52 protein-coding genes and 1 tRNA gene (1 of these 53 running past the window's edge) are annotated in these 57671 nt (G+C 55.1%); 27 read left to right on the top strand and 26 right to left on the bottom strand.

Annotated features, from left to right (window positions below):
• The 5 genes from TH25_RS18440 to TH25_RS18415 all read left to right on the top strand — a co-directional run.
• Positions 1 to 1378, top strand: partial view of a toprim domain-containing protein gene (locus tag TH25_RS18440; RefSeq protein WP_258549214.1) — the 3' portion only. The gene continues 1289 nt to the left of window position 1, outside the view; 1378 of the gene's 2667 nt are visible here — the last part of the coding sequence; the start codon falls outside the window, past its left edge; its stop codon occupies positions 1376 to 1378.
• Positions 1375 to 2244, top strand: a complete 870-nt coding sequence (locus TH25_RS18435; RefSeq protein WP_181847702.1) for a DNA adenine methylase — start codon at positions 1375 to 1377, stop codon at positions 2242 to 2244. Before TH25_RS18440 ends, TH25_RS18435 begins: the two co-directional genes overlap by 4 nt.
• The gene (locus TH25_RS18430; RefSeq protein WP_147253045.1) at positions 2222 to 2941 is read left to right on the top strand and encodes a hypothetical protein; all 720 of its coding nucleotides are present in this window, start codon (positions 2222 to 2224) and stop codon (positions 2939 to 2941) included. Before TH25_RS18435 ends, TH25_RS18430 begins: the two co-directional genes overlap by 23 nt.
• A 193-nt stretch (positions 2942 to 3134) precedes the next feature.
• On the top strand, positions 3135 to 3326 hold the full coding sequence (locus TH25_RS18420; RefSeq protein ID WP_114089768.1) for a response regulator: 192 nt from the start codon (positions 3135 to 3137) through the stop codon (positions 3324 to 3326).
• On the top strand, positions 3305 to 4411 hold the full coding sequence (locus TH25_RS18415) for a tyrosine-type recombinase/integrase (protein ID WP_181847700.1): 1107 nt from the start codon (positions 3305 to 3307) through the stop codon (positions 4409 to 4411). Before TH25_RS18420 ends, TH25_RS18415 begins: the two co-directional genes overlap by 22 nt.
• A gap of 167 nt (positions 4412 to 4578) precedes the next feature.
• On the opposite strand, the gene TH25_RS18410 is transcribed toward TH25_RS18415, so the two are convergent.
• The 4 genes from TH25_RS18410 to TH25_RS18395 form a co-directional block, all read right to left on the bottom strand.
• Positions 4579 to 4655: transfer RNA gene (locus tag TH25_RS18410), tRNA-Ile, on the bottom strand.
• Positions 4656 to 4764: 109 nt separating this feature from the next.
• Positions 4765 to 6861, bottom strand: a complete 2097-nt coding sequence (gene rpoD / locus TH25_RS18405; protein ID WP_114089767.1) for an RNA polymerase sigma factor RpoD — start codon at positions 6859 to 6861, stop codon at positions 4765 to 4767.
• 110 nt (positions 6862 to 6971) lie between these two features.
• Complete coding sequence (gene dnaG, locus TH25_RS18400) at positions 6972 to 8846, bottom strand: DNA primase (protein WP_114089766.1); 1875 nt, start codon at positions 8844 to 8846, stop codon at positions 6972 to 6974.
• 127 nt (positions 8847 to 8973) lie between these two features.
• Positions 8974 to 9429 carry a GatB/YqeY domain-containing protein gene (locus TH25_RS18395; protein ID WP_114089765.1) on the bottom strand — a complete coding sequence of 152 codons (456 nt, stop codon included), beginning with the start codon at positions 9427 to 9429 and terminating at the stop codon, positions 8974 to 8976.
• Positions 9430 to 9795: 366 nt separating this feature from the next.
• Between TH25_RS18395 and carA the strand changes: the two genes are divergently transcribed.
• The 4 genes from carA (at position 9796) to TH25_RS18375 (ending at position 15463) form a co-directional block, all read left to right on the top strand.
• A complete protein-coding gene (carA, locus tag TH25_RS18390; protein ID WP_114089764.1) occupies positions 9796 to 10962 on the top strand; it encodes a glutamine-hydrolyzing carbamoyl-phosphate synthase small subunit in 1167 nt (388 codons plus the stop codon).
• Between the two features lie 86 nt (positions 10963 to 11048).
• Positions 11049 to 14291, top strand: a complete 3243-nt coding sequence (gene carB / locus TH25_RS18385; protein WP_114089763.1) for a carbamoyl-phosphate synthase large subunit — start codon at positions 11049 to 11051, stop codon at positions 14289 to 14291.
• A 111-nt stretch (positions 14292 to 14402) separates the two neighbouring features.
• Positions 14403 to 14876, top strand: coding sequence for a transcription elongation factor GreA (greA, locus tag TH25_RS18380; RefSeq protein WP_114089762.1), 474 nt, complete (start codon positions 14403 to 14405; stop codon positions 14874 to 14876).
• Positions 14877 to 14980: 104 nt separating this feature from the next.
• Positions 14981 to 15463: a GNAT family N-acetyltransferase gene (locus TH25_RS18375; RefSeq protein ID WP_114089761.1), complete on the top strand. Its 483-nt coding sequence runs from the start codon at positions 14981 to 14983 to the stop codon at positions 15461 to 15463.
• Positions 15464 to 15565: 102 nt separating this feature from the next.
• Here TH25_RS18375 and TH25_RS18370 read toward each other — a convergent pair whose 3' ends face one another.
• On the bottom strand, positions 15566 to 16051 hold the full coding sequence (locus tag TH25_RS18370) for an Lrp/AsnC family transcriptional regulator (protein WP_114089760.1): 486 nt from the start codon (positions 16049 to 16051) through the stop codon (positions 15566 to 15568).
• Between the two features lie 334 nt (positions 16052 to 16385).
• Here TH25_RS18370 and trxB point away from each other — a divergent pair, with 334 nt between their 5' ends.
• The 5 genes from trxB (at position 16386) to TH25_RS18335 (ending at position 24087) form a co-directional block, all read left to right on the top strand.
• Entirely contained in the window at positions 16386 to 17336 is a 951-nt protein-coding gene (gene trxB, locus TH25_RS18365; protein WP_114089759.1) for a thioredoxin-disulfide reductase, read from the top strand.
• Positions 17337 to 17393: 57 nt separating this feature from the next.
• On the top strand, positions 17394 to 17630 hold the full coding sequence (locus tag TH25_RS18360; protein ID WP_114089758.1) for a hypothetical protein: 237 nt from the start codon (positions 17394 to 17396) through the stop codon (positions 17628 to 17630).
• 87 nt (positions 17631 to 17717) lie between these two features.
• Positions 17718 to 18626, top strand: coding sequence for a LysR family transcriptional regulator (locus TH25_RS18355; protein ID WP_114089757.1), 909 nt, complete (start codon positions 17718 to 17720; stop codon positions 18624 to 18626).
• Between the two features lie 1168 nt (positions 18627 to 19794).
• Complete coding sequence (locus TH25_RS18345; protein WP_114089755.1) at positions 19795 to 21147, top strand: adenylate/guanylate cyclase domain-containing protein; 1353 nt, start codon at positions 19795 to 19797, stop codon at positions 21145 to 21147.
• A gap of 2469 nt (positions 21148 to 23616) precedes the next feature.
• Positions 23617 to 24087, top strand: a complete 471-nt coding sequence (locus TH25_RS18335; protein ID WP_114089812.1) for a Dps family protein — start codon at positions 23617 to 23619, stop codon at positions 24085 to 24087.
• Positions 24088 to 24179: 92 nt separating this feature from the next.
• Here the strand turns inward: TH25_RS18335 and TH25_RS18330 are convergent, their stop codons facing one another.
• The 7 genes from TH25_RS18330 to TH25_RS18300 all read right to left on the bottom strand — a co-directional run bounded on the left by TH25_RS18330 (position 24180) and on the right by TH25_RS18300 (position 31167).
• Positions 24180 to 25463 (bottom strand): amidase family protein, encoded by a 1284-nt coding sequence (locus TH25_RS18330; RefSeq protein ID WP_114089753.1) that lies wholly within the window; start codon positions 25461 to 25463, stop codon positions 24180 to 24182.
• A 41-nt stretch (positions 25464 to 25504) separates the two neighbouring features.
• Positions 25505 to 26191, bottom strand: coding sequence for a DUF2848 domain-containing protein (locus tag TH25_RS18325; RefSeq protein WP_114089752.1), 687 nt, complete (start codon positions 26189 to 26191; stop codon positions 25505 to 25507).
• A gap of 134 nt (positions 26192 to 26325) precedes the next feature.
• The gene (locus tag TH25_RS18320; protein WP_114089751.1) at positions 26326 to 27606 is read right to left on the bottom strand and encodes a TRAP transporter large permease; all 1281 of its coding nucleotides are present in this window, start codon (positions 27604 to 27606) and stop codon (positions 26326 to 26328) included.
• A complete protein-coding gene (locus TH25_RS18315) occupies positions 27603 to 28151 on the bottom strand; it encodes a TRAP transporter small permease subunit (protein ID WP_258549213.1) in 549 nt (182 codons plus the stop codon). The genes TH25_RS18320 and TH25_RS18315 overlap by 4 nt, the downstream gene beginning before the upstream one ends.
• A 56-nt stretch (positions 28152 to 28207) precedes the next feature.
• Positions 28208 to 29260: a TRAP transporter substrate-binding protein gene (locus tag TH25_RS18310; RefSeq protein ID WP_114089750.1), complete on the bottom strand. Its 1053-nt coding sequence runs from the start codon at positions 29258 to 29260 to the stop codon at positions 28208 to 28210.
• A gap of 39 nt (positions 29261 to 29299) precedes the next feature.
• Complete coding sequence (locus tag TH25_RS18305) at positions 29300 to 30154, bottom strand: putative hydro-lyase (RefSeq protein ID WP_114089749.1); 855 nt, start codon at positions 30152 to 30154, stop codon at positions 29300 to 29302.
• Between the two features lie 125 nt (positions 30155 to 30279).
• Positions 30280 to 31167 carry a LysR family transcriptional regulator gene (locus TH25_RS18300; RefSeq protein ID WP_114089748.1) on the bottom strand — a complete coding sequence of 296 codons (888 nt, stop codon included), beginning with the start codon at positions 31165 to 31167 and terminating at the stop codon, positions 30280 to 30282.
• A 251-nt stretch (positions 31168 to 31418) separates the two neighbouring features.
• Between TH25_RS18300 and msrP the strand changes: the two genes are divergently transcribed.
• Both msrP and TH25_RS18290 read left to right on the top strand, forming a co-directional pair.
• Positions 31419 to 32387: a protein-methionine-sulfoxide reductase catalytic subunit MsrP gene (msrP, locus tag TH25_RS18295; RefSeq protein ID WP_114089810.1), complete on the top strand. Its 969-nt coding sequence runs from the start codon at positions 31419 to 31421 to the stop codon at positions 32385 to 32387.
• 114 nt (positions 32388 to 32501) lie between these two features.
• On the top strand, positions 32502 to 32861 hold the full coding sequence (locus TH25_RS18290; RefSeq protein ID WP_114089747.1) for a cupin domain-containing protein: 360 nt from the start codon (positions 32502 to 32504) through the stop codon (positions 32859 to 32861).
• Between the two features lie 86 nt (positions 32862 to 32947).
• On the opposite strand, the gene uvrB is transcribed toward TH25_RS18290, so the two are convergent.
• A complete protein-coding gene (uvrB, locus tag TH25_RS18285; protein ID WP_114089746.1) occupies positions 32948 to 35095 on the bottom strand; it encodes an excinuclease ABC subunit UvrB in 2148 nt (715 codons plus the stop codon).
• 407 nt (positions 35096 to 35502) lie between these two features.
• On the opposite strand from uvrB, the gene TH25_RS18280 reads away from it, so the two are divergent.
• Together TH25_RS18280 and TH25_RS18275 are read left to right on the top strand one after the other, a co-directional pair.
• The gene (locus tag TH25_RS18280; RefSeq protein ID WP_114089745.1) at positions 35503 to 36705 is read left to right on the top strand and encodes an aspartate transaminase; all 1203 of its coding nucleotides are present in this window, start codon (positions 35503 to 35505) and stop codon (positions 36703 to 36705) included.
• A gap of 113 nt (positions 36706 to 36818) precedes the next feature.
• Positions 36819 to 37649: an alpha/beta fold hydrolase gene (locus TH25_RS18275; protein WP_114089744.1), complete on the top strand. Its 831-nt coding sequence runs from the start codon at positions 36819 to 36821 to the stop codon at positions 37647 to 37649.
• 163 nt (positions 37650 to 37812) lie between these two features.
• Here the strand turns inward: TH25_RS18275 and ahpD are convergent, their stop codons facing one another.
• Together ahpD and TH25_RS18265 are read right to left on the bottom strand one after the other, a co-directional pair.
• Entirely contained in the window at positions 37813 to 38346 is a 534-nt protein-coding gene (gene ahpD / locus TH25_RS18270) for an alkylhydroperoxidase, AhpD family (RefSeq protein WP_114089809.1), read from the bottom strand.
• 178 nt (positions 38347 to 38524) lie between these two features.
• A complete protein-coding gene (locus tag TH25_RS18265; protein ID WP_114089743.1) occupies positions 38525 to 39052 on the bottom strand; it encodes a peroxiredoxin in 528 nt (175 codons plus the stop codon).
• Positions 39053 to 39218: 166 nt separating this feature from the next.
• Here TH25_RS18265 and TH25_RS18260 point away from each other — a divergent pair, with 166 nt between their 5' ends.
• The 3 genes from TH25_RS18260 (at position 39219) to TH25_RS18250 (ending at position 42549) form a co-directional block, all read left to right on the top strand.
• Positions 39219 to 40142 (top strand): LysR substrate-binding domain-containing protein, encoded by a 924-nt coding sequence (locus TH25_RS18260; protein WP_114089742.1) that lies wholly within the window; start codon positions 39219 to 39221, stop codon positions 40140 to 40142.
• 113 nt (positions 40143 to 40255) lie between these two features.
• On the top strand, positions 40256 to 41323 hold the full coding sequence (locus TH25_RS18255) for a rhomboid family intramembrane serine protease (RefSeq protein WP_114089741.1): 1068 nt from the start codon (positions 40256 to 40258) through the stop codon (positions 41321 to 41323).
• 185 nt (positions 41324 to 41508) lie between these two features.
• Positions 41509 to 42549: a zinc-dependent alcohol dehydrogenase family protein gene (locus tag TH25_RS18250; protein ID WP_114089740.1), complete on the top strand. Its 1041-nt coding sequence runs from the start codon at positions 41509 to 41511 to the stop codon at positions 42547 to 42549.
• Between the two features lie 105 nt (positions 42550 to 42654).
• Here TH25_RS18250 and TH25_RS18245 read toward each other — a convergent pair whose 3' ends face one another.
• From TH25_RS18245 to rfaD, 11 genes are all read right to left on the bottom strand, one after another.
• Positions 42655 to 43197 carry an invasion associated locus B family protein gene (locus TH25_RS18245; RefSeq protein WP_114089739.1) on the bottom strand — a complete coding sequence of 181 codons (543 nt, stop codon included), beginning with the start codon at positions 43195 to 43197 and terminating at the stop codon, positions 42655 to 42657.
• 89 nt (positions 43198 to 43286) lie between these two features.
• A complete protein-coding gene (locus TH25_RS18240; protein ID WP_114089738.1) occupies positions 43287 to 44027 on the bottom strand; it encodes a glutamine amidotransferase-related protein in 741 nt (246 codons plus the stop codon).
• Positions 44028 to 44274: 247 nt separating this feature from the next.
• Positions 44275 to 45378 carry a redox-regulated ATPase YchF gene (ychF, locus tag TH25_RS18235; protein ID WP_114089737.1) on the bottom strand — a complete coding sequence of 368 codons (1104 nt, stop codon included), beginning with the start codon at positions 45376 to 45378 and terminating at the stop codon, positions 44275 to 44277.
• A gap of 98 nt (positions 45379 to 45476) precedes the next feature.
• A complete protein-coding gene (gene pth, locus TH25_RS18230) occupies positions 45477 to 46235 on the bottom strand; it encodes an aminoacyl-tRNA hydrolase (protein ID WP_114089736.1) in 759 nt (252 codons plus the stop codon).
• A gap of 15 nt (positions 46236 to 46250) precedes the next feature.
• Positions 46251 to 46868, bottom strand: a complete 618-nt coding sequence (locus tag TH25_RS18225) for a 50S ribosomal protein L25/general stress protein Ctc (RefSeq protein WP_114089735.1) — start codon at positions 46866 to 46868, stop codon at positions 46251 to 46253.
• A gap of 123 nt (positions 46869 to 46991) precedes the next feature.
• Positions 46992 to 47924 (bottom strand): ribose-phosphate pyrophosphokinase, encoded by a 933-nt coding sequence (locus tag TH25_RS18220; RefSeq protein WP_114089734.1) that lies wholly within the window; start codon positions 47922 to 47924, stop codon positions 46992 to 46994.
• Between the two features lie 287 nt (positions 47925 to 48211).
• The gene (locus TH25_RS18215; protein WP_258549212.1) at positions 48212 to 49213 is read right to left on the bottom strand and encodes a hypothetical protein; all 1002 of its coding nucleotides are present in this window, start codon (positions 49211 to 49213) and stop codon (positions 48212 to 48214) included.
• Positions 49214 to 49331: 118 nt separating this feature from the next.
• Positions 49332 to 50135: a peptidoglycan editing factor PgeF gene (gene pgeF / locus TH25_RS18210; RefSeq protein ID WP_309471290.1), complete on the bottom strand. Its 804-nt coding sequence runs from the start codon at positions 50133 to 50135 to the stop codon at positions 49332 to 49334.
• Positions 50136 to 50197: 62 nt separating this feature from the next.
• On the bottom strand, positions 50198 to 51331 hold the full coding sequence (locus TH25_RS18205; protein ID WP_114089732.1) for a class I SAM-dependent methyltransferase: 1134 nt from the start codon (positions 51329 to 51331) through the stop codon (positions 50198 to 50200).
• 3 nt (positions 51332 to 51334) lie between these two features.
• On the bottom strand, positions 51335 to 52180 hold the full coding sequence (lgt, locus tag TH25_RS18200) for a prolipoprotein diacylglyceryl transferase (RefSeq protein ID WP_114089731.1): 846 nt from the start codon (positions 52178 to 52180) through the stop codon (positions 51335 to 51337).
• 135 nt (positions 52181 to 52315) lie between these two features.
• Positions 52316 to 53302, bottom strand: a complete 987-nt coding sequence (gene rfaD / locus TH25_RS18195; RefSeq protein ID WP_114089730.1) for an ADP-glyceromanno-heptose 6-epimerase — start codon at positions 53300 to 53302, stop codon at positions 52316 to 52318.
• Between the two features lie 225 nt (positions 53303 to 53527).
• Here rfaD and TH25_RS18190 point away from each other — a divergent pair, with 225 nt between their 5' ends.
• The 6 genes from TH25_RS18190 to TH25_RS18165 form a co-directional block, all read left to right on the top strand.
• The gene (locus TH25_RS18190) at positions 53528 to 53866 is read left to right on the top strand and encodes an accessory factor UbiK family protein (RefSeq protein ID WP_114089729.1); all 339 of its coding nucleotides are present in this window, start codon (positions 53528 to 53530) and stop codon (positions 53864 to 53866) included.
• Positions 53867 to 54106: 240 nt separating this feature from the next.
• The gene (locus TH25_RS18185; RefSeq protein WP_258549211.1) at positions 54107 to 54613 is read left to right on the top strand and encodes a type III secretion system chaperone family protein; all 507 of its coding nucleotides are present in this window, start codon (positions 54107 to 54109) and stop codon (positions 54611 to 54613) included.
• 263 nt (positions 54614 to 54876) lie between these two features.
• The gene (proC, locus tag TH25_RS18180) at positions 54877 to 55692 is read left to right on the top strand and encodes a pyrroline-5-carboxylate reductase (RefSeq protein ID WP_114089728.1); all 816 of its coding nucleotides are present in this window, start codon (positions 54877 to 54879) and stop codon (positions 55690 to 55692) included.
• A 115-nt stretch (positions 55693 to 55807) separates the two neighbouring features.
• Complete coding sequence (locus TH25_RS18175) at positions 55808 to 56479, top strand: TetR family transcriptional regulator (RefSeq protein ID WP_114089727.1); 672 nt, start codon at positions 55808 to 55810, stop codon at positions 56477 to 56479.
• Positions 56480 to 56755: 276 nt separating this feature from the next.
• Positions 56756 to 57211 (top strand): phasin family protein, encoded by a 456-nt coding sequence (locus TH25_RS18170; protein ID WP_114089726.1) that lies wholly within the window; start codon positions 56756 to 56758, stop codon positions 57209 to 57211.
• Positions 57212 to 57429: 218 nt separating this feature from the next.
• Positions 57430 to 57671, top strand: a 242-nt coding sequence (locus tag TH25_RS18165) for a tRNA-binding protein (protein WP_114089725.1), incomplete at its 3' end; no start/stop codon positions are given.

Below are 57671 nucleotides of genomic sequence, written 5' to 3'. Positions count from 1 at the left end.
CGCCCCTGGTGCGCTTTATGCTGGCAATTCGCAGCAGCTTAACTGGCTGGTGAAACACTACCTGGACAACATCAAGATCGTCGAAACGACCGATTTCATTGGTTATTCCAAAGAACACGGCATCTATGTTTTCAATGACCGGGCCGTTGCGGCCGGCAAGGTTATCGAGATCAACGACGAAGATTTTTTTGAAGTCGGCAAAACCTCGATCAAGTCCCTTAACCAGTCCCTGCAACTCCACATAGGCAATGCGACCGACTATGACGATAAATGGCTCGGCATGGTTTATTCGGCCTATGGTGCCAAAGGGCTGATCGCGACCGCGTTCTTTCTGGGTAGCCTGTTTGCCGAACAGATCAGGGGAAAGCAAAAATCCTATCCGTTCCTTGAAATTGTGGGCGAAGCCGGGGCGGGTAAATCCACCCTGATCGAATTTTTATGGAAGTTGGTCGGGCGGTCTGACTACGAGGGCTTTGACCCCAACAAATCTACCCTTGCCGCCCGGGCGCGTATTTTTTCACAGGTTTCAAACCTGCCGATCTGCCTGATTGAAAGCGACCGCGAAGACAGCGCCAAGGCCAGGCAATTCGATTGGGACGAACTGAAAACAGCCTATAACGGGCGGGCCAGCCGGGCGCGTGGTGTGAAAAATGGTGGTAACGAAACCAGTGAACCACCCTTTCGCGGATCCGTTGTGATCAGCCAGAATGCCGCCGTAAATGCGTCCGAAGCCATCATGCAGCGCATCATTCACACCCATTTCGATACCAGCGGCCACACACCGGCATCTAAAATCGCCGCTGACGCGCTTGCCGCCATGCCGGTAGAGAATGCCAGCTTTTTCCTGATCAAGGCTGTTACCCGGGAAAAACAGATACTGGACGCGGTTTTTAACCGCACTGCCCATTGGGAAACCGAATTAATGCGGTTTCCCGATATCCGGTCAAACCGTATCGCCAAAAACCACGCCCAACTAATCAGCCTGGTCGAAGCATTGGCCGAACTGACCAACATGCCCAAGGCATGGCACCAAGATGCAATAGACGAATTAAAACTTGCCGCTGTTAACCGGCAAAGGGCCATTTCCGCCGATCACCCGGCGATCGAGGAATTTTGGGAGGCTTATGACTTCCTGGGCGATGAAAAGCTGAACCATGCGATGCACCTTGAAAACACCATCGCGATCAATCTCAACCACATGCAGTCAGTCGCCCATCACAACAACCAGCAAATCCCGCCTCTGCAGGACTTGAAAAAACTGCTGCGCCAATCCCGCTCACGCAGCTTCCGCGAAATCAAGGCGGTGCGCAGCCACAACAAGGCCTTTTCAAACAAAACCGTCAAATGCTGGATATTCAACAGGGAGGGGAAATCGTGACGATCGGCAGACCAATTAATTATTTTGGAACTAAAGACAGACTGGCGAAGAGGATCATTAGCCTTGTGCCGCCAGAATGTGACACATGGGTAGACCTGTTTTGCGGATCTGCAATCGTCACACTTAGAAAGCCGCGCCATAAGCGAGAAGTAATCAATGACATCAATGGTGAGATTGTAAATCTGTTTTCCGTACTGCGGAACACGAAGCAATTAACCCAACTCATGAAGTTTGTTGAACTGACACCTTACGCACAGGATGAATTAAATCGCGCCCAATCCAGTGAGACACCAAGCGATCCTGTAGAACGCGCATGGCACTTCCTGATTGTTAGCTGGATGGGCCGCGCTGGTAGCAATGCACACCGCACAGGTTTTCGGTGGTCAAAAGGGCAAACAACTGCCCCTGAATTATCTTGGTGCAAATTGCCGGAACGACTGGTGTCGGTCGCCAATCGATTGCGTGGAGTATGCGTTAGGTCGGTACCAGCCTTAAAGCTGATCGACAGTTACGATGTTGGTAACTGTATTCTCTATGTCGATCCACCTTATCCGGGTCCAGTTGGGCGCCGCTACAAACACAAAATGAACGACGACGAACACAAAAAATTGGCCGAGAGACTGGCGCAATGTAAAGCCCGCGTCATCCTAAGCATGAACCCGGACACAATTTATTCTGAAATTTTGAAAGATTGGCAGGTGCATCGAGTAAATGTGACCGGAGGCGGCACCAACACCAAACAAGAGCTTATCCTTACAAATTACACTGCTCCTTATCCACTGGCAACCGCCCCCAAAGCAGTCAAGTTTGACGTGCAGGCAATGAATTGCCTTTTTAACGAGAGTGGTCATCATGAATGCAGTTAGACCCCTCGATGATCATTATCGTTCAGCACCGGAAACTTTTCGCGCCCTGGCAACGGTCGAGAGCTTTCCCGGTGGTTTGCACGAATTTTGCGCGGGCGACGGAATCCTGGCAGCTACCGCAGCCGACATCCTTGGCCATAAGAATGTTGTCGCCAGTACCATCGGACGCCAACACGGCAAAAAGGTCTATTACCCCGTAACAGGACAAACAGACTTCCTAAAGCTGAAAACGCTATGGAAACCCAACCTTGTCACCAATCCCCCCTATGGGCGACTGAATGGCAAACAATTAGGCAAAGCCCGGGCGGCAACAACCATTATTCGGCACGGCATCGATCTGCTGACACAGGCTGGCCCCCTTGGCGGCAAATTATGCTGCCTGCTGGATTTGCGTTACCTGCTTTCTGAAGATCGCAATCTTAATGACGGTCTGTTTACTAAATGCCCGCCTGTTCGCATTCATGCGTTTCTCGATCGCGTGACAATGTACCCCGCGACATACGACGAGGAAATGACACGGGGAAAGCAGGCCTTCGCCTGGTTCGTATGGGAATGGCCATTTGTCCGCCCCGGGCATACACCGGCCATCACATCGCGCCTTTCCAGCAAACCATTCCGGGATCCTTCTGACGCCAAGCGGTTCGATCTCGGGAAAATCGTGTCGTCAAAAACAAAGGTTATGGAGGCTGCCGAATGAAGGGATGCCCCATTTCAAACCCCTGCCCGCTGGCCGTTGATCCAAACGCGATCGAGGTTGACCGGGGCACATGCCCCCGATGCCGGCGAACGTTTCATAGCGCAAAAAACTATCGAGAGATTCCGCCCACACTTCTCGAACTGGCGATCATCGAGGCCCAAAACAAGGCAAATTCCAAAGCAGGAACCAAATCATGACGCGGCGCGCCACGGTAACGGAAACGGAGTTAAAGCGGGCTCTCAAAGCCGCCATAGAACGCGGTCTCACGGTTTCGGAAATCATCGTGACTGCCGAAGGCGTGCGGCTCAAACTTGGATCAGTTGACGAAAAACAAAAGCCAGTTGAAGATAAGGCACCGTTAGCATGGCCGAAGAGAACCAGTTGAAACTTAATCTGCCTGGACTGATTTGCGAAAAACTTCCGTCTGGCAACGAACGCTATCGCGTCCGGGTGGAAGGATCACCGTCTCGCAGGATTCGGCTGAACATCCAGCCCGATCACAAGCTGTTTATGGAACATTATCATGCAGCACGGGTGGGCATTCAACTTGCACCAGAACTGGCAACGCCAGCGGATCGCTTTATTCGGGAGAGCTTGGACTGGCTGGTCTCAAAATATCTTGATGCCCTTCAGGCCAAAGTCGATGCCAAACTGGCGTCCCCTTTGACTATGATGCAGCGGCGCGGATTGCTGTTAGAACTCTGCAATCGCATGACTGACGATGGCAACCGCTTTGGCAATTGCCATATGCTGATACCAACATCGGAGATTTATAAGGTTCATGAGGCTCTCGGAACGACACCGGGCAAGGCCGACAACCTTCTGAAATCAATCAAGGCCATGTATCGCTGGTCGAACCGAACCGGAATCACACATATCAATCCGGCGGAAGGGGTGGAGCGATACAACATCAACCGGGGCGGTGCCACGCCTTGGTCGGTCGAAGACCTCAAGCAATACCGATCAGTTCATAAGCCAGGCACAAATGCCCACCTGTGTATCACCCTGTTTATGTTTACCGCCTGTCGCATCAGTGACGCCTACCGCTTGGGCCGGGAACACGAATTTAACCGCGACGGAATGCTCGGGCTCGGATGGCAACCAAAAAAGAAAGGCTCCAAATACGTTGCGATCCCGATGCTTCCCCCATTGGTGAAGGCGACACGCGCCCCCACTGTTCAAGGTCAGACTTACTTGCTGACCGAATATGGCCAGCCATTCAAATCAGAAAAAGGATTAGCCAACAGGTTCAAGAAGTGGTGCCTTGAGGCTGGGCTTCCAGATCGCACCAGTCACGGCATTCGCAAAGCGGCCGGCAAGCTGTTGACGGAAATGGGATGCACACAATACCAGGTGATGGCCATTCACGGCCACGCTGTCGCGCAAACATCCGAAGTCTATACAAAGGATGCCGACCGGTGGCTTTTGGCAAAGGAAGCCATGCAGCGCCTAAAGCATGTTGAATGGTAAGATCAAAACCAAGAAACAAGGCACCGGCCATTGTCATTTGGCCGGTTTTTTTGTGCCTGAAATCAGCAAATATTACCCCGGTGAAAGGCCAATGTGTCCCACGCGGTGTTTCAACGTGGGACACATTTCCAATAAATCATTGAAAAACATATGTTTTATTGGGTGTTTGGTAGGCCCGGAGGGACTTGAACCCCCAACCAGACCGTTATGAGCGGTCGGCTCTAACCAATTGAGCTACGGGCCCCCAAGACAAAAGTCCGGGTAAAGAAAAGACCGCATCGATGTTTCGATGCGGTCCCGAAAACTAGCGATTTTGGCGCAAAGGTCAAGCCCCGTATCGCCGTGTTTCTGCTTTAATAATCCAGGAACGAGCGCAGCTTGCGCGAACGTGACGGATGTTTAAGCTTGCGCAGGGCCTTGGCCTCGATCTGGCGGATACGTTCACGTGTCACCGAAAACTGCTGGCCGACTTCTTCAAGCGTGTGGTCGGTATTCATGCCGATACCAAAACGCATACGCAGAACACGCTCTTCACGCGGCGTGAGCGATGCCAGAACCCGGGTGGTGGTTTCACGCAGATTGGCCTGGATCGCGGCATCAAGCGGCTGAACGGCGTTTTTATCCTCGATGAAATCGCCAAGATGGCTGTCTTCCTCGTCCCCGATCGGGGTTTCAAGGGAGATCGGCTCTTTGGCGATCTTGAGAACCTTGCGCACTTTTTCAAGCGGCATTTGCAGTTTTTCGGCCAGTTCTTCCGGGGTTGGTTCGCGACCGATTTCATGCAGCATCTGGCGCGAGGTCCGCACCAGTTTATTGATGGTTTCGATCATGTGGACCGGAATACGAATGGTCCGGGCCTGGTCGGCAATCGAACGGGTGATCGCCTGACGAATCCACCAGGTTGCATAGGTCGAGAATTTGTAACCACGGCGATATTCAAATTTATCGACGGCCTTCATCAGGCCGATATTGCCTTCCTGAATCAGATCAAGGAACTGCAAACCACGGTTGGTATATTTTTTGGCAATCGAAATCACGAGACGCAGATTGGCCTCGATCATTTCCTTTTTCGCGCGTGCCGCTTCGCGTTCGCCTTTATTGACCACGCCATAAACACGGCGGAATTCGCCAATTGGCAAACCGACTTCAGCGGACACGCCGCCAATACCCTCACGCAGCTGGGCGATTTCATCGGGGTAACGTTCAACAAACAGCTTCCAGCCCTTGCCCGAAAGCGCACCAACACGTTCCATCCAGTTCGGGTCAAGCTCGTTGCCCTGATACTGTTTGACGAAATCCGGACGTTTGATCTTGCAGCGGTCCGCATAGCGCAGAAGCTTGCCTTCCAGGCCAAGAAGACGATTGTTAAGCCCCGTCAGATGGTCCAGCAGTTCTTCAATACGGAAGTTGTTCAAATGAACATCTTCCATCAGATCAACCATTTCCTGCTTGAGCTTGCCATACCGCTTTTCGGTGGCCGCCGGAACGGTTTCACCCTTGTTCATGGCCGCAAGGCGCTGTTCCTGGGCCTTGTGGAGTTTTTCATAGGTCTTGGCGATTTTCTCGAATTTCTCAAGAACCTGCTCGGTCAGTTCCTCTTCCATTTTGGAAAGGGAAACGTTGACCTGTTCGTTCTCGTCATCTTCGTCGTCGTCTTCGCCGGAACCTTCTTCGCCGTCCCCGTCTTCTTCGTCATCATCATCCTCGTCGTCTTCGTCGTCCGAGGAAACCTTGCGCTCACGCGCCGGAGATGCCGAGAGGGGCTGCTCGGGGGATTCAACTTCTTTCTCGTCGTCTTCCTCTTCATCATCAGAAGATTCAAGCGGCGAGAAGACGGCTTCGACATCATCCTCGTCGTCGCCTTCACCCTCTTCACCAATTGCGGCGGCATCCGGGCCCCCGCCATAGGTGGTTTCAAGGTCGATCACATCGCGCAACAGAAGCTTGCCTTCCTGCAACTGGTCGTGCCAGTTGACAATGGCCTGAATGGTCAGCGGGCTTTCGCAAATCCCGCCAATCATCATTTCCCGGCCTGCCTCGATACGCTTGGCAATGGCAATTTCGCCTTCGCGCGACAAAAGCTCGACACTGCCCATTTCACGCAGATACATGCGCACCGGGTCATCGGTCCGGCCCACGTCATCTTCGGAAATGTTGCCTTTGGCATCAGCATCGGTGTCATCATCAGCCGAATCGCTGTCTTCACTCTCTTCATTCTCGACAACGTTAATGCCCATCTCGTTGAGATTGGTCATCACGTCTTCGATCTGTTCAGAGGAAAAATGCTCTGACGGCAGGGCAGCATTAAGCTCGTCAACGGTAATGTGACCCTGCTCTTTGCCCTTGGCTATCAGCTTCTTGATCGCTGTTTTATAAGTATCGAGAAGAGGTCCGTCTGCGTTATCAGAAGAGGTCTTTTTCTCTTCGGCGCTCGAAGTCTTAGACGACATCTATTCCCCGTTTCCCGCTTTGGCACAATCGCGCCACGTTATCCCGCACGCTGCCCAGGGCAGCGCAAATCACAAATAGCCCGAACCCTGATCCCGCAAAATCGCAATGATCAGTCGTCGAGCTTGAACACATTTTCCCGGCGCCGGGCCAGATCATCGCGGCGATGCGAAAATCTTTCCCATTCTTCATCGCTGACATCTGCTGCCAACTGTCGGACGGCATATTTTGCCTCTTCGTCCGCCAGGGAGCTTACAGCCATCGAAAAAACCTGTTCCCAACCCGCAAGGGCCCGCGTAAGCGGCGTTTCGGGCCTGGCAAAGGCAGCATGAGCCATAACGTCGCTCTCAACCGCCCGCAAGACTGTTTCCGACAGCCCGTCGCGCTTCAAGTGGCCCTTAAGTGTTTCAGAGTCAAGTCCAGGATCACCATCAAGCAGCTTTAAGACTGCACGCCGCAAAATGTCAAGGTCGGAGTCCACACAAACGTAAACACCCAGCCTTTCACCGATATGATCAAGCAATGCCGGATGATTGATCAATGTAGCAACAAGGATACGATCCTGCACAAGCCGTCGGTTTCCCGTTGCCGGCCGCGCCATCCCCGGCACTGCTTTACCGGCTGGTTCCCAGACATAGTTTTTATTTCCGCGTTTGCCATAGCTGGCGGATTTTTTATTTCCACCCCGCTGAGGTCGCGGTGCACTGTCCCGAGTCCCGCGAAACAGTTTAAAGGTACGATCACGAAACATGGACTGATATTGATGGCGCACCGCCTCGTCGCCAATTACGGCAATGCGCGCGCCAATCGCTGCTTCCAGAGCCGCCCGGCGCTCTGGCGTATCAATCGGCCTGCCTGCCGTATCAAGCCGCCAGACCAGTTCGGCCAGCGGCACCGCCTGGTCCAGGATTTTACGAAACCGCGTCATGCCATCCCCCGCCCGCATCAGACTATCGGGGTCCTCGCCCTCTGGCAGAATGGAAAACAGCAATGATTTTCCCGGTCGCAAAACCGGCAGGGCCCGTTCGGCGGCACGCACGGCAGCACGCTTGCCCGCCGCGTCCCCGTCCAGGCACAGGATCGGCTCGTTGGTCATTTTCCAAAGCTCGCCAATCTGTTCTTCTGTCACCGCCGTACCCAGCGGTGCCACCGCCCCGCGATAACCCGCGCGATGCAGGGCAATCACATCCATATAGCCTTCGGTGACAATAATTTCCGCGCCATGCTGCGATGCCTCGCGCGCCTGCGGCAGACCATATAGCAACTGACCCTTGTGAAATAACGGGGTATCGGGACTGTTCAGGTATTTCGGTTTGGCATCGCCCATCACCCGCCCGCCAAACGCCACCACCCGGCCCCGGCGATCCAGGATCGGAAACATCACCCGGCCGCGAAACCGGTCATAGCTTTGCCGGTTTTGATCTTCGGGCTCGATCAAAAGCCCCGCCTCGATCATGGTGCGTTCGTCAATATCCTCGCGCTTAAGCGCTGCCTTTAACGCGGCACGATTATCGGGCGCATAGCCCAGACGAAATTCACTGATGGTTTTGTCATCCAGGCCACGCCGATGAAAATAATCCAGCCCCTCGCGCCCTTCGGGCATCCGCAAGTTGCGTTCAAAAAAAACGCAGGCGGCTTCCATGACTTCATAAAGCGTTTTGGCCTTTTTCTCGCGCTCCTGCGCCTCGCGCGAGGGTTTGGGCACATCCATGCCCACCTGGTTGGCCAGCACCTCAACCGCCTCGACAAAGGTCAGGCCCCTTGTATTCATCACAAAGCTGATGACATCGCCATGCGCGCCACAGCCAAAGCAATGATAGAATCCCTTTTGTTCATTCACGGTAAAAGAGGGAGATTTTTCGTTATGAAACGGGCACAGCCCGGAATATTCCCGGCCGCGTTTGATCAGCTTCACCGATGATCCGACCACATCTGCCAGACCAACGCGCGCCCGCAGATCGTCAAGAAACGACTGGGGAAAGCTCATAACGTGCCCATCCGTGAAAGGTTACAGCCAAAAGAAAAAAAGAATGTGATCAATTGTAAAGTTTAAGCATGAGAAAAGCCGGACGCAAGGCATCCGGCTGATCATCGCATCAATAAAGGCTGTTTGGTTAACCCAGCAGTCTTTTGGCGACCACACCGGCTTTGCCAAAATCCATGCAGCCATTGTATTTTTCGCGAAGGGCGGCCATCGTGCGCCCCATATCCTTCAGACAGGTCGCGCCCATATCGGAAACCGTCTCCTTGACGGCGGCCTCAATTTCCGCCTCATCCATCTGGCGCGGCAGGAACCGTTCGATCACATCAATTTCAGATGCCTCCTGGGCGGCCAGCTCCGGCCGGTTGCCCTTGGTATACATCTCGATGCTTTCACGGCGCTGCTTGACCATCGACATCAGCAGGCTCTGAATCTCGGCGTCCGAAATGCCATCGGTATTGCCCTCGCCGCGTGCGGCAATATCGCGCTCCTTGAGGGCAGCGAGAATAAGGCGGATTGTCGTCACCGAAACGGCGTCTTTTGACAGGACGGCTTTTTTCAAAGCATCATTAAGCTGCGCTCGCAGCATGGCGTATCTCTGATTCTGTGGAAGAAAGGAGTGAACATACCCCAAAAGGACAGTAAGAGCAAAGAAAACATACCAACCTAATCCATTGATAAAAAACAATAAATAAAAGTTTTGATCGGTTCTTGACAGCGTGATTTCCTTCCCGTAGACATCCGCCAATTTGCCCGACGGGATACAAGCCGATCTCGCCTAAAGTATAAAGTGCCGACGTCCGGTTGGTTGCAGCACTTTTATGCTGGGTTTTTGCGCGTATCTGCATGGCTGCCATGAGGGTAGTCAGGGCTGTTTTATCGGCTTGCCGGTAAGTTTATATACTATACAAAGACTCCGTGTCTCACCGTGGATAGATCGAAAGGACATTCGCCAATGTCAGCGCCCACGCACACCCCGCCTCCTGGTGCCACTGCCGTTCTGGTTCTTGCCGATGGTTCGGTTTTCTGGGGACGCGGTATCGGCGCCCGAGGCGAGGTAGTTGGTGAAGTTTGCTTCAACACCTCGATCACCGGTTATCAGGAAATCATGACTGACCCTTCCTATGCCGGTCAGATGATCACCTTTACCTTCCCGCATATCGGCAATGTCGGGGTGAATGACGAAGACATCGAAAACGCCAGCCCGGTCGCCCTTGGCTGCATCCTGCGCCAGGATATTACCGAGCCGTCAAATTTTCGCGCCAGCGGCCATTTCAACGACTGGCTGGCAAAAAATGGCCGTGTTGGCATTAGCGGGGTCGATACCCGCCGCCTGACCAAACGCATCCGTAACGAAGGTGCCCCCAATGGCGTGATCTGCCACAACCCGGATGGCACCTTTGACGTGGACGCGCTGATTGCCAAGGCCAATCTGTGGCCCGGCCTTGAAGGCATGGACCTTGCCAGGGACAACAGTTGCACCGAAGGCTATGAATGGGAAGACACCCTGTGGTCGCGCACCGGCGGGTATGGCAAGCTTGGCAATGCCAAACACCATGTTGTCGCCATAGATTACGGAATAAAGCGCAACATCCTGCGCAACCTGGCCTCCCAGGATTGCAAGGTTTCGGTGGTGCCAGCCACAACCGGGGCCGATGAAATTCTGGCGATGAACCCGGATGGCATTTTCCTGTCCAACGGCCCTGGCGACCCGGCGGCAACCGGCGAATATGCCGTACCGACCATCAAAAAACTGATCGATAGCGGCAAGCCGGTTTTCGGCATTTGCCTGGGTCATCAGATGATGGCGCTGGCCCTGGGTGCCAAGACCAAGAAAATGGAAGTCGGCCATCGTGGTGCGAACCATCCGGTCAAGGATACCACGACCGGTGTGGTTGAAATCACCAGCCAGAATCACGGCTTTGTTGTTGACAAGGACACCCTGCCCGACAATGTCGAAGCCACGCACTTTTCGCTGTTTGATGGATCGCTTGCCGGTCTGCGCGTCAAGGACAAGCCTGCCTTTGCCGTGCAGTACCACCCCGAAGCATCCCCCGGCCCGCATGACAGCCACTATTTGTTCAAACGTTTCGTCAGTCTGATTGAAGACGCGAAATCCTGATCATTGCTGAGAACAGCGACCTAACGGACATTCATGATGCGGCCTGCGCCAGATGCGCGGCCGCAACGCCAAAAGCGGAAAAAGACATGCCGAAACGTACAGACATCAAATCAATTCTTATTATCGGTGCCGGCCCGATCGTGATTGGCCAGGCTTGCGAGTTCGACTATTCCGGGGCACAGGCCTGCAAGGCGCTCAAGGAAGAGGGCTATCGCGTCATTCTGGTCAATTCCAACCCGGCGACCATCATGACCGACCCCAACCTGGCCGATGCCACCTATATCGAGCCGATCACCCCGGAAATGGTCGCCAAGATCATTGAAAAGGAACGCCCCGATGTGCTGCTGCCGACAATGGGCGGCCAGACGGCGCTTAACACCGCGCTGAAGCTTTCCGATGATGGCACCCTGGAAAAATACGGCGTTGAAATGATCGGCGCGCGCAAGGACGTGATCCGCAAGGCCGAAGACCGCCTGTTGTTCCGCGATGCGATGGACAAAATCGGCCTGGAAAGCGCGCGTTCCGCCCTGGTGCGGACCTTTGAAGAAGCCGTTGAAGCGGTTGAACATACCGGCCTTCCGGCCATCATCCGCCCCAGCTACACGCTCGGTGGTGAAGGCGGCGGGATTGCCTATAATCGCGAAGAATTTGAACAGATCGTGCGTAACGGCCTCGCCATTTCGCCCAGCCACGAAGTGCTGATCGAGGAATCGATCCTCGGCTGGAAAGAATATGAAATGGAAGTTGTCCGTGACCACGCGGATAACTGCATCATCATCTGTTCGATCGAAAACGTCGATCCGATGGGCATTCACACGGGCGATTCAATCACGGTGGCCCCGGCCCTGACCCTGACGGATAAAGAATACCAGATCATGCGTGACGCCTCCCTGGCGGTTCTGCGCGAAATTGGCGTTGATACCGGCGGGTCGAACGTGCAGTTTGCCGTCAACCCGGATGATGGCCGCCTGATCGTGATCGAAATGAACCCGCGTGTGTCGCGGTCCTCCGCCCTGGCATCGAAGGCCACCGGCTTCCCTATTGCCAAAATCGCGGCCAAACTGGCGGTTGGCTATACGCTGGACGAGCTTGATAACGACATTACCGGCGTCACCCCGGCCTCGTTCGAGCCGACCATCGACTATGTTGTCACCAAAATCCCGCGTTTCACCTTCGAGAAATTCCCCGGTGCGCAGGCCCTGCTGGGCACGGCGATGAAATCGGTGGGTGAAGCCATGTCGATTGGCGGCTGCTTTGCCGAAAGCCTGCAAAAAGGCCTACGCTCGATGGAAACCGGCCTGACCGGCCTGAACGAAGTCAAAATCGAAGGCGCGCCGGACAAGGCCGCCATTCGCGCCAAGCTGACCCAGCCGATCCCCTTCCGCATTCTTTATGCCGCCCAGGCGTTCCGTCATGGCATGACGCTTGAGGAAATCCAGTCAGCCACCAAGTTTGACCCCTGGTATCTGCGCCAGCTTGAAATGCTGGTGGACGAAGAAGAAAAAATTCGCGCGAACGGCCTGCCTGAAAGCAAAAACGAACTGCTGCGCCTCAAAAAGCTGGGCTTTTCCGATGCGCGCCTGGCCGAGCTTGCCGGCAAGGAAGAAGATGACGTCCGCGCCATTCGGCAGGGTTATGGCCTGCGCCCGGTTTACAAGCGCATCGACACCTGTGCGGCGGAATTCCCCTCGCGTACGTCCTATATGTATTCGATCTATGAGGGGGACAATTTCAACGAACCCGAAAACGAAGCCGAAGTGACCGACCGCAAGAAGGTGATTATCCTTGGCGGCGGCCCGAACCGGATTGGTCAGGGTATCGAGTTCGATTATTGCTGTGTCCATGCGGCCTACGCGCTGCGCGAAGTCGGCATCGAAGCCATCATGGTCAATTGCAACCCGGAAACGGTTTCAACCGACTATGACACGTCGGACCGCCTGTATTTTGAACCGCTGACCGCCGAAGACGTGATCGAGCTGTGCCAGCTTGAACAGTCCAAAGGCGAGCTTCTGGGCGTAATCGTTCAGTATGGCGGCCAGACCCCGCTGAAACTTTCCGCGGCCCTGGAAAATGCGGGTATTCCGATTTTGGGGACCAGCCCGGACAGCATCGACCTGGCCGAAGACCGCGACCGTTTCCAGGAACTGATCAACAAGCTGGGCCTCAAACAGCCTGCCAACGGCATTGCCCGTTCGGTTGATCAGGCGGTCGCGATTGCCGAAGGCATTGGCTACCCGGTTGTCATCCGCCCCAGCTATGTTTTGGGGGGCCGGGCAATGGAAATTGTCCACACCACCGAAGATCTGCTGCGCTATATGGCAGAGGCCGTGCAGGTTTCAGGCAAAAGCCCGGTTCTGATCGACAGCTTCCTGCTTGACGCCATCGAAATTGATGCCGATGCGGTATCGGACGGCGAAAATGTCTTTGTCGCCGGGATTATGCAGCATATCGAGGAAGCGGGTATTCACTCCGGTGACTCTGCCTGCTCGCTGCCGCCCTATTCACTGGGGCAGGACATGATTGACCGCCTGAAGGCCCAGACCATTCAACTTGCCAAGGCATTGAATGTGGTTGGCCTGATGAATGTGCAATATGCCATCAAGGGCGATGTGATCTACCTCATAGAGGTCAACCCGCGTGCATCGCGGACAGTTCCGTTTGTTGCCAAGGCCACCGGCAACCCGATTGCCAAAATCGGTGCCCGGATCATGGCTGGCGAGAAACTCGGTGATTTCAAGCTTAATCACGGCCCGTTCAAGCACATCGCGGTCAAGGAAGCCGTCCTGCCATTTAACCGCTTCCCGGGCGTTGATACGCTGTTGGGCCCGGAAATGCGCTCAACCGGCGAGGTGATGGGCCTTGATACCGATTTTGGCCGTGCCTTTGCCAAGGCCCAGATGGCGGCGGGTCAAAAGCTGCCGCGTGAAGGCAAAATCTTCATTTCGGTCAAAAATTACGACAAACCGGCTGTCATCGAACTGGCCCGCGATGCCATCGCGCTTGGCTTCTCGATTGTTGCAACCCGTGGTACTGCCGAGACCCTGAAAAAAGAAGGGCTGGACGTTACCCCGGTCAATAAGGTACAGGAAGGTCGTCCCCATATTGTGGATATGATGAAGAACGGCGATATCAACCTGGTGTTTAACACCACGGAAAGCAAACAGGCTGTGGTCGACAGTTTCTCGATCCGTCGCACGGCGCTGACCAACGATATCCCCTACTACACAACCATTGCCGGGGCCCGTGCAACCTTGCGGGCGATCGACAACCTGAAACGCGGGGCGCTTGCAGTGCAGCCCGTTCAGGCATATCTTGGGGATGACTACTAGGGTTAACGGCTTCTACCGTAACCAGAAGTAAACGAGTTTAAACCGCCCGGCGGTCCAGGCCGGGCGGTTGATTTTGTAATGTCGACTTGTAACGAATAGGCTGTGAGCGCGATGGAAAAAGTACCAATGACCCCGCAAGGGCATCAGCGCCTCGAAGAAGAACTGAAGCACCGTAAAACGGTTGAACGCCCTGAGATCATCAAGGCGATTGCCGATGCGCGTGAACATGGTGATTTGTCGGAAAATGCCGAATATCATGCGGCACGCGAACGCCAGAGCTTCTCTGAAGGGCGCATTGCCGAGCTTGAAGATGTTCTGAGCCGCGCCGAAGTCATCGACGTGCCCTCTCTGGCAGGAAATGTCGTTAAATTCGGCGCCACCGTCGAGCTTGTCGACGAAGATACAGACGAAGAAACCACCTATCAGATTGTTGGCCCCATCGAAGCCGACATCAATAAAGGCCGGATCTCCACCACATCCCCGATTGGCCGTGCGCTGATTGGCAAAGCGGTTGGCGATTCCGTGGAAGTCACCGTTCCCGGTGGCACCAAGGCCTATGAAATTCTGAAGGTCGAATTCGTCTGATCACACCGATCATACGGTTATGGAACGGCCCGCTAACATCGGGCCGTTTTTTATGCCTGCATCGTGGCCGTGACTGGAAAACAATTTATCAAAAGCCCCGGATCATGCAGCCAGATAACGACATCCTCATCAGGGCCGCCACCCCACAGGACTGCGACAAGGTTGTCGCCCTGTCCAACGCCCTGCATGTCGAGCTTGATGGTGACGAACCGTCCCATACATGCGACAGCATCCATGCCATGATGTTTGGCCCCAACGCCATGATCAAAAGCCTGATGGCCTGGCATGGCAAAAATGCTGCAGGGCAGGTGGTTTTTCAGCCTTTTTACAACCCGGATTATTCAAAACCCGGTCTGTGGATGTCGGAACTCTATGTGACGCCCGATATGCGCGCCCAAAAAATCGGCCAAAAGCTGATGGCGGCCCTGGCACATTATGCCAGGCAAAATGACTATGTTTCGATCTGGTGGTCGGTTTTGCTGCGCAATGAAGGTGCCTGTCGCTTTTATGAAAGGCTGGGCGCACGGAATTCAGGCGCGATGCAATACGAAATGGATGGCTGCGCCTTGGCAAACCTTGCCTTGTAAAGTCGCAATCATCCGCAGCGGCAGTTACCAAACAGCAAAATGCCGGGAACATGCCCGGCATTTCGTCCATGTAATGCGATACAGGGTCATCCCGCTGGCGGATCAATCCTCGACATCAATATCGATCGGCACACCCGGGACATTTTTGGCAGTGCGAATCGACAGGGCCGACTTCACGTGATTGACGTTTTCAGCAACGGTCAGTTCGGTGGTCAGGAATTTCTGATATTCGTCCCAGCTATGGGAAACGATTTTCAAAAGAAAATCCATATCCCCCGCCACCATGTGGCATTCGCGCACTTCGGGCCATCCGGTTGCGCGTTTTTCAAAGGCGCGCAAGTCATGTTCCGCCTGGCTGGCAAGGCCCACCAGGGCAAAAACGGTGACGTTATAGCCAAGCGCCTGTGAATCAACATCGGCATGATAGCCCTGGATAAACCCGGCTTCTTCCAGTGCGCGAACACGGCGAAGACAGGGCGGGGCCGAAATACCGGCACGGCGTGCCAGCTCGACATTGGTCATCCGGCCATCTTCCTGTAGATCGCGCAAAATTCTGCGGTCGATCTTGTCGAGTTTGACCCGTTGCATCTATTCCTCGATTCTGTGCGCTGATACACCCCGAACGAAACAATATTACAGCGGGGCCAATGGCTGGCAATAATATATTCGGGTTGATTTTGCAACTTTCCGCAAACGTAAAGCAAATGCCACGCACGAAAATAATAAACTTTTCGTTCTAAACCCGCCCACAACAAAACCTTCCTGCCTGCCCCCTGCGCAATGGCATGGCAGCCATCTGCCTTAGGGCGCAAAAAAGCCCGTTCTGGTGTGTTCCGGCTGTTGCACAAGCCAGCCTTCCTCCATATGTTCGTTTCCCAATTCCAAATCGTGTTTCACAACATCTGGCAATGGCGAATCTCATATGGCCCAGGAACATCACGTAAACGTCCTTATCATCGGGTCCGGCCCGGCCGGTTATACCGCTGCAATCTATGCCGCCCGCGCAAACCTTGCGCCCATGATGGTGATGGGGCTGCAACCCGGCGGCCAGTTAACCATTACCACCGATGTTGAAAACTATCCCGGCTTTGCCGATGTCATCCAGGGTCCGTGGCTGATGGACCAGATGAAGGCCCAGGCCGAACATGTCGGCACCACGATGGTGCATGACCTGATTATCGATGTCGATTTCACCAAGCGTCCCTTTGTCTGCAAGGGCGATTCCGGTGCCACCTATATCGCCGATAGCGTCATCATCTCGACCGGGGCACAGGCCCGCTGGCTTGGCCTGCCGGGCGAGGAAAAGTTTAACGGGCGCGGGGTTTCCGCCTGTGCGACCTGCGACGGGTTCTTTTATCGCAACAAGCCGGTCACGGTGGTGGGCGGCGGCAATACCGCGGTTGAAGAGGCCCTGTATCTGGCCGGAATATGCAGCAAGGTCACACTGATCCATCGCCGCGATGAACTGCGCGCCGAAAAGATGCTCCAGGAACGCCTGTTCAAACACGAAAAGATCGACGTGGTCTGGGACAGCGTGATCGAGGACATTCTGGGGGGTGACGGACCAATGGACGGTGTCGAGGCCGTGAAGGTTCGCAATGTGAAATCGGGCGAAACCATGGACATTCCCTGTGACGGTTTCTTTGTTGCCATCGGCCATGATCCGGCCACCAAAGTTTTCCAGGGTCAGGTCAAAATGGATGATGAAAACTACATTCTGGTCGAACCGGGCACCACGCGCACCAATATCCCAGGTGTGTTTGCCGCCGGTGACGTCACCGACAAAATTTACCGCCAGGCGGTAACAGCGGCGGGCATGGGCTGCATGGCCGCCCTCGAAGCGGAAAAATTCCTCGCCGAGCAGGCAGACTGAGAACAGTTTCACATCCTTCCCCTTCCCGCCTTTCGCAAAGAAGGGACGAAGGATAGTATGTCTTTTGAAAAAGACCAGAGACAGCGATATGTCTTTGGTCTTTTTCGCATTTTAAGGCACGATCATAAAACAGGCTGTTCAGGTGAACAGGGAACAGGCGGAAAAATGGCAGTATTGATCGCAGCGGGAGATATGAAAATTGCCCGAAACGTGAATGCTTGCTTGCACAACCCGTCCAAGCCCTCATATTACTTTGATGACGGCCTTGTAAAAGCGGCAATGGCATCCGGTTAACCAGCTGGAAACCAAATGCTTTTAAAAACGGGACATAATCAGGGGGCCATCGTGCCGACCAAACGGTGGTGACAAAGGAGCAGGTCAATGGATTGGGACAAACTGCGTGTCTTTCACGCTGTGGCCGAAGCAGGAAGTTTTACACACGCAGGTGAAAACCTGAATTTGAGCCAATCTGCGGTCAGCCGCCAGATCAGCGCACTTGAAGAAAGTGTGAAGGTACCGCTTTTTCATCGTCACGCGCGTGGCCTGATCCTGACAGAGCAGGGCGAGCTGCTTTATCGCACCGCGCATGATGTGTTTGCCAAGCTGTCAATGGCCGAAGCGCGCATTCGCGAATCGAAAGAACGCCCCTCTGGCCCGCTCAAAATTACCACCACGGTGGCCTTTGGCTCCATCTGGCTGACCCCGCGCATCAATGAATTTCTCGAACGCTATCCGGAAATCGAACTGTCGATGGTCCTGAATGACGAGGAACTCGACCTTGCCATGCGCGAGGCCGATGTTGCCATCCGCATGCAGCCGCCCCGTCAGGCCGATCTGGTCCAGCGGCAATTGATGACCCTGCGCTATCATATCTTCGCTTCCCCCGAATATATCAAAACGCATGGCCTGCCCAAAAAACCGGAAGACCTGAAGGACCACCGCCTGATCATTTATGGCGAGGATGCCCGTCCACCGGTTTCCAACGTCAACTGGATGATGAATGCGGCCTTGCAATACAAACCCGATATGCGGCCGATTCTGAAACTGAATAATATCTACGGCATTTATCGCGCCACCGAATCCGGCCTTGGCATTTCCGCCCTGCCCGATTATCTGGTCCCGGCCGATAGCAAACTGGTGCGAATCCTGCCAGAGCTTGAGGGCCCCAGCTTTGATGCCTATTTCGTCTATCCGGAAGAATTGCGCCATAGCAAGCGAATCGGTGTGTTCCGCGACTTCCTGATCGACAAAATCAGTGAAGTAAAGGCAAGGCTCGCCGCAACGGCCTGATGCGAAACCGCCTCCTCTCCCGCAAAACCCGGCAGGTCAACATATCTGCCGGGTTTTGCATATCCGGACATTTGCCTATCCGAAAATGAGCATAATTAAACCGGTTATGTCCCTGCTCGCGTCACAAACGATGTATAACTGACCGGGCAACCAGTAATCGATTCCCTGGCTTCAATACTGTTCTTCAGCCGCCCTGCCGATTAAGAATGACATCCGTGCGGTCCCGAATTTGCTGCCGCGGCGCACAATTAAAACAGCCGCGTCGTCATAATAGCTTCATTTTACTGACACTTTTTTGCCATGCGCCCTACGCATGGTTGAATTGTATCTTTTCCATTTTTAAACGAAACAACAGCCATCTATATTTTCACTTGTGGTTGTTGCCCCGCGCAAGACCAAAGACTTTTTTTCATCTTCTTCTTCCCCGTTCCGGGGCGTCCTGCCAAAACGTTATTTGGCTGGAATCCAAGCGATTCCACGTCTCCCAGACGTTAAAGCCTCCCTGTTGAGACTCTACGGCAGCCCGCCAAGGCTGCCGTTTTTTTTGCTCACGCGCGGTCATATTCTCCGTCAAGGGAATGGAACATAATGGTTTTTGCGTATATGCTAAATTTTAATCACAACAAAATTATTTAATTTCAGATACTTAATTAAAAACGGGAACTTAGTCGACAAACATGCGTTTTGTGCATGGCAGAAAAAGCAATTTGTCAGTGGTATTCGCCGGTCAAATCGCTATTTTGTCTCTCGAACCGCAGCGGTGAACGCCGCACCGCGGTACAGAGTTTTCTCCCTGACCGTTTTTTCGGTCTTAGCCGGGCGCCCTGCCCGGCTTACCCAGGGCCCCGAGAGGGGTCCTACGTCTCCCAGACGTGAAGCCTCCCTGATAAACTTGCCGGGCACATTGATGCCCGGCTTTTTTTTGTCCAAAATCCGCTTAATGACCGGTGGACGCCTGGAAAGCCATTTTACCGCCCCGTCCTTTTCCATCCATACCCATCGTAAAATGCTTTTGCCCAGATCGTGATAAAAGGCCGTTAATATTCCCTTTGTCCCCATCTGGCCGCAGGAGCAACGACACACAAAGGTGAAGTCCTGTGTAAAGCTCTGACTTGGCAGGCCAAACAACAGCGATCACTATGATCCGGCATAAAAACGGGACAGATTGATGAAAAACAATATTTCCGAATTTCTGTTTGGCCGGACACCGGAAAACAGCCTGCCCGAGCGGGTCAATACCGCCATAACCGCCCAGCAAAGCAAAAGCGAACAGTTGATTGGCTGGGTGCAACTCATACTCGTGACCATTTTTGCCACCCTGTATGCCCTTGCCCCCAAAACCGCCATGAGCGACGGTTTCCATCCGGTCCCCTGGGCGCTGGGTCTGTATTTCATCATCACCTTCACCCGTCTGGTTCTGTCTTATCGCATCAATTTGCCCGCCTGGGTTTTAACCCTGTCGGTCATTGCCGATATCAGCCTGCTGATGGTGCTGATCTGGAGCTTTCACATCCAGTACATGCAGCCCGCCAGCTTTTATCTCAAGGCGCCAACAATGATGTATGTGTTCATCTTCATCTCGTTGCGCGCCCTGCGGTTTGACCCGCGCTACATTCTGCTTGCCGGGGCCAGTGCCGCGTTTGGCTGGCTGGCCCTGGTGTTTTATGTCCTCTGGAGCGAGGGCGGCCACAGCATGATCACGCGCGATTATGTTACTTACCTGACCTCGAATTCGATTCTGATCGGCGCCGAAATCGACAAGATCATTTCCATCGTAATGGTCTCGGGCGTGCTGGCTATTGCCGTTCTGCGTGCCCAGCGTTCCTTCAGGCGTGCGGTTAGCGAGGAAATCGCCGTGCGTGACCTGTCACGCTTTGTCTCGCGCGAGGTGGCGGACCGCATTACCCATGCCGACCAGCAAATACGCCCTGGCGACGGCGAAGCGGTCCATGCGACCATCATGTTCACCGATATAGAAGGCTTTTCCACCATTTCCGAAAAACTGCGTCCGGCGGAGCTGGCCCGGATGCTCAACGAATATTTCGCCGCCACCAGCGCCATTATCGAAAAATTTGGCGGTGTAATCACCCAGTTCCAGGGCGATGCCATGCTGATCACCTTTAACGCCCTGAAACCCGATGCCAACCATGCCGAAAGTGCGGTAAAAACCGCCCTGGAAATTCAAAAGCTGTGTGAAACCCGGAATTTTTGTCACGGTAGCAAACTCAAAACCCGGTGCGGCATCAATACCGGCGACATCATTGTGGGTGCCATTGGCAGCGAAAACCGCCTGACCTTCACCGTGCATGGCGATACCGTCAATATCGCGGCCAGGCTGGAACCGCTGAACAAACAATACGGCACCTACATTCTGGCATCAGAAGCAACCGTGACCCACTGCAAGGACCATTCCTTTGCCGCGATCTGGACGCGTCAGGGCGACGTTACCGTGCGCGGACGCACCCGCCCCACCCCGATTTTCAGCACCAGCCATCATGCCTTTCACAATGGGGCGATCTAGAACACGTCGCGACAAATACCCTGCCAACAGGCGACAAAAGAAAACGGGGTGGGTCAAAGGACCCACCCCGGAGGGGGACAGATGGTCTTGGGGAGACCGACCGAACACGGAACAGACCGTGGGGGATGAATAGCCGGAGGGGAGCCGCTATTCCGGTCCCGGTGGTTGGTGAGGGAGGGCACCGCACCGGTACATCGTGTTCGGTAAGGATGAATATGCCCCGTGAATACGGCAGGAAAACCGGACAGTTAGGGCCATTTCATGCCGTTTTGAGGCATTATTGTGCCACAACATCATCCGGAAATTTCGCAACTATCCGCAAGGCTAAAATAAAGCGATTTGTCTTCACAACGCCGCGATCACCTGCTTGGCATCTCTTTTGCCCGCGACGCCCAAGGGCCAAAGAAAAGCGAAGCAGGTGGGGGAACCTGCTTCGCCATTTCTTGGGGACAGATGGTCTTGGGGAGACCTGCCGAACACGGAACAGACCGTTGAGGGATGAATAGCCGGAGGGGAGCCGCTATTCCGGTCCCGGTGGTTGGTGAGGGAGGGCACCGCACCGGTACATCGTGTTCGGTAAGGATGAATATGCCCCGTGAATACGGCAGGAAAACCGGACAGTTAGGGCCATTTCATGCCGTTTTGAGGCATTATTGTGCCACAACATCATCCGGAAATTTCGCAACTATCCGCAAGGCTAAAATAAAGCGATTTGTCTTCACAACGCCGCGATCACCTGCTTGGCATCTCTTTTGCCCGCGACGCCCAAGGGCCAAAGAAAAGCGAAGCAGGTGGGGGAACCTGCTTCGCCATTTCTTGGGGACAGATGGTCTTGGGGAGCCCTGCCGAACACGGAGCAGACCGTTGAGGGATGAATAGCCGGAGGGGAGCCGCTATTCCGGTTCCGGTGGTTGGTGAGGGAGGGCACCGCACCGGTACATCGTGTTCGACAAGAATGAATATGCCCCGTAAATGCGGCAGGAAAACCGGAAGCCCAAGGCCATTTAGCGACTTTTATCGCCCGATTCTGCCACATTCCCCACAGGTTCATTATTGGCACCACATGTCCGCGCATCCCTTGCAAACGGCCCACAAGACAAAAGAAAACGGGGTGGGTCAGGGAAACCCACCCCGTTTGGGGACAGATGGTCTTGGGGAGACCGACCGAACACGGAACAGACCGTGGGGGGATGAATAGCCGGGGGGGAGCCGCTATTCCGGTCCCGGTGGTTGGGGAGGGAGGGCACCGCACCGGTACATCGTGTTCGGTAAGGATGAATATGCCCCTTAAATACGGCAGGAAAACCGGGCAGTTGGGGCCATTTCATGCCGTTTTGAGGCATTTTTGTGCCCCTACAGCGCGATGAAATTTCGCAACTATGCGCAAGGATAAAGCCGCTTCACAATGTTGCGACCATCTGCCGGCCAACCGTTTCGCCACACCCCCAAGGGGTAAAAGAAAAGCGAAGCAGGTGGGGGAACCTGCTTCGCCATTTCTTGGGGACAGATGGTCTTGGGGAGACCATACGGACGCGGAATTAATGACCCTGGGAGCGATGGCTTTCTTGGGGGGGGGGGGGACTTGCCATCAGGTCGCCAGCATATGGTGAGGGAGGCACCAAGCCGGTTGTCATCGCGTCCGACAGGTAAGAAGATGCCCGGTGATTGCGGCAGGAAAAATGATCACTCGGGGCCATTTCATGACACTTTGCGGCATGATTGTGTCACACGCCATTGCCGGGATTGACCTTGAAGCCGGGCACAAAAAAACGAGACAGGTCGGGGGAACCTGGCTCGCTTTTTTTGGGGGACAGATGGTCTTGGGGAGACCAGCCGAACACATGGGCACTTGGCCTGTGGGGTGCAGAACGTTGTTGGGGACAACGATGTCAGGCCCGGCGTCTTACGAGGGAGGGGCGTATCGCCTGGCGTGCTGCGTTCGACAGAAAAGACTATGAGCGCCGATTGCGGCATGAAATCCGGCCTTTCAAGGCAATTTCAGGGCAAATTAAGGCGGTAGGAACAAATTTTGAATTCTTATGAAATTAACCGAACCTCAAAAAAAAGAGGGCGGGACTACCCGCCCCCATTTTGGGGTCTAATGGTCTTGGGGAGACCTGTCAGCTTTTAGCAGCTATTCGCTCTCGAACGGGGGGACGAAGAGAGCAGGCCGGATACGATTGAGGGGGACATAATGTTCCGGCGATATGTGCTGCTGACAGTGATGAATGTGCCAGAGGAATAAGGCTGGAAAGCAGGGCATATATGGCAATTCAAAGGCCAATTAAGTCAAAAACAAGGCATCCCTCAAATGACCGGCCAAACGGCGAGACCAGCGCAGTCCTGATAGGTTTTATCTATCCAGAAAGATTAAAGTACTGATTGGCATTATTTTTTATTCTGCACCATAATACCGCCATCACCAAAAACATCATGTGTCGCATCCGTTTTGGACACCAGGAGAACAACATGCAGATTGATATTGGTATTAACGAACAGAACCGTACCGACATTGCATCGGGTCTTGGCCGGGTGCTGGCGGATTCCTATGCACTGTATCTGAAAACCCACAATTTCCACTGGAATGTCACCGGCCCGATGTTCCAGACCCTCCACACCATGTTTGAAGAGCAATATACCGAACTGGCCGCCGCCGTTGACGAACTGGCAGAGCGCATTCGCTCCCTCGGTGCGTTTGCACCGGGCAGCTTTTCGGCCTTTGCGGAATTAAGCTCGATTGCGGATGAAAAGGGTGTGCCCGCCGCCAAGGAAATGATCAAGCAACTGGTAGAAGGCCACGAAACGGTGATTAAAACCGCTCGCGCCCTGTATCCGCTGTGCGATGAAGCCGATGACGATGCCACCGCCGACCTTCTGACCCAGCGCATCCAGACCCACGAAAAAACCGCCTGGATGCTGCGTTCGCTGCTGGAAGGCTGATCACGAATTGCAATCGCACCCCGCGATAAAAAGACAAAAAGCCGCCTGGTATTGTGCCCGGCGGCTTTTTTCTTATGCCCGAAAAATGAAGTTCAGGACTGCAACAGCGCATCAAACTTCCGGGCGACATCAAGCACGGCAAAATCCCGACCATGTATGCCCGCAATCATCAGCGCGGCAGGTGCATTTTCCCCGGCAACCGGCACCGGAAGCGAAATGGCACAGGCATCCACCAGATTAAGATAGGATGTATTGCGCAACATCATCGCATTCAGCCGGTCAAAGTCGGCTTCGACCTCGCTAATCTTGGGGGCCATCATGGCAAGGGTCGGCGCGATCATGACATCAACATCCGCCAGCGCCGCATTAAACCTGGCAATCACGTCCGTCCGCCTGGCATAGGCATCGCAACGGTCTTGCAGGCTCAGGCTGTCGGCAAAGCGCATGCGGCTTAACACACGCGGATCCCCACAGGTTTCAAGTTTGGCAAAATCGTTTGCATAAATGTCGTGGGCCTCGGCCGAGACCAGGATTTTGTTGAGCACCGCATTGTCGGCAACAAATCCCAAATCAATTTCCACCAGATCATGCCCGGCGGCACGCAATGTGGCACAAATCGCCTCGAAATCCCGTTTCACCCGGTCATCCAGATCATTGGTAAAGGCATTAACCGGCACACCGATGCGCAAGGCCCCGCCCTTACCGGCCGATGCGGGCGGCACGGCAATACCGGCCATCACTTCAAAGGCCACAATCGTGGTTTCAAGGTCGCGCGCCAACGGGCCTGCCGTATCAAAACTTTTTGCCAGCGGATGAATACCATCACCCGACATGCGCAACCGGCTGGCCTTAAAGCCATATAACCCGTTAATGGCCGCGGGTATACGGACCGATCCGCCGGTATCCGTACCCAGCGCAATATCCACCAGCCCCAGCGCGACGGTCAACCCGCCGCCCGATGTTGACCCGCCCGGAATGCCATCCGGATCAAAAACATTGCCCGGCGTTCCATAATGCGGGTTCAGCCCCACACCGGAATAGGCAAATTCGCTCATGCTGGTGCGGCCAAAGGGCACCGCCCCTGCCGCCTTGATACGGGCGATGATTTCGCAATCCCGCGCCGCCGGGGCGCGGTCCTTCAGCAGCAGGGAGGCCGCCGACGTGACCTTGCCCGCCTCATCATACAAATCCTTGACCGAAACCAGCAGACCTGCCAACGGCAAGGGGGTTGGCGCATTTGCCACCAGGGTTTCGGCATGGGCCGCATCATGCAGGATGCGCTCCCGGTCAAAATCGGTAAAAATCTTGCCCGCCAGGTCGCCAAGCTGATCAACTTTATCAATTGCCGCCTGTGCTTTTTCAATAATCGCACCCATATGGCGACCTCCCTTGTGCGTTTGCGTTATTCTTCACGGTTTTAGGCAATTTCCGGCAGTTCAACAATATCGTAAACATGCTCGATCGTGCGGTTCAGCACCGGGTCCATCATTGCCATTTTAAACGAACATGCCGGGCGCACCCCGCCCTTCGCGCCAAAGGTACCGCACAACATGGCCGCCGCCTTGCCGCTTGCGCCCGCCGCTGCAACCAGCCCGGCCCCGTCAATCAACTCCGCCAGCGGACGAATGCTGGCAATGGTGCCTTCCTGATACAGCACCCAGTCATCCCCTGCCCCTTCCCGGATCCAGGATTTCAGTTCCAGCTTTTCAATATGGTCGGCCACCTCGTCGTAACGCCACAAGGTACCGGCAACCGGTTTGGCACAAATCTGTTTGGACAGGGCCACCGAATGGGCCTCCAATGCGCGGTCGGTATGATCGGACGCCAGACCAATATACAAAACGCCCTCTTTGGCAACGATCAGCGGTTCCACCTCGCCCGATGTGCCATTACCAACAACTTCAATTGTGGCCTCCCGCGTTAGCATGGCCGAAGCCGTGCGATAATAAAGCGGCACCGATGACGGCGGCTTAACACCAATCGCGGCAAGTTCATCGATATGATGCTGGATTGCGTTCGCATCACGCCCGGTCCATCCGGCAACGGTGCAATGGGTTATCTCAAAACCGTGTTGCCCATCATCAATAGTAAAATCTATCAGCATTGCGGTGTTCCAGTTCGGGTTCGTCGGGCTGCAAGGCACCTGGTCTGCCAATACGGACCAGATCAAGGAGTGGTCCGCATTGGGCCAGGCAACAGCCATGTTTCAGGAAAAAATGGATAAACGGTGCTGCCGATCTAAAAATAATCGGGCAAAAACAGCGCGACCGACGGCACAGCCACCAGCAGGGCAATCATGGCAACCATCACCAGCACAAAGGGCAGGGTTCCCACCATCACCTCGCTCAGGCGGCCCGCCTTGCGCGCACTTTGCACCACATAAAGGTTGAGACCGACCGGCGGCGTGATCAGGGCCATTTCGATCAGGACGATCAGCAAAATGCCAAACCAGACCTTGTCAAACCCCATACCCGTCATGATCGGCACGACAATCGGAATGGTCGCCACCATCAGCGACAGGGTTTCAATAAAAAAGCCCAGCACGATGTAAAGACCGATAATCACCATCAGCGTGCCCATCGGCGACAGGTCAAGCCCGACCAGCATTTCCTTGAGCTCGCGCCCAAGCCCGGCGGCAGTCAGACTGAAATTCAGGAAATAGGCGCCAATAATCACCAGCATGATCATGGCGGTAATCCGCACCGTGCCCTGCAGGCAGGTATGGATCATTTCTTTTGAAACACCCCGGTTAAAGGCGGCAATCAAAAAGGCGATTGCCACCCCCACCGCGGCTGATTCCGTTGGTGTGGCCCACCCGGCATAGATCGACCCGATCACCACCAGAAACAACACGACAATCGGCACAAGATGGCGCAGGCTGGCAAACCGTTCATCCCAGCTAAAAGACCGGCTGGAGCCGCCCAGGGTCGGTTTGATTTTGCACAAAATCGCCGTCATCACCATAAAGGCGACCGCCATCATCAGGCCGGGCACCAAACCTGCCAGAAACAGGCGGGGAATGGAGGTTTCGGTTAAAAAGCCATAGACGATCAGATTGATCGAAGGCGGGATCATAATGCCCAGGGTCCCGCCTGCCGCAATGGCACCGGAAAACAGCCTGGGATCATAACCCAGTTTTTCGGCCTGGGGCATGGCGACCGTTGCCACGGTTGCCGCCGTTGCCACCGATGACCCCGACGTTGCCGAAAACATGGTCGCCGTGCCGATATTGGCATGGATCAACCCGCCCGGCAGCCAGGAAAACCACTTATCCAGGGCTTCATAGGTGCGTTCGGCGATGCCACCGCGCACCAGAATTTCGCCTAACAGAACAAAAAACGGTATCGCGATAAGGGTCGATGAATTCGATGAGGACCAGACAACCTGCCCCAGCCCCCGGATGAGCGGAAACGGGGAAAAGAACTGGTCCACACCGAAGCCAAGCAAAAACAGCACGATCCCGACAGGAATGGACAGGGCCAAAAAGCCCAGAAGCGAGGCTGTAACCGCATAAATCATGATTCCAGCTCCACTTCGGATCGCGCCCCGACAAGGGCATCGGCCTCGTCAAACCGGCCCTTGACCAGCAAGGCCAGTGTCAGGATCACCAGGACACAGCTAAAGACGGCAAACCAGATCCAGCCAGAGAGCCAAATTGATTGCGGAATCCACAAAGGTGTCGCCAGCACGGTATTGGCACTGGACCCCCGTTCGATGGTTTTGGCCAGCACCGGCCAACTTTGCACCGCAATCACAACCGCCGTTGCCGCCAGCGCGACAATCGCAATCAGATCCAGCAGGGCCCGGCCCCGCTGTTGCAGGCGCAGACGGATCAGATCAATCCTTACATGGGCAAGTTCGCCCAGGGCATAAGACATGCCCCAACTGGCGACACCGGCCATCACATAGCCCGATATTTCCTCGGCACCGCCAAATGAAATACCGGCTTCCCGCAAGATGATGTCAGCAAGGATCAGGATCACACAGGCCACCAAAACAAGGCCGGCAATAAATCCGATCAGGCTGTTGATACGGCGCAAACGCGCAATCAATAAGGCTATCACGGCTGAAGGTTCCCCCATCAGAGTGTCAGCACGCAGATTTTCCGTGCTGGCTGTGATCAGTTCAACGGTACGGTCACGCCGACGGTTTTGCCAACACTGTCATTCCAGCGTTTGACCCATTCGGCCCCGGCGCGTTCGCCCCATTCCGGCAACACAACCGTGGTCAGGATTTCCTTTGCCTTGGCAAGGTCGGCATCCGAGGGTTCCACCAGCGTCATATTTGCCGGTTTGCCAAGCGGGCAATCCCCCTTGCCTGTCAGGCAGGCAATATCGGTTTCATAGGCACCGGCAGCCGCAGCCCAGGCCGGTTCTTCAAACTTGGTCTTAACCTCGGTGGTGATCAGTTTTTGAAGGTCCGGCGACAGGCTGTCCCATTTATCCATATTCATGGCTGTCACCACCGGGTCCCAGCCGCCCAGCGGAATGGCGAACAGGTGATCGGACACTTCATACCAACCGGCACTGTAGCCCGACCCGGCCCCCGTCACCGCACAATCAATCACGCCGCGTTCCAGCGCACCGGGCACCTCGGAAAAGGCCACATTCACCCCATTGGCCCCCAGCGCCTGAAGGAACTTGGTGGTCATACGGCCAGAGCCACGCACCTTTTTATCCTTCAGGTCGGCCAGCGATTTAACATCCCCCTTGCAGAAAACCACCTGCGGCGGATAGGGCGCAATCGCCAGCACCCTGGAATTGAACCGTTCCTTGAAAATATCATCCACCATCGGGCGGGCGGCATCCACCATTGCTTCGGCCTCGGCCGCGGTTGTTGCCACCAGGGGCACATCCAGCCCTTCGAGTTCCGGGGCATCGCCCACGGCATAATCGCCCACGGTCATGCCCACATCAAAAACGCCGTCACTCAGAATACGAAACACGTCCCCGCCGGAAATACCCATCTGGTCATGTGTGGTCATCTGAACGGTGATTTCACCATTGGAGGCCTTGGGCAATTCCTTGGTCCAGAAGGGCTGTTCAAACTGTTTGTCCAGCGGCAGGCTGCTCCAGCTACCCACAACGGAAAGTTCTTCGGCAAAGGCGGGCGATGCCAGGGCACTCGCACCTAGCGCCGTTGCGACAAGCACGGAAGAAACGGTCTTTTTCATCGATTTATCCTCATCTGATATAAAAGTTTATTACTTGTTTCAGGCGGTTTGGGTGGCATGAAGGGTAAATTCTGCGGCTTCGGCCAGCACATCCGTCACCAGCATCAGCCCCGGTTCGTGGGTTATCGCCAGGTCCGGCTGCGCATTGCGAATGGCCATTTGCGGCGTCACACCGCAGGCCCAGAAAACGGGAATATCCCCGTCATTCAAAACCGGTTCGTCCCCGAAATCGGGCTTGCCAATATCGGCAATACCAATGGCCGACGGGTCGCCCAAATGTACCGGCGCACCATGCGCAAGACGGTAACGGTCCGAATACAAAACGGCGCGAATGGCATCGGATGGTCTGAAAGCCCGCATCGAAACAACCAGCGGACCATGAAACCGCCCCGCAGGGGAGGTTTCAATATTGGTCACATACATCGGCACGTTGCGACCGGCATCAATATGATGCAGCGGGATGCCCGCCGATGTAATTGCGGCTTCAAACGAAAAAGAACAGCCCAGCACAAATGTGACCAGATCATCCCGCCACACGGCGTTAAGGTCGGTCACACTTTGATAATCACGACTGCCACGAAAAACCCGGTATCCGGATAAGTCCGTCCGAATATCAAGATCCGCGCCCAGGGCCGGAATATAGGGCGACCCCGGTTCAGATACGCCGATCAGCGGGCAGGGTTTGGGATTTTTCATGCAGAATGACAGAAAATCCGCCGCGTCTTTTTGCGGAATAATCGCAAGATTCCCCTGCAAATACCCGGCGGAATAGCCTGTTGTCGTTCCCCGATGGTTTCCGGAACGGATCGCATGCCGCAATTCAAGCGGCTTCATCATGGATATGGACCCCGTTACGTCTCTCGAGGAACAGGATGCGCTTTTTTCAGCAGTCATTTTATCTGTCCTGTTCTCAGCCTCGCCTTTAACTGTGAGAAACAGGATCGATCTTGTCAACAAATCATTTATTGAAAAAAACGATCTATTTTTACGATCAAACCGATCATTTTGACCCAATACAATCAGAAATGATCAAACAGCCTTGCCGCCTCAATGACGGCCTCGCCAATTTCGCGGTTTCGTTCCGGGTAATATCCCACCACAAAATGAAGGTCACTCAGGGCGGCTTCGGGCTGGACGGATATGGCCTTAATATGCTCATTCCAAACCGAATTTTTGACCATCAAAGTTGGCAAAACACCAATACCAAAACCATCGCCAACCAGATGCTTTACGGTTGAAAGAGATGCCGAGCCATGCAGGGCGGGCTGTGAAATATCCGGGGCGGAGAAGATGCCTTCAATCTCGCGAAAAGGGGGGGTTCCCTTGGGAAATGTCACAATCGCATGGGCTGCCAAATCGGCAATCGATAGCGGCGTATCAGGCAGATCCATCGATTCGGCACAGAACCAGCCAAGATGTACCGGCTTCAAGGCCGCTGCAACCGCACCTTGCGGTAACGATTCCCGAAGCAAAACGGCAACATCAAGCGCATCATCGGCCATAGCCGTGGCAAGCTGTGCGGATGTATCGACCGACAGCTCAAAGCGGACATCGGGATAATCATCTTTCAGCTTGTTAAGCATCCCGGTCAGGATGGTGTGAACAATTGTTTCGGCCACCCCGATCCGGACCGTGCCGCTCAATTTCTCCCGATGGGTAAATTCCTGCCAGATCCGGTCGCGCGCCCGCGATAACCTTTGCGCCTCTTCCAGGAAACGCCGGCCTGCGGCGGTCAGGCGCACCTGGCGACTGCTCCGGTCAAACAGCATCATACCCAGTTTCTTTTCCAGCGCGGAAACACGTGATGAAATCGCCGATTGCGACAGATTGTATTTTTGCGCCGCCGCCCGAAAGCCCCCGGCCCGCACAATATCCTGCAAAATCTCTATATCTTTGAATTCAAACATTTTCCGCCTGCATATCCTGTTCGTTTCCCCCACATCACAATAGGGAAGACTGTTTTTCGATCATGTTAGCGCCAAACCAATCGCCTGGCACGATCAATCCGATCTGGCGCGCCGGGCGTAAGATAAAACAGCTAAAAAAGGCTGCCTAACCATGTGCAAAAACACAGGCATCACCGCCACCTCACCCATGTTTGATTTGCCCTGAGCAGGTTTTTGCCGCGAAATCGCCACATGCCATATTGGAGGGTCATATGCTAATCCGCATTCGCAAGGGATGGGAAATCCCCGAGAGAGAGACCACACCCGAGGCGATTTACCGCAATCGTCGCAAATTCATTCAGGGTATCGCCGCGGGCACAATTGGTGCTGCCGCCAGCACCCTGCCCTTTGGTCGCGCCTTTGCCCAGGCTGCCCTGCCAAATGCCGACCTGTACCCGGCCAAACGCAACGATGCCTACACGGTGGACCGGCCCATTACCCCCAAGGAAAAGGCAACGCATTACAATAATTTCTATGAATTCGGGTCACACAAATTCATTGCCGATGCCGCACAGGCGCTTAAAACCTCGCCCTGGAAAGTCAAAATCGACGGCATGGTGGAAAAACCCATCGAAATCGATTTCGACGAGCTGGTGCGCAAAATGCCGCTCGAAGAACGGGTCTATCGTTTCCGCTGCGTCGAGGCCTGGGCCATGACCGTACCCTGGACCGGTTTTCCCATGAAGGCCCTGGTGGATTTTGCCAAACCGACATCCGGTGCCAAATATGTCGAAATGCAAACCGCCGAACAGGAAGACACCATGCCGGGTCTCAAGCAGTTCTGGTATCCGTGGCCCTATATCGAAGGCCTGACAATGGCCGAGGCCACCAACGAACTGACCCTGATTGCAACCGGCCTGTATGGCGAACCGATCCCCAAACAAAACGGCGCACCCTTGCGACTGGTCACACCGTGGAAATACGGTTTCAAAAACATCAAATCCATTGTGCGTTTTACCTTTACCGACAAACGCCCGGTCAGCTACTGGGAACAGATTGCCGATAACGAATATGGTTTCTGGGCCAATGTGAACCCCAAGGTCCCCCATCCCCGCTGGAGCCAGGCCCAGGAACGCCTGCTCTCAAACGGCGAAGAAGTGCCCACACAATTGTTTAACGGCTATGCCGATTATGTCGCCGACATGTATAAAGGCATGGAAGGCGAAAAACTTTACATGTAAGTGGCATTTGCGTTTAAAACGCATGGCTGCGTTGTCAGGGTCGGCTTTGTGCCCGCCCTTCGTTCCGGTTTATGTTGCGGGCAATCCCCACAACCGGAACGGAGGGGCCCAACGATGCCCAATGCCTCACTGGCAAATCTTTTTGCCGCCTTGCCCGATGCCAAAAACAGCGAAATCTTTGACGAAATCCTGCGTTCGCCCTGCCTGCGCATCGAACGCATTGTCTCGCACGGGCAATCCTCGCCCGCAACCGGCTGGTACGATCAGCAACCGGCCGAATGGGTCATCCTGTTAACCGGCAGTGCCGAAATCATCTTTGAAGCCGAGGATAAAGGTCACGTCCTGAAACCCGGCGATCATCTTTACATCCCGCCGGGATGCCGTCATCGCGTCGCCTGGACCGAAAAAGATACCGATACCGTCTGGCTGGCCGTGTTTTTTGACGGGCGCGGCGTGCATTACAACGCCGCCTGAGACTCCACCTTTCCCACGCTGGCAAAAAAGGCTGCATTCATCAACGATGCAGCCTTTCGCGTTTGATGCCAAATCCTTCAGGCCCCTTATGGGCCTTTACGCCGCCGCCCCTTATATTTCGGCTTGTTGGCCGACTTGGAGCCCGGTCCGGCACTGCCGTCTTTGGGCGTAATATCGCGCGCCATTGGTCCGGCCTCGGCAAGGCCCAGCTCCTGATTTTCCAGACGTTTGACTTCATCACGCAGACGGGCGGCTTCCTCGAACTCCAGGTTGCCCGCAGCTTCGCGCATGCGTTTTTCAAGATCTTCGATATGGGCCCGCAAATTATGCCCGATCATCACATCGCCCGAAACGCCGGTATCGACCGTGACATAATCCTGCTCGGCCACACTTTCGATCACGTCATGAATACGACTGCGGATCGAAGCGGGGGTAATGCCATTGGCTTCGTTATAGGCGATCTGTTTTTCACGGCGGCGGTTGGTTTCCCCAATCGCATATTCCAGGCTATCGGTCATTTTATCGGCATATAAAATCACCCGGCCATCCAGGTTACGCGCGGCCCGGCCAATGGTCTGCACCAGCGATGTTTTGGAGCGCAAAAAGCCTTCCTTATCCGCATCCAAAATCGCCACCAGCGCACATTCGGGAATATCCAGCCCCTCCCGCAGAAGGTTAATCCCCACCAGCACGTCAAACACGCCCAAACGCAAATCACGGATGATCTCGATACGCTCCAGCGTATCAATATCGGAATGCAAATAGCGCACCCGCACGCCATTTTCGTGCAGATATTCGGTCAAATCCTCGGCCATGCGCTTGGTCAGGGTTGTGACCAGCACGCGCTGGTTTTTCTGCGCACATTCCTTGGCTTCGGCCAGCAAATCATCGACCTGGGTTTCCACCGGGCGAATGATGCAAACCGGGTCGATCAGGCCAGTCGGGCGAATCACCTGCTCCGCAAAAACACCCCCCGTCTGATTAATTTCCCACGGGCCCGGTGTGGCCGACACAAACACGCTTTGCGGGCGCATCGCATCCCATTCTTCAAATTTCAGTGGCCGGTTATCGACACAGCTTGGCAGGCGAAAGCCATGTTCGGCCAATGTGAATTTGCGATTATAGTCACCCTTGAACATGCCGCCAATCTGCGGCACGGCAACGTGGCTTTCATCGACAAATAACAGCGCGTTTTCCGGCAGATATTCAAACAGGGTGGGTGGCGGTTCGCCAGGGTTACGGCCCGAAAGCCAGCGGGAATAGTTTTCAATGCCCTTGCAGTGCCCCACCGTTTCCATCATTTCAAGGTCAAAGGTGGTACGCTGCTCGATCCGTTCGGCAGCCAGCAATTTGCCTTCCTGCTGGAACTGCGCCAGGCGGTCCTTTAATTCCTGTTTGATGCCATGCATCGCCTGCACCAGGGTCGGGCGCGGCGTCACATGGTGGGAATTGGCATAAACCGTGACCGAATCCATGCTGGCATATTTGTGCCCGGTCAGCGGGTCAAATTCGGCCAGTTCCTCGATCTCGTCACCAAACATCGACACACGCCAGGCGCGGTCTTCGGAGTGGGCCGGGAATATTTCCAAAACATCCCCGCGCACGCGAAAAGTACCGCGGGTAAAGGCGGCATCATTGCGGGTATATTGCAGCTCGACCAGACGTTTCATAATATCGTTGCGGTCAACTTCATCGCCCACCGCAATGCGCTGCGTCATTTCAAGGTAGGTTTCCACCGCACCAATACCGTAAATGCACGATACCGACGCCACGATGATACAGTCATTGCGCTCCAGAATGGCGCGGGTGGCGGCATGGCGCATCCGGTCGATCTGTTCATTGATCGAACTGTCTTTTTCAATATAGGTGTCCGTGCGCGGCACATAGGCTTCCGGCTGGTAATAATCGTAATAAGAAACGAAATATTCCACCGCATTTTCCGGGAAGAAACTTTTCATCTCGGAATAAAGCTGGGCAGCCAGGGTTTTGTTCGGCGCCAGCACCAGCGCCGGGCGCTGGGTTTTGGCAATGATATTGGCAATGGTAAATGTCTTGCCCGACCCGGTCACACCCAGCAGAACCTGGTCGCGCTCCCCCTGCTCGATGCCGTCATAAAGCTCGGCAATCGCCTGGGGCTGGTCGCCGGACGGTTCGTATTCCGTCACCAGCTTGAACTTCCGCGATCCTTCAACCGGCGGACGGCGTTTGGTCAAAAATTCCGGGAGTGCATTCATCAAAAACCTGCCTTCGTTTGCCCCCTAGTTATAAGCCGGAATAAAGACTTCGCAAGCCCCGCCCCTGACAGATCCCGTCAGGAACTGTCAGCAGAGCGACAGGAGCCCTGCGTGACAACAAAGACTCGCTCCATCACGGGCCTGTCCTTGTCGCGCGGGGCCTGACAATAGGGGCCGGAATGCCGCCCAAACCGTTTTAAAACGGGAACCAACTGCCCGCTAATGCGTTGTTATGCCCATTCCACCCCTGTGCCTGGCACCATTTTATATTTTAGCATCGCGGTTACACCGCAAAGAACGCGCAAAAGCGCCAAATGGCCTTGAATTGAAATTGTGGCGGGCGTAGGGTCCGAACCGGAAGAACAAGAGTCTTTCCATTTCTCATTTCATTCCAGGGAAACAGACCAATGGCGTTTATTGCCGACCGTTTGAGCCGTATCAAACCTTCTCCTACCATTGCTGTCACCACCAAGGCCGCAGAACTCAAAGCTGCTGGCGTTGATGTTATTGGCCTTGGCGCAGGCGAACCGGATTTCGATACCCCCGACAACATCAAAAATGCTGCGAAGGCCGCCCTTGATGCCGGCAAGACCAAATATACCCCGGTCGCTGGCACCCCGGAATTGCGCAAAGCGATTGTTGCCAAGTTCAAACGCGAAAACGACCTGGAATACACCATCGACGAAATCACCGTTGGCTGTGGCGGCAAACAGACGCTGTTTAACGCGCTGTTTGCAACCCTGAACCCGGGTGACGAAGTTGTCATTCCCGCACCTTACTGGGTCTCCTACCCGGACATGACCCTGATGGCCGAAGGCGTGCCGGTTATTGTCGAATGCCAGGAAGAAAACGACTTCAAAATCACCGCCGCCGAACTTGAAGCCGCGATTACGCCGAAAACCAAATGGCTGGTCCTGAATTCGCCCTCCAACCCGACGGGGGCTGCCTATTCACGCGCCGAACTGCGCGCCCTGGCCGATGTTCTGCTGAAACACGACCATGTTTATGTCATGTCGGATGATATGTATGAGCACCTGGTCTATGACGGCTTTGAATTCACCACCATCGCCCAGGTCGAACCAAAACTGAAGGCCCGCGCCCTGACCTGCAACGGTGTGTCCAAATCCTATGCCATGACTGGCTGGCGCCTGGGTTATGCCGCAGGACCGGTTGAACTGATCAAGGCAATCAACAAGGTTCAGTCGCAAAGCAGCACGCACACCTCCTCGATCAGCCAGGCGGCATCGGTCGAGGCGCTGAACGGCCCGCAGGATTTCCTGAAAGAACGCGCCGAAGTGTTCAAGTCCCGCCGTGACCTGGTTGTGGCAAAGATTAACGAATGCGAAGGGCTGAGCTGCAAAAAGCCGGAAGGGGCATTTTATGTCTATCCGTCTTGCGCTGGCACCATTGGCAAAACCACCCCGGATGGCAAAAAGATCGAAACCGACACCGATTTCGTGACCTACCTTCTGGAATCCGAAGGCGTTGCAGCGGTTCAGGGAACGGCTTTTGGCCTGGCACCTTATTTCCGCATTTCCTATGCCACCTCGACCGAGGCCCTGGAAGAAGCCTGCAAGCGCATTAAACGCGCCTGTGCCGCGTTGAAATAAGCATCGCGTTTTACGAATTGTGCCACAAGGCCCGGCAAACTTGCCGGGCCTTGTTTTTTGGCGCATGATAAACCCATAAATCAGTACGGAATAACCGATAATTCAGGAAAGCCATGCCGGTTCAGGATTTTATCGCCACCATCGATGGTGTCCGCCTTGCCTGCCAAACCGTAACACCAGATACGGATACAGCAGTCAGTGCACCCGCCTTCCCGCAAAATGCAGCTTCAAATGACGATGCTCCCACCATCATCTTGCTGCACGAGGCGCTTGGCACCATTCGCATGTGGCGCGATTTTCCTCAAAAACTGGCAAATACCACCGGGCTTTCATGCCTGGTGTATGAACGCCGCGGTCATGGCAAATCAGACCCGCAAACGGTGGTGCCACGCCCGATAGATTACCATAATGAAGAAACTGACCGTTTCCTGCATGGTCTGATCACCAGCCTGAACCTGAAAAACCCCATTCTGTTTGGTCACAGTGACGGGGCCACCATTGCCCTGAAATATGCCGCCCGCTTTCCCACCGTGCCCCGCGCGGTCATCAGCCTGGCCGCCCATGTTTTCGCCGAGGATGTCACCCTTGACGGCATTGAAAAAGCGGCACAAATCTATGCCAGCACGGACTGGAAATCACGGCTTGAACGTCATCATTTTGACCAAACCGACACCGTCTTTCGTGCCTGGGTCGATACCTGGCACCAACCGGCCTTCCGCGACTGGCAAATGATCGACGAACTGCCCGCCATCACCTGTCCCGCCCTGATCCTGCAGGGCGATGACGACCAGTTTGGCAGTGACGAACAGGTCAACACCATCGCCCGCCATGTCCGCGGCGCTGTTACCAGCCACATCATCCCCAATTGCGGGCACATCCCGCACCTGGAATCACCCGAGAAAGTCCTCGAGTCGGTTCGTCACTTTCTGGACACTCATTGTTAATTAAATCAGGATGTTACAGTTCCTCCCCCAAAACAACAGGCTTCAAATCAGTTACAAAAAACCCGATGGCCGGGGGCGACCATCGGGTTAGGCGCAAGAATGACAGCACTTTTTTCTTCTGCCATTCTTCCTGTCCTCTTGGGGGAGAAGGACAGGCTATGAATTAGCCTTCCAGCGCGTCCTCGGCATCCAGAACCGCCGCAACCGCGTGGATAACCGATGCGATGCGGACCGCGTTCTGAACGGCTTCCTTGTTCAGGCCGGCCTGTTTGAGAACTTTTTCGTGGCTATCAATACACATGCCACAACCATTGATCGCAGATACCGCCAAAGAAAACAACTCGAAATCCGCTTTGTCGATGCCTGGCTTGCCAATAATGTTCATGCGCAGGCGGGCGGGCATGGTCGCATATTCTTTTTCCGATACCAGATGGGTGAAACGATAATAGATATTGTTCATGCCCATAATGGCGGCAGCACCCTTGGCGGCTTCAAGCGCTTCGTCCGAGAGTTTACCGGCAGCTTCGGCGGCCACAGCACGCAGCAATTTTGCATTGCGCGACGCATAGGCACAGGCCAGGGCCGTTCCATAAACCTGCTGGTCGGTCATACCCGGGTTGGAAAACAGGGTTCCCAGGTTCAGCTTCAAGTCCTTGGCATAGGCCGGCAAGGAGTCTTTAATTTCAGCGATAGACATCGAAAACATCCTGAATTTTGTGAAGAAATTAACGCTACTTCCGGCACGCCTGGGCGAACCGGCGCACCCTTTTGCGGCTGCGCATGACCCGAATGGCACGGCAAATTCCGTGCGGGTCAGAAGGGACCGGGCATGATCTGCCCGATCCCGATTTCAAGCCTGTTCCAAGCCTGATGGCTTAGAGGGTGGCTTCACCCTTGTTCCAGTTGCACGGGCAGAGCTCGTCTGTCTGCAGCGCATCAAGAATACGCAGGGTTTCCTGCGGGTTACGACCAACAGAAAGATCATTCACCTGCACATGGCGGATGATGCCTTCGGGATCGATAATGAAGGTCGCGCGCAGTGCAACGCCTTCACCCTTTGCAATCACGCCAAGCGCATTTGCCAGTTCTTTCTTTTCATCTGCCAGCCAGACGAACGGGCTGTCACCCAGATCTTCGTGGTGGGTCCGCCATGCGGCATGGACGAAATCGGTGTCGGTCGAGCAACCGAGCAGAACGGCATCACGATCTTCAAAATCGCCATTCAGTTCACCATAACCAACGATTTCGGTCGGGCAGACAAAGGTGAAGTCTTTCGGCCAGAAGAACAGAATCTTCCATTTGCCGGCATAGGATTTGTCCGTAACCGGGGCAAAGCTGTCTGCGGTTTTGCCCGAAACACCGGTAAGGTTGAATTCCGGAAGGGTATCTCCAACGGTGAGCATTGCTGTACTCCTAACGCTTGATGTTTATAATCCCTGTAAGGCCCCCGACGGGCCTCTCTAAATTTAGTTTGCATGTGCAAAAAGCAACATCGCCAGTGGCGATTTGTAGTTAATTGCTTTACCTATGACCAATAAAATAAATCTGGTTTTTCGATAGGAAAAATTTATGGCAGCCCAACCCAGCATCAAACAGCTCAAATATCTGGTCGCGCTGGCGGAAACCGGCCATTTTGGCCGTGCTGCCGAGGCATGCTTCATCACCCAGCCCAGCCTGTCAGCCGCAATCAGCGAGCTTGAAAACCTGCTGGGTGCACAACTTGTAGAACGCAACAAACGCCAGGTTCTGATTACCGCCCTGGGGCAGGAAGTTGTTTCGCGGGCGCGGCATATTTTGCGCGAAGTCGATGAACTGGCCGTGGTGGCCCATGCTGCCAACCAGCCGCTGGAAGGGCCAATCAATGTTGGCGTTATTCCCACAATCGGTCCCTATCTTCTGCCCGATGTCATGTCCCGCCTGCGCACTGGCTTTCCCAAAATGCAGCCCTTCCTGCGCGAAGACCAGACCGCACGGCTGGTGGATCTGCTTTTGGCGGGCAAGCTGGATCTGGCCCTGATTGCCCTGCCGATCGAGGAAGCGGGCCTGGAAGAAATGGACCTGTTTGAGGACCGGTTCGTTTTTGCCTGTAGCCCGGACAATCCGCTAACAGCCAAAAAGAAAATCAATATCGACGACATCAAGGACGAAAAGCTGCTGTTGCTGGAAGATGGGCATTGCCTGCGCGATCAGGCACTGGAAATCTGCCAGCGTGCGGGCTGGAGCAAATCTGCCGACTTTCAGGCCAACAGCCTGTCCACCCTGGTGCAAATGGTCGCCGCAGGCATCGGTTCGACCCTGCTGCCGGAAATGGCGCTGGAGGTCGAGGCCCGCCGTCGCGATTCCATCGCGATTTTACCGTTTGAAAACCCGGTACCCGTGCGCCGGATCGGGCTTGTATGGCGGCGCAGTTCGGCACGCAAGGCCGAATATCGCAAACTGGGCGCCTATTTGCGCGGGTCGCTTCACCCCTGCAAAGCGGCCGATGTGGCCTGAAAAATCGTGGCCTGATGGCGTAAGCCCCCGGCTGCCATCACACCGGCCTTGCGCATTCATCAATTTGTTTGCCACATTGGACCATCACAGCATCTTTACGGACACATACGCCCATGCTGCCCATCAAGGATAACAATCCCACCACCCTGACACCCTGGGTTACCTGGGGCCTGATTGCCGTAAATGTCCTTGTTTTCCTGATGACGCTATCCCTTGGGCATCGTGGCATCATTCGCGCCAATATCGAATATGGGGCGATTCCGGCTGTGCTGTTTGGCCATGTCGAACTGCCGCCCGAACTGGCCGCCTTCCCGCCCGGCTACGAATTTCTGACCATTTTTACCGCCATGTTCATGCACGGTGGCTGGATGCACATTGGCGGCAACATGCTTTACCTGTGGGTTTTTGGCAATAATGTCGAAGATGCGATGGGGCACTGGCGGTTTTTGGCCTTCTATCTGTTGTGCGGCGTTGCGGCTGCCCTGGGTCACGCCCTGGCCGATACATCCTCGCAAATTCCCATGATCGGCGCATCCGGTGCCCTTGCCGGGGTGTTGGGAGCCTATTTTCTGCTTTATCCCAAGGCGCGGGTTCTGGTGTGGTTTTTCTGGGTACTTATTTTTTATGTCCCGGCGGTTGTTGTGCTGGGTTTCTGGATCGGCATGCAGGTGATCAATCTGTCAAGCGGGGTTAATGATGGCGTGGCATGGGCGGCCCATGTGGCCGGTTTTGCCGCCGGGCTGATGTTGATCCCGTTTTTCAAATATCGCCACGTGCCGCTGTGGCAGGGCGGGCCCAAACAACAGCCGGTTTTTGGGGTTTATCGCCCTGGCCGCTATCGCAACAGCAAGGGCGGCACCAGCCCCGAATTCCGCTTTGACGCACCGCCCTGGGCCGCCGCCTATGAACAGGAAAAGGCCGAAAAACGTAATGCCCGGCGCGGATCCTCCAAAGACGCGACAACGGGCACACAGCCCCCACAGGACTCCCGTACCCCCTGGGTCTGGCGTCCCGGTGATGTAATTTATGGGGACGATCTAAGCAATAAAAACGCCCCGTCCAACAAACCCGGCCCCCAACCCTGGGGTCCTTCGACCGATCACAAAGCAAATGAGCCCAAACGGCTAGGCATCGGCGTGCCGGGGGTTCCGCGCAAACCATCTGGCAGAAACAGGGATTAACAGGAATTAAAAGGCCGCTGAGCGCACCCCGCCCCGATATGCGCACGCATTCGGGGTTCCTTGATACGGCGGGCAAAAAGTTTTTGCGCAATGGTTTCGGCTGCGACAAAACCACGATAGACTATTGATATTTAAAGGCTTGGGCAGGCTTGTTCCGCCCGTTTTATTGTCACTGGAGATACGCGATGCGTGCAGCATATTTTGAGGAATTTCAGGGGCCGATCGACGTCCACAACCTGCCCGACCCCGAGCCGGGAGAAGACGGTGTGGTCATCGAAGTCGGCGCGACCGGCCTGTGCCGCAGCGACTGGCATGGCTGGATGGGCCATGATTCCGATATTCAGTTGCCGCACGTACCGGGGCATGAATTTGCCGGCAGCATTGTCGCCACCGGCAAAAACGTCAAACGCTTTCGCGTCGGCGATCGTGTGACAGTGCCATTTGTTTCTGGCTGCGGCCACTGCCCGGAATGCCGCAGCGGCAACCAGCAGGTATGTGATCGCCAGTTTCAGCCCGGCTTTACCGCCTGGGGCAGCTTTGCCGAATATGTTGCGATCGATTATGCCGATGGCAACCTTGTCACCCTGCCCGAGGAACTGGATTATGTCACCGCCGCCAGCCTGGGCTGCCGGTTTGCCACCAGTTTTCGCGGCGTGATCGACCAGGGCCAGGTCCGGGCCGGTCAATGGGTAGCCGTGCATGGTTGTGGCGGTGTCGGCCTTTCTGCCATCATGATTGCGGCTGCGGCCGGGGCCAATGTCATTGCCGTGGACATTGACGATGAAAAACTCGCCTTTGCCAAAACCATCGGCGCCAATGCCACCATCAACGCCAAGTCGGTCAAAGATGTTGCCGGTGCGATTCGCGATCTTTCGGGCGGCGGGGCTCATGTTTCGGTGGACGGGCTCGGCAGTGCGGTCACGTGCTTTAATTCCGTCTCCTGCCTGCGTAAACGCGGCAAACATATCCAGATCGGCCTTATGACCGGCGACCATGCCCATGCCAAAATCCCGATGGACAAAGTTGTCGCCCACGAACTTGAAGTTCTGGGCAGCCACGGCATGCAGGCCTTTCGCTATGATGCCATGCTCGAGATGATCGCCACAGGCAAGATCATGCCGCAAAAGCTGATTGGCGATCATATAACCCTGGCCGAAGGGGCCACCGCCCTTATGAATATGGACAGTTTTGTTGGCACCGGTGTCACGGTTATTGACCGTTTTTAAGACCGCGCCCAATCACTGCAAAGAAAAATGCCGGGCATCGCACCACGCGATAACCGGCATTTTTTCACACCAAATCCATGCCGGGAATACCGGCCTTTGGAACAATTAACTCAGGGAATTCAACGCGGCGGTAAAGCCCGTCAAAGAAGCCTTGATCACCTGGGTCTGCTCGTTCCCCCAGGCGCGGAAGCCGACAAAAAGGGTCGCCCCGGCCTTCATCGCATTAAGCAAATCATCATCCATCACCATCGCGGCATCACAGCCCGCATTGGTGCATTTGCTGTAAATCACCTTGATTTCCTTGCCGTCATCCACCTTGATGACAATGCCCGGCCGCAAATCCACGCCCAGCGGCAACTGCATGTTCAAAACCGAGAATTTTTCCTTGGTTTTCGGATTGGTCGCCTTTTGCACCGTTACGGCCAGAATGCGCCCGACGGTTTCCTTTTTGCCATCCACATCTTTTTGCAAAAACACCTGCTGGCCGATCTGGCAACGATCCGGGTTTTTGTCATCGCATTCTTTTTTCCACAACGGTCCCTTGTCGGCATCCTGTGCCATTGCCGGCACCGATGCCGCCGAAACGGCCATAAACGCACCAAGGGCGGCAAACACACACCGGACCAGCGTCGCCTTGCCAAACAGCATTATTATTCTCCCGTTAAAATGAAAAGGCGCGTCATACAGAGAGAGAGCCTCCCATCGCGCATCAAAAACCTGTCCATTGGTCTAACCAACTAACGGTCCCGTGTCGAGCAACTTGATACAGAGGGTGCAGGGGCCAGAACCTTGCGGGCAAACATCGCAAACCAGTCCCCGAAAGCGGCATCATATTTCTGCCGACCCGCGCGTTGCTGATCCGGGTTCTGGGCATTGGGGCGCGTCGTCTTGTCTGCGGCCTTCTCAAGCCAGCTTTCATGGATCTCGTCATCGACTTCGGGGTGAAACTGAATGCCCCAAATCCGGTGATCCACATGATAGGCCTGATGGGGAAAAACATCGCCTGTCATTAACAATTCACCTCCGGCAGGAACGTCAAAACCTTCATTGTGCCAGTGATAAACCATCATATTGGCAGGAAAAAGGTCACGCCCTGCCGGGGTGGCATAGGCCGGATAATAGCCGATTTCGGTTTGTTCCCGCTCATGCGGGCGCACGGCAGCCCCCAGATTGCGCGCCATCATTTGTGCGCCAAGGCAAATCCCCAGATACCACACATCGGCAGCCACAACGCGGGGCAACCATTCCATGATGCGGGCCACATTGGGTTCATGGTCGTCATTGGCACTCATCGGTCCGCCAAAAACGATCACCCCCTGATAGGGCGAAAGATCCGCTGGCAAAGCCTCGCCCTCACCAGGGCGGCGGATATCAAATTTGTATCCCATCTCGGCCAATACCCGGCCCACCCGCCCAGGGCGACCGTGGGCCGAATTAAAAACCAGCAGTACCTTTGCCAAACCCGAAAGACAATTCACAGCATCCTTCCTGTTTTATTCTGCCATCTGCAAACACATCCCGGCGCCCAAGCACCCGATAAAAAACATGGTCTCCTATGTGTTTTGCATTATTCCCACGCCCATAAAGGTGACGGTTGCACCGCACAAAGGCAAGGTTCTTGGCCAATTTTTACGATGATTGCTGCCATTTTGCCCGCATAAAAAGAAAAAAGGCCGTCATGCACACCACATGACGGCCTTCAATTTTTGCAATCACATCGCGTGATCACACATTGAACTTGAAATGGAAAATGTCGCCATCCTTGACGATATAGTTTTTCCCTTCCTGGCGCAGCTTGCCAGCTTCGCGTGCGCCCGCTTCACCATTGCAGGCGATGAAATCATCATAAGCCATTGTTTCGGCCTTAATAAAGCCACGCTCGAAATCGGTATGGATCACACCTGCCGCATTCGGCGCGGTTGCGCCGTTAAACACGGTCCAGGCACGGGCCTCTTTCGGGCCCACGGTAAAGAAGGTCAGAAGGTTCAAAAGCTTGTAACCTTCGCGAATAACACGGGCGAGGCCGGTTTCCTCTAGACCCAGGCTTTCCAGAAATTCTTCTTTTTCCTCCGCACTTTCAAGCATGGCGACTTCGGATTCAATTGCCGCCGAAACCACCACCGAACGCGCGCCCTGGGCTGCGGCCATTTCAGCCACCTTGGCGGAAAATTCATTGCCTTCTGCCGCACTGTCTTCATCAACATTGCAGGCATAAAGCACCGGCTTGCTGGTCAGAAGCTGCAACATACGGAATGCCTTGGCTTCATCTTCGTTATTCACTTCCACAACACGTGCCGGTTTGCCATCGCGCAAGACGTCCAGGGTCCGCTCGACCAGTTCCAGCGTCAGCTTGGCATCCTTGTCGTTGCCCTTGGCACGCTTTTGCAGGCCGGTCACGCGCTTTTCCAGGCTTTCCATATCGGCCAGCATCAATTCGGTTTCGATGGTTTCCGCATCGCGCACCGGGTCAACCGAACCTTCAACATGGGTGATGTCGCCATCTTCAAAGCAGCGCAGAACATGCACAATCGCATCGGTTTCGCGGATATTGGCCAAAAACTGGTTGCCCAGCCCTTCGCCCTTGGACGCGCCGCGCACCAAACCGGCAATATCGACAAATTCAAGCTGGGTGGGAATGATGGTTGCCGACTTGGAAATGGCGACAATTTTGTCCAGCCGATCATCCGGAACGCTCACCCGGCCGGTATTCGGTTCAATCGTGCAGAACGGAAAATTGGCCGCTTCGGCGGCTGCCGTCTGTGTCAGGGCGTTAAACAGGGTTGATTTCCCGACATTGGGCAAACCAACGATACCGCATTTGAATCCCATCTTTTCCGGGCTCCGTCACATCTGAATTTCAATATATCGCCAGCACTGCCCCTTATGGGCCGTGCCGGGCACTCATTTTACGCAAAACTTGCGCAACGCTATTTTTTAAGGCCAAACGCCTTGGCAAGGGCAGCGGCCATTGTTGTCGGGGCATCCTCTTTCTGCCCGTCGGCATCCCCCTTGCGGGTGGTCTTTTCCGCCGCCGGGTTTTGGGCATTGTCCTTTGCCCCGCCTTTTTCGCCCTTTGCCTGTACCGGTTTGGCAGGCTTTTCCGCCTTTGATTTGGGCGGTGAAACAAGGTTGGCAACCTTGCTCATGAAGGCACTGTCATCCCCCTTGATCAGGCGCGGCAATTCCTGCGCGACTCCGTCAAGAAGGGCTGTTAACCAACTGTTCTGTTCGGATTTGGAAAAATCCCCCAAAACATGACCATGTACCAGTGCCTTGTCGCCCGGATGGCCGATACCCAGCCTGACCCGGCGATAATTCTTGCCACAATGGGCATCAATCGAGCGCAGGCCATTATGCCCGCCATGCCCGCCTGCCCGTTTGACCCGCAATTTGCCCGGGGGCAAATCCAGTTCGTCATGCAGGACAATCACATCCTCGATCGGAATTTTATAAAACCGCAGCACCTCGCCGACCGACTGTCCCGACAGGTTCATAAAGGTTTCGGGCTTAAGCACCATCACCTTGATCCCGTCAATATCGCCCTCGGCCACCTGCCCCTGAAACTTGCGTCGCCAGGGACCAAAAGAATGGCGGCGGACGATTTCGTCCGCCGCCATAAAGCCGATATTGTGACGATTGCCGGCATATCCCGAACCCGGGTTTCCCAGTCCAACCACCAAAAACATCGCAAGTCCCCGATTTTATTCTTCGGTTGCTTCTTCTTCATCGTCAGCAGCGTTATCTTCGGATTTCAAAGATGACGGTGCAGCAATGGTTGCAACGGTGAAGTCACGGTCGGTAATGGTCGGCTCGGCACCTTTCGGCAGGGTCGTTGCCGAAATATGGATCGAGTCGCCAACTTCAAAGCCGCTCAGATCGAAGACCAGCTCTTCCGGAATTGCCTTCGGATCGCAGTTCAGTTCAACATCGTGACGCACGATGTTGAGAACGCCACCGCGTTTCAGGCCCGGAGATTTTTCTTCATTGATAAAGCGAACCGGAACTTCAACCGTCAGCTTGTGATCTTTTGCAAAGCGCAGAAGGTCAACATGGATCGGATCGTCGGTCACTTTGTCAAACTGAACATCGCGCGGCAGAACGTCATAGGACGTGCCAGCAACTTCAATGGTCAGGACGTGCGAGAAGAAACCCGGCTTGTGCAGCAGTTTCACGAGCGGACGCGGGTCCATCTGGAACATAACAGGATCCTGTTTTGCACCATAGATGACACCAGGGACCATACCGGCACGACGCACGGCACGGGCGGCCCCCTTTCCGGCCCGTTCACGGATTTCCGCAGTAAGATTGGCATTTGCCATCGGAAAAACTCCTTGAACTAAGACAGTATTATTTTCGCAGGTCGGTGTGATTCACCGCTGAAAGCCCACGAAAACAAGCGCGCTGGCCTCCAGGGGTGCCAGCGCAGCGAGGGCGTTATACCCTCAATCGAAAAGAACGGAAACAGATTTTTCTTCCGAAATGCGACGAATTGCTTCGGCCATCAGCGGCGCGATGGGCAATTGGCGAATTTTGCCGCATCCACGCACCGCTTCGGAGGCCTTGATCGAATCGGTCGTCACAACTTCGCTCATCGGCGAATTGGCAATACGTTCCACTGCCGGACCGGACAAAACACCGTGGCTGACATAGGCCGCAACCGAAGATGCCCCGCGTTCCTTAAGGGCGGTTGCCGCATTACAAAGGGTCCCTGCCGAATCGACAATATCATCCACCAGAATGCAGGCCGCATCCTTGACATCGCCAATGACGTGCATGACTTCGGAAATACCGGCCTTCGGGCGGCGTTTGTCGATGATTGCCAGTTCCGCATCCAGGCGTTTTGCCACCGAACGGGCACGGGCCACACCACCAACATCCGGGCTGACAATGACCAGTTTCTGGCCGTCAAATTTTGCACGGATGTCGCTGGTCAAAACCGGGGATGCAAACAGGTTATCCAGCGGAATATCAAAAAAGCCCTGAATCTGCCCGGCATGCAGGTCCATCGTCAAAACGCGGTCGGCACCGGCCACCGTGATCAGGTTGGCAACCAGCTTGGCCGAAATCGGCGTGCGGGGGCCAGATTTGCGATCCTGGCGGGCATAACCGAAATAGGGCATAACGGCGGTGATACGACGTGCGGAACCACGACGCAGCGCATCAAGCATCACCAGCAATTCCATCAAATTGTCATTTGCCGGGAAAGATGTGCTCTGAATCACAAAAACGTCCTCACCGCGGACGTTTTCCTGAATTTCACACCAGATTTCCTGATCGGAGAATCGTTTTACATCTGCACGGGTCAACGGCAGATTCAAATGATCCGCAATGGATTCGGCCAGGGGCAGATTGCTGTTACAGGCGAGGATTTTCATGTGGGGCCTCGGTTTATGGGTGCCGGGAAAGCGATAAATGTGCCTACGCAGCCCCCCATCGGGACCGCGGCGGCTTTATACCCAGACCTTAACAGTCTGTAAATGGTCGCTATGGCGAACAGGCCGGTCTTTTCACGCATGAAAGATATGCAAAAGCCCGCAGGCCCCGCAAGCACATCCTGTCGGATTTCACACCAGCACACAAAAACCAGGGATTGCAGTTAATGCAATATTCTTCATCCCCGAGAGGAGGAATCGCCGGCATCTGGCAAGTTTCCCCGCCCTGATCACTGCCTGTCCGGGCGCAACAGCAGACCCCGGTCCCGGGCAATTTGCCCCAACGCCCCTTCAAGCGCATCCACCGCCGCCTGGGCCGCCAAGGATGCAACACTGCCCCATTTCTGATCAAGCTTGCCATGTGGAACAGCATTGTTTTGCGACATCTGGCCCAGTTCGTGGCCGCTATCATCCAGCAACCCCCAGTCAATCGAGACCCGGTCCAGTTCGGGCGTGCCCTTGGCCTTTTTAACCGGCGTCACATTGACCGAAGCGGACAGAACAATGGTTTGCGGGCCAATATCATCATCCACCGTAATCCCCTTGGCCTGCAAAAATGCCCGGGCGGAACGTTTCAGGGCCTCATTGCCATCACCGGGTGCCCCGGCAAATTCAATAAGGGCGACCTTTAACGGCTTTGCCATGACCATCGACGGGCGATCCCCGCTGATCTTTGCCAGCACCCAGGCCGCCGGGGCCTTGACCAGCGCATCAAATTCGCGGGCGGCCGGGTCATCGGGCTTGCTCTCTTCCCCGGAAAGTTTGGCGATCTTGCGGGCAATATCGGGGGGAACATTCATTGTCCCGTCTTCAGGGCCGGTTGGCCCCCCGGCAAACCAGCTTTGCGCCGTGATCTGCCCGGAATTCGACATTGAATCAATCGCCAGCCCCTGGCTGTTATATAACAGCCACGTCACATCGACATGGGCCTGCCCGGTCTGGTCAAGCCGGGCGATGACATTGGGATGCAGCACATATTTCCCCGGCGACGGATCGTCGGAATAGGCGGCAATATCGCCCGCCCGCAGCGCACGTACCATTGCGCGGGCCAAATGGCGCGCCGCACCGCCGGGCAAATCAGTGGCAATATCAACCTTGACGGTTTGGGCATCGGGCACATCGAGCAATTCCGGGCTGCCTGCGCGTCCCGCCCCTTCAAACGGGCGCGGCACTTCGCCACAGGCTGCCAAAAAACCCGCCAGCATCACAACAGTCAAAAAACGCAAAGCCATTGTCATATCTGTTTTCACATCATCGCCACACAGCCCACCATCGACGCAATGATGATAAAGGCAAACAACATGATCATATGGGGCACGACGCAAACCCTTTCGTCATCGGCAGTGCAAACTAGCCAAGCATAATCGCCGAAAGCTGGCGTCCATAGTCCGGTTCACCGCGCAATGTGGTCCGGCGATAACTGTAAAACAGCGCCTCTTCGGCCAGGGTGTCGCGGGCCAGAAGCGCAACTCGCGCAATACCGGTATCACAGGTGCGCCGATATACATATTCCGGCAAATCAAACATGAAATGCCCCTCGCGCACCGAGGGATCAAACAAATCCGCCTCCCCGCGCGGACCAGAGAGAATCCGCTCGCGAAACCCCGCATCCACCTCATAGGAAGCCCGGCCAATGCAGGGGCCAATGGCCGCAACAATATTGGCCCGTTTCGCGCCCAGCTTTTCCATTGCCAGAACCGTGCTTTCCGACACACCCTCAAACGATCCGCGCCAGCCCGAATGGCATGCGCCAATCACCCGCTTGACCGGATCACAAAATAGGACCGGCGTACAGTCGGCCGTCAAAATACCCAGCATGACATTTTCCCGGTCCGTCACCATCGCATCCGCCCGGGGCAGTTCATCACGCGTAAGCGGGCGTTCAAGCACCGCAACATTGGTGCCATGCACCTGGTAAACCGTCGTCAGCCGATCAGATGTGGTCCCGAATGCCCCGGCCGCAAGTGCACGGTTACGGGCCACAATTTCCGCATCATCATCCGAGCCAAAACCCACATTCAAACCGGCATGGATACCGTTGCTCACCCCGCCTTCCCGGGTGAAAAAGCCATGTTTCAGGCCATCAATGCCGCCAAACACATCCGATGTCAGATAGGAAACACCGCTATCGGTTTTGATCAGCTTGTCTGGCATCAGCATCCTCCGTCCGGTTCATCTTCCACGCGTGAAACAATCGGGCACGTTTGCCATCGCCATTATCCCTCCGCCCCGCTCACACAGGGGGGTGGCGCGGTTTCACGACCATAGGCGATCAACACTTTAAAAAGCGTTCCCATCTGGTCGGCATCCACCAGGCGGTCAAGGGCGGCATCAATCGCCGTTGCCTGATCGGCGGTAGCGGACTGCTTAAGCAATTCCGCCCGCTGCTCAATGCCCAGCATTTTTAAAAATGTCCCCTGACCCAGCACCGCTCCGGTACGGGCATCGGCCTGGCTAAAGGTACGCGCCAGGGCACCAAAATCGACATGGGTGGTCAAATCGGCATCGCCCGGCTGCGAAAGAACCGGGTGATATTTATGGTTCCGCAGGGCCTGCAGGGTATCGCCAAAGGCACTGTGGGGATGACCATAATCAATCATCAGGGCCGCCCCGCCATCGCGGTTGATGCGCTGCGCAATCTGGTTGGCAATCGAAATCGCCACCGGTGACACCTCGAACACATCGCCGATCTTGGCGGTCGGGCGCAATTTCACCGGCACCAGGGCATCGGTCATCGGGCTCAGGGGGCCATTGGCAAAACAAAGCTCGCCGGTTTCCGCTGCAATCGCCACCAGCCGTTCGCGCCAGCCATCCTTGCCAAACTGAAACTGGCGCACCGGCAGGGCATCGAAAAACTCGTTGGCAATAACGATCATCGGCGCATGCCGGTTTTCGGGAATATCCTCGAAACTGTCATGCCACACGGCGGGAATGCCATATGGCATAATCGATGTTTGCTGGTGGGTGCGCAAAACCGGGCTGGTTTCGACAAAGTGCACGGTCAGGGCATCGCAAAAACCCGGCACATTGCGCACCGCACGCAGGGCATCGGCCATTAGGGTGCCGCGCCCCGGCCCCAGTTCCACCAGGTGCAGATGCGACGGGCTGCCCATCTGCTGCCAGGTCACCGCCGCCCACAGGCCAATCAATTCGCCAAACATCTGGCTTATTTCTGGCGCGGTCACAAAATCCCCCGCCTGGCCGAACGGGTCCTGCTTGCGATAATAGCCCCATTGCGGGTGGCCCAGGGCTTCGGTCATATAATCGGCAACCGAAATCGGCCCGGTAATCGAAATCCGGCGCTTTAAATGATCCAGCAGCGGCGATGTCGGGTTTGCATTAGCAGTCATGGTTCAGGATTTTGCCGTTTTGGAAGTGTTTTCATCGGCGGGTTTCTGACCGACAAGGGCCGGGCGTTTCAGGCCATAAATCGCAACCCCCGCCCCGACCAGCACCATCGGCACGGATAAAAGCTGCCCCATCGTCGCGCCAAAAACCAGATAGCCAAGTTGCTGGTCGGGCTGGCGGAAAAATTCGACGATGATACGGCTGATGCCATACCCCGCCAGAAACACACCCCCGACAACACCGGTATGGGACCGCATTTTTTCACTGCGTGAAATGGCAAACAAAATACAAAACAGCGCGATGCCCTCCAGCCCTGCTTCATAAAGCTGGCTGGGGTGGCGCGGTTCCGGCCCGCCGCGCGGAAACACCATGCCCCACGGCACATCGGTGACGCGACCAAACAGCTCGCCATTGATGAAATTGGCAATCCGGCCAAAAAACAGGCCAATCGGGGCGGCCGCCGCCACCGCATCCACCACACCCAAAAACGAAATCCCGCGATGCCGGGCAAAGCAGAACACGGCAATAATCACCCCCAGCATTCCACCATGAAACGACATGCCGCCTTCCCATACCTTAAGGATATGCGACGGGTTCGCCAGATAGAAATCCAGGTTGTAAAACAGCACATATCCCGTGCGCCCACCCACAATCACCCCGATGGTCGCCCAAAACAGCAGGTCATCGACCTGGTTGCGGGTCATCACATAGGGCGGCTTGTTGATATAGGCCAGAACATACCGCCACCCGATGATCAGCCCGGCAATATAGGCCAGCGCATACCAGCGAATAGCCAGCGGGCCAATGGCAATGGCGATAGGATCAATTGCCGGAAAGGCAAGACTGAGCATCAGGATGCACTCCGTTCGGATGGCATTTAAGGTATCACCGCCCCTGATAATCAGGACAAGGCGGCAGGATCATGGCACGGCAGCGCAATTTAAAAAAATGACAAAAAAATGCGCTAACAGCCCCGTCAGACGGATTTAACGAAACGGGTCATCGGTCGCAAGGAAGTCCTGCACATACTGGCGCACCCCTTCCTCCAGCGGCGTCATCGGCGCGTCATAGCCACTGGCGCGCAGCTTGGACATGTCGGCTTCGGTAAAATACTGGTATTTGTCCCGAATGGCCTCGGGGGTGGGCACAAATTTGATGTCGGGTTCCTTGCCCATTGCGGCAAAAACCGCCAGCGCCAAATCCTTGAAACTGCGTGCCTTGCCGGTGCCAATATTGAAAAGGTCGGAAACATCCGGGTGGTCATACAACCACATGATGATATTGACCACATCCCCAACCCAGACAAAATCGCGCAACTGCCCGCCATCTTCGTAATCCGGGTGGTGGGACTTAAACAATGTCGCCTGTTCGCCCGCCGAGAGTTTGTCATAAAGCTGCGATACGACCGAGCGCATCCCGCCCTTGTGATATTCGTTCGGGCCGTAAACATTGAAAAACTTCAACCCGGCCCACTGTTTGGGGCGAAAACCGTTTTGATCAAGGATTCGGCGAAAGCGGCGATCGGTGGCATGTTTGGACCAGCCATAGGCATTTAGCGGCTGCAATTTTGCCAGTTCGTCCTGCTCGAACACATCAGCAAAGCCCTGCTTGCCATCACCATAGGTCGCCGCGGACGAGGCATAAATCAGCCGGGCCGAATGGCGCGAACACCATTCCCACAAAAAGGTCGTCAGTTTGAAATTATTGGCAACGATCTTGTCGGCATCACGTTCGGTCGTGGCCGAAATCGCGCCCATATGAAAAATCGCGTCAATATCGTTGGGGTGCGCTTCCAGAAACGCTGGCAATTCATCAGGATGAATAATGTCGCGCAATTCGCGCTTGGCAATGTTACGCCATTTGATGCCGTCGCGCAGGCGATCGACAATAACGATATCGGTTTCCCCACGATCCTGAAGGGCCGCGACAATATTGGACCCGATAAACCCGGCCCCACCGGTAACGACAAGCATCGTTTTCTCCTGCTTTTGCTGTGACCTGTCCGCCGAACGGGCGCAAGCGACGCGTGATCATGCCAACATGAAAAATGTCTGGCGCATTTATAGGCATCACAACCCGCCACGGCAAGGCAAGGAGGCGTCACAAAACGGCGATGGCGGTTGATTACTTGCCCGAATGGCAAATAAAACCATATTATAAGCAAAGAAATTCAAACCCGTTACCAGCCGGAGCCTGACATGCAGATCAATAACCGCCTTCTTGATGACCTTACCCGCGTTACCAACAGTGCCCTGGGCACCATGACCGGCGTCAAGGGCGAGGTTGATGCACTGGTGCGCCAGCAGTTTGAGAAAATCCTTCTCAATATGGATCTGGTCACGCGCGAGGAATTTGATGTGATGCGCGACATCGCCACCAAATCCGCCCAGCGGGCCGAGGCCCTTGAAACCCAGGTCGCCGCCCTTGAAGACCGTCTGGCAAAACTGGAAGCCGCCGAAAACAAACCCGCTCCGGCGGCCAAAACCGGTACCAAGACCACAAAAACCGCCAAGGCCAAACCGGCCGGGGACGCATAATCGCACCGCAGGGCAGACCGGATCCGCATTTTTTGCCCGCCACCTTGCGGCATCTGCAAAAGAAAGGTCCCCTTTGCCATTATCCTTTGCGGGTTTATGAAATGACAGGGCGGATCAACCCGGCGGTTGGTCCGTTTTGTGTTTCACGCAATGCGCCCTTGTATCCACAATGGTTGCAAGCCCGCCGGGACGGCCCTATAGTGCGCGCCCTTTGGCGATACAGACTGTGATTGATTTTATATGAACGACCTGATGCAGGATAACGGCGAAATGGACGACGACAATCCGCTGTTGCTTGTCGAAGACATCGCCCAGACCAACCAGTGGAACCTTGAACGGCGAAGTGCTGACGAGATCGTTGTCGAGATTCCGGGGCACTGGTGCACGTATCTTGTCTATTTCACCTGGCGTGACGATGCCGAGGCCCTGCATATCGCCTGCTGTTTCGATTTGTTCGTGCCAGACCCGGTGCGCCCGCGCATCTATGAATTGCTGGCAAAATGCAACGAACAGCTCTGGATCGGTCATTTTGGCCTGTGGCTGGATGAAAACATGCCGCTGTTTCGCCACACCCTGCTATTTGGCGGCGACGTCCCGCCTGCAACCGAACAGTTTGAAGAACTGATCGAAATCGCCATTTCCGAATGTGAACGGTTTTTCCCAGCCTTCAACTTTGTCCTGGGGCACGGCAAAAGCCCGGACGAGGCCCTAGCCAACGCCATGCTCGAACCCGTCGGCCAGGCCTAAATCCCTCCGGCGTCAGGCACCCGGCAAGCTGTCTTTCAGATATCGCCCACCCGCGACTCCCGCACCCTGCCCCGGCAGGGTGTTTTGCGTTGGGGCTGCAAATGGCAGTCTTTAATATCCCCCTGCCCGTAATGGCAAAGCCCGGCTTGTTATCGCCATTGCTTGACCCACCTTTAGAACACGGGTACGGCTTTAGGGTCGCTCACAGGCGGACCAACTGAAATCGCGTAAAATCCACGTCACGGTACAAAACAGGGGAAGTCATGAAAACACGTTTGTTGCTGGTCGGCTGCGGTAAAATGGGTGGCGCCATGCTTGAAGGCTGGCTGGCCCGTGGCCTGAATTCGGACAATGTGTATATCATTGAACAGGCCGAAACCGCCGAACATCTGGAAACCCGACTGGGCGTTCACGGCATCACCGATCTTGCCGACATGCCCGAAAGCTTCGTGCCGCAAGTCGTGCTTTTTGCCGTCAAACCGCAGGTTTTGCCCGATATTCTTGAACTCTATAAGCCCCTGGTGCGCGCCGAAACGGTGTTTTTGTCCGTCGCGGCGGGGCGAACCACATCGTTCTTTGCCAAGACACTTGGCAAAACCGCCCGCATTGTCCGCGCCATGCCCAACACCCCGTCATCGGTGTCACGCGGCATGACGGTCATGTTCCCGACCGATTATGTCAGCACCGCCCAGCGCGACATGTGCGAAACCCTGCTGAAGGCCGTTGGCGAAGTCTCCTGGATTGATGATGAAAGCCTGATGGATGCCGTTACTGCCGTATCGGGCAGTGGCCCGGCCTATGTCTTTCATATGGTCGAGGCCCTGGCAAAGGCCGGTGTGAATGCCGGCCTGCCCGAAGACCAGGCCATGCTGCTGGCCCGGCAAACCATTGTGGGGGCGGGCTTCCTGCTCGATCAAAGCCCGGAAACTGCCGAAACCCTGCGTAAAAACGTCACCAGCCCCGGCGGCACCACGGCAGCGGCCCTGAATGTATTGATGGACCCGCAAAACGGCCTGACGGACCTGATGACAAAGGCCGTCGAAGCAGCGCGCAAACGCTCCCTCGAACTGGCCGGATAACCCTGTTTGCGATGCGCGGGGATTGCATTTGTCGCCATCCCCGCCACATCATAGACTATGCCGTTACACACAACCCGAACGGCGCAGTCCGTCCTTCGCAAGACAGGAGCGTTCCATGCCAGCCAAAAAAGATCCGCGCGACACCGTGATAACCGCCGCAATGGACCTCGCCGCGGAACGGCGCTGGCATTCGGTCACATTGATCGACATTTCACAAAAATCCGGTGTCGCGATGGACCGGATATATCCGCTGTTTCAAAACAAAAACGATATTTTGCGGGCCTTTGTGCAAAAGGTCGATCAGCAGGTTCTGGCCGAACTGGACGCAGATGATTTTGATCAGCCCCGCCATGACCGGTTGATGGATGTCATCATGGCCCGCTTTGATGCCCTGGCCCCCTACCGCCCGGCGCTGAAATCCATCCTGAAGGATTGCGGGGATGTTGGTCTGGCCGATGGCACGCGTGCCGCCAAAACCGGTCTTGCCTCGATGCGCTGGATGCTCGAAGCCGCCGGCTTTGAAACCGGTGGCCTGCATGGCAGTTTGCGCGTTGCCGGTCTGGGCGCGATTTACGCCCGCTGTTTTCGCCAGTGGCTGAATGACGAGACACCTGATTACGGCCCCACAATGGCCCTGCTGGATAAAAGCCTGAGCCAGAGCGGCAACTGGGATGTGCAACTGGGAAAAGGCCTGTCACGTCTGGCAGACTTGCGAAACAAATTTACCCAACGCTGCCGCAAAACGGCCACAGATCACAGCGACACTCCTGCCCGGGAAAACACCTGACCTGCCTGCCTTTCCCGTCAAACAGCACAATGTCTCTCTGCCGTTCTGCCCGTAAATGCCCGTTATTATTGGCATAATCCGGCGGGTATCATGTCCCTTGGCGCCAAACACCTCCAAGTTGCCCGCTGCAACAAAAACATAACCCAAGATTTTTTGTGCAGTGCAAAATAATGCTTGACCCCCAGGGTAAAATCGGGCACATTGCAGTTGAAATTGTGCGGCGCACAATAGCGCCTCATTAGATAAATTGTCGCATTGAAAATGGAGTGCCCTTCAATGACCGCCGCAAAAAAAGCTACCAACCCGTTTTTTGACGTTGATTTCACCAAATTCACCACCGACTTCAAAATGCCGGGTGTTGACATCAACGAAATGATGGCCTTTCAGCGCAAGAATGTTGAAGCCCTGACCAAAGCAAACAAAATTGCTTTTGACGGCTTCCAGGCTGTTGCGCAGCGCCAAAGCGAAATCTTCAAGACCATGATGGAAAAAGCCACCACTCAGGGCAAGGATTTCTCTGCTGCTTCGGGTGACACCCCGATGGCTGCTGCTGCCAAACAGACCGCTGCTGCGAAAACCGCCTATGAAGAAGCCCTTGCCAATGCCAAGGAACTTTCCGGCCTGGTCAGCAAATCCCAGGAAGAAGCTCTTGGCCTGCTGCAGGCACGCTTCACCGAATCGCTGGACGAACTGAAAGCCGCGATCGAAAAAACCGAAGCCGCAGCGAAGTAAGTTTTAAAGCAAGTTTCTGATAACTTCCCGTTATCAAACTTCCGGTAGGGCCTCTGGCCCTGCCGTTTTTCTTTGTCTGACAAACCCATTGCCGAGAACAGAATATCGCTTCGTCTTGCCGGTTTTTGCTCAAACTCCTGATTTTCCCCTGCCCCTGACCGGCCTTTGCACCCCGCCCCGGGGAAAGGTATTTTATGCCAAACAGCATGGAGGATCACATGAGCGAAATCAGTTTCGATGATTTCCTGAAAGTCGATATCCGAGTGGGAACAGTCATTGACGCCCAACCCTTCCCCGAAGCGCGCCGCCCTGCCATCAAGTTGTGGGTCGATTTTGGCGAAGACATCGGTGTTAAAAAAACATCGGCGCAAATCACAAAATATTACAGCCCGGAAAAGCTGATTGGCACACAGGTAGCCGGAGTCGTCAATTTCCCGCCCCGCCAGATCGGCCCCTTCAT

Origin of the sequence: Thalassospira profundimaris (genome assembly GCF_003326755.1) — a bacterium.
Taxonomy (GTDB): Bacteria; Pseudomonadota; Alphaproteobacteria; order Rhodospirillales; family Thalassospiraceae; genus Thalassospira; species Thalassospira profundimaris_B.
Note: the sequence above shows the minus strand (reverse complement) of the source record. Positions and strands in the feature narration are given on the sequence as shown.

Excerpts from the sequence above, each read along its gene's own strand:
- TH25_RS18420 (WP_114089768.1), top strand. The coding sequence starts at position 3,135 with ATGACGCGGCGCGCCACGGTAACGGAAACGGAGTTAAAGCGGGCTCTC.
- TH25_RS18415 (WP_181847700.1), top strand. The coding sequence starts at position 3,305 with ATGGCCGAAGAGAACCAGTTGAAACTTAATCTGCCTGGACTGATTTGC.
- rpoD (WP_114089767.1), bottom strand. The coding sequence starts at position 6,861 with ATGTCGTCTAAGACTTCGAGCGCCGAAGAGAAAAAGACCTCTTCTGAT.
- dnaG (WP_114089766.1), bottom strand. The coding sequence starts at position 8,846 with ATGAGCTTTCCCCAGTCGTTTCTTGACGATCTGCGGGCGCGCGTTGGT.
- TH25_RS18395 (WP_114089765.1), bottom strand. The coding sequence starts at position 9,429 with ATGCTGCGAGCGCAGCTTAATGATGCTTTGAAAAAAGCCGTCCTGTCA.
- carA (WP_114089764.1), top strand. The coding sequence starts at position 9,796 with ATGTCAGCGCCCACGCACACCCCGCCTCCTGGTGCCACTGCCGTTCTG.
- carB (WP_114089763.1), top strand. The coding sequence starts at position 11,049 with ATGCCGAAACGTACAGACATCAAATCAATTCTTATTATCGGTGCCGGC.
- greA (WP_114089762.1), top strand. The coding sequence starts at position 14,403 with ATGGAAAAAGTACCAATGACCCCGCAAGGGCATCAGCGCCTCGAAGAA.
- TH25_RS18375 (WP_114089761.1), top strand. The coding sequence starts at position 14,981 with ATGCAGCCAGATAACGACATCCTCATCAGGGCCGCCACCCCACAGGAC.
- TH25_RS18370 (WP_114089760.1), bottom strand. The coding sequence starts at position 16,051 with ATGCAACGGGTCAAACTCGACAAGATCGACCGCAGAATTTTGCGCGAT.
- trxB (WP_114089759.1), top strand. The coding sequence starts at position 16,386 with ATGGCCCAGGAACATCACGTAAACGTCCTTATCATCGGGTCCGGCCCG.
- TH25_RS18360 (WP_114089758.1), top strand. The coding sequence starts at position 17,394 with ATGTCTTTTGAAAAAGACCAGAGACAGCGATATGTCTTTGGTCTTTTT.
- TH25_RS18355 (WP_114089757.1), top strand. The coding sequence starts at position 17,718 with ATGGATTGGGACAAACTGCGTGTCTTTCACGCTGTGGCCGAAGCAGGA.
- TH25_RS18345 (WP_114089755.1), top strand. The coding sequence starts at position 19,795 with ATGAAAAACAATATTTCCGAATTTCTGTTTGGCCGGACACCGGAAAAC.
- TH25_RS18335 (WP_114089812.1), top strand. The coding sequence starts at position 23,617 with ATGCAGATTGATATTGGTATTAACGAACAGAACCGTACCGACATTGCA.
- TH25_RS18330 (WP_114089753.1), bottom strand. The coding sequence starts at position 25,463 with ATGGGTGCGATTATTGAAAAAGCACAGGCGGCAATTGATAAAGTTGAT.
- TH25_RS18325 (WP_114089752.1), bottom strand. The coding sequence starts at position 26,191 with ATGCTGATAGATTTTACTATTGATGATGGGCAACACGGTTTTGAGATA.
- TH25_RS18320 (WP_114089751.1), bottom strand. The coding sequence starts at position 27,606 with ATGATTTATGCGGTTACAGCCTCGCTTCTGGGCTTTTTGGCCCTGTCC.
- TH25_RS18310 (WP_114089750.1), bottom strand. The coding sequence starts at position 29,260 with ATGAAAAAGACCGTTTCTTCCGTGCTTGTCGCAACGGCGCTAGGTGCG.
- TH25_RS18305 (WP_114089749.1), bottom strand. The coding sequence starts at position 30,154 with ATGACTGCTGAAAAAAGCGCATCCTGTTCCTCGAGAGACGTAACGGGG.
- TH25_RS18300 (WP_114089748.1), bottom strand. The coding sequence starts at position 31,167 with ATGTTTGAATTCAAAGATATAGAGATTTTGCAGGATATTGTGCGGGCC.
- msrP (WP_114089810.1), top strand. The coding sequence starts at position 31,419 with ATGCTAATCCGCATTCGCAAGGGATGGGAAATCCCCGAGAGAGAGACC.
- TH25_RS18290 (WP_114089747.1), top strand. The coding sequence starts at position 32,502 with ATGCCCAATGCCTCACTGGCAAATCTTTTTGCCGCCTTGCCCGATGCC.
- uvrB (WP_114089746.1), bottom strand. The coding sequence starts at position 35,095 with ATGAATGCACTCCCGGAATTTTTGACCAAACGCCGTCCGCCGGTTGAA.
- TH25_RS18280 (WP_114089745.1), top strand. The coding sequence starts at position 35,503 with ATGGCGTTTATTGCCGACCGTTTGAGCCGTATCAAACCTTCTCCTACC.
- TH25_RS18275 (WP_114089744.1), top strand. The coding sequence starts at position 36,819 with ATGCCGGTTCAGGATTTTATCGCCACCATCGATGGTGTCCGCCTTGCC.
- ahpD (WP_114089809.1), bottom strand. The coding sequence starts at position 38,346 with ATGTCTATCGCTGAAATTAAAGACTCCTTGCCGGCCTATGCCAAGGAC.
- TH25_RS18265 (WP_114089743.1), bottom strand. The coding sequence starts at position 39,052 with ATGCTCACCGTTGGAGATACCCTTCCGGAATTCAACCTTACCGGTGTT.
- TH25_RS18260 (WP_114089742.1), top strand. The coding sequence starts at position 39,219 with ATGGCAGCCCAACCCAGCATCAAACAGCTCAAATATCTGGTCGCGCTG.
- TH25_RS18255 (WP_114089741.1), top strand. The coding sequence starts at position 40,256 with ATGCTGCCCATCAAGGATAACAATCCCACCACCCTGACACCCTGGGTT.
- TH25_RS18250 (WP_114089740.1), top strand. The coding sequence starts at position 41,509 with ATGCGTGCAGCATATTTTGAGGAATTTCAGGGGCCGATCGACGTCCAC.
- TH25_RS18245 (WP_114089739.1), bottom strand. The coding sequence starts at position 43,197 with ATGCTGTTTGGCAAGGCGACGCTGGTCCGGTGTGTGTTTGCCGCCCTT.
- ychF (WP_114089737.1), bottom strand. The coding sequence starts at position 45,378 with ATGGGATTCAAATGCGGTATCGTTGGTTTGCCCAATGTCGGGAAATCA.
- pth (WP_114089736.1), bottom strand. The coding sequence starts at position 46,235 with ATGTTTTTGGTGGTTGGACTGGGAAACCCGGGTTCGGGATATGCCGGC.
- TH25_RS18225 (WP_114089735.1), bottom strand. The coding sequence starts at position 46,868 with ATGGCAAATGCCAATCTTACTGCGGAAATCCGTGAACGGGCCGGAAAG.
- TH25_RS18220 (WP_114089734.1), bottom strand. The coding sequence starts at position 47,924 with ATGAAAATCCTCGCCTGTAACAGCAATCTGCCCCTGGCCGAATCCATT.
- TH25_RS18215 (WP_258549212.1), bottom strand. The coding sequence starts at position 49,213 with ATGGCTTTGCGTTTTTTGACTGTTGTGATGCTGGCGGGTTTTTTGGCA.
- pgeF (WP_309471290.1), bottom strand. The coding sequence starts at position 50,135 with ATGCCAGACAAGCTGATCAAAACCGATAGCGGTGTTTCCTATCTGACA.
- TH25_RS18205 (WP_114089732.1), bottom strand. The coding sequence starts at position 51,331 with ATGACTGCTAATGCAAACCCGACATCGCCGCTGCTGGATCATTTAAAG.
- lgt (WP_114089731.1), bottom strand. The coding sequence starts at position 52,180 with ATGCTCAGTCTTGCCTTTCCGGCAATTGATCCTATCGCCATTGCCATT.
- rfaD (WP_114089730.1), bottom strand. The coding sequence starts at position 53,302 with ATGCTTGTCGTTACCGGTGGGGCCGGGTTTATCGGGTCCAATATTGTC.
- TH25_RS18190 (WP_114089729.1), top strand. The coding sequence starts at position 53,528 with ATGCAGATCAATAACCGCCTTCTTGATGACCTTACCCGCGTTACCAAC.
- TH25_RS18185 (WP_258549211.1), top strand. The coding sequence starts at position 54,107 with ATGAACGACCTGATGCAGGATAACGGCGAAATGGACGACGACAATCCG.
- proC (WP_114089728.1), top strand. The coding sequence starts at position 54,877 with ATGAAAACACGTTTGTTGCTGGTCGGCTGCGGTAAAATGGGTGGCGCC.
- TH25_RS18175 (WP_114089727.1), top strand. The coding sequence starts at position 55,808 with ATGCCAGCCAAAAAAGATCCGCGCGACACCGTGATAACCGCCGCAATG.
- TH25_RS18170 (WP_114089726.1), top strand. The coding sequence starts at position 56,756 with ATGACCGCCGCAAAAAAAGCTACCAACCCGTTTTTTGACGTTGATTTC.